37 protein-coding genes (1 of these 37 running past the window's edge) are annotated in these 57,671 nt (G+C 71.9%); 26 read left to right on the plus strand and 11 right to left on the minus strand.

Annotation, left to right across the window (positions count from 1 at the left end):
• From ADK57_RS27435 to ADK57_RS27455, 5 genes are all read left to right on the plus strand, one after another.
• Positions 1-446 (plus strand): C40 family peptidase (locus tag ADK57_RS27435; protein ID WP_199830694.1); only part of this gene is annotated, 446 nt, incomplete at its 5' end.
• Between the two features lie 338 nt (positions 447-784).
• The gene (locus tag ADK57_RS27440) at positions 785-3,682 is read left to right on the plus strand and encodes a glycosyl hydrolase 115 family protein (protein ID WP_078973372.1); all 2,898 of its coding nucleotides are present in this window, start codon (positions 785-787) and stop codon (positions 3,680-3,682) included.
• 255 nt (positions 3,683-3,937) lie between these two features.
• A complete protein-coding gene (locus tag ADK57_RS27445; RefSeq protein WP_078973364.1) occupies positions 3,938-5,413 on the plus strand; it encodes a cytochrome P450 in 1,476 nt (491 codons plus the stop codon).
• Entirely contained in the window at positions 5,397-6,404 is a 1,008-nt protein-coding gene (locus tag ADK57_RS27450; RefSeq protein ID WP_078973365.1) for a (-)-alpha-amorphene synthase, read from the plus strand. Before ADK57_RS27445 ends, ADK57_RS27450 begins: the two co-directional genes overlap by 17 nt.
• A 163-nt stretch (positions 6,405-6,567) precedes the next feature.
• The gene (locus tag ADK57_RS27455) at positions 6,568-9,477 is read left to right on the plus strand and encodes an ATP-binding protein (RefSeq protein WP_053752269.1); all 2,910 of its coding nucleotides are present in this window, start codon (positions 6,568-6,570) and stop codon (positions 9,475-9,477) included.
• Positions 9,478-9,495: 18 nt separating this feature from the next.
• Here the strand turns inward: ADK57_RS27455 and ADK57_RS27460 are convergent, their stop codons facing one another.
• The 3 genes from ADK57_RS27460 to ADK57_RS27470 all read right to left on the minus strand — a co-directional run bounded on the left by ADK57_RS27460 (position 9,496) and on the right by ADK57_RS27470 (position 17,221).
• Complete coding sequence (locus tag ADK57_RS27460; RefSeq protein ID WP_053752270.1) at positions 9,496-10,959, minus strand: alpha-amylase family glycosyl hydrolase; 1,464 nt, start codon at positions 10,957-10,959, stop codon at positions 9,496-9,498.
• Positions 10,956-13,667, minus strand: a complete 2,712-nt coding sequence (locus ADK57_RS27465) for an MGH1-like glycoside hydrolase domain-containing protein (RefSeq protein ID WP_053752271.1) — start codon at positions 13,665-13,667, stop codon at positions 10,956-10,958. Before ADK57_RS27465 ends, ADK57_RS27460 begins: the two co-directional genes overlap by 4 nt.
• A 179-nt stretch (positions 13,668-13,846) precedes the next feature.
• Positions 13,847-17,221, minus strand: coding sequence for a pyruvate carboxylase (locus tag ADK57_RS27470; protein ID WP_053752272.1), 3,375 nt, complete (start codon positions 17,219-17,221; stop codon positions 13,847-13,849).
• A 191-nt stretch (positions 17,222-17,412) separates the two neighbouring features.
• Here ADK57_RS27470 and ADK57_RS27475 point away from each other — a divergent pair, with 191 nt between their 5' ends.
• Entirely contained in the window at positions 17,413-18,234 is an 822-nt protein-coding gene (locus ADK57_RS27475) for a DUF1684 domain-containing protein (RefSeq protein WP_053752312.1), read from the plus strand.
• Between the two features lie 3 nt (positions 18,235-18,237).
• Here the strand turns inward: ADK57_RS27475 and ADK57_RS27480 are convergent, their stop codons facing one another.
• The 3 genes from ADK57_RS27480 to ADK57_RS27490 form a co-directional block, all read right to left on the minus strand.
• The gene (locus ADK57_RS27480; RefSeq protein ID WP_053752273.1) at positions 18,238-19,053 is read right to left on the minus strand and encodes a DUF427 domain-containing protein; all 816 of its coding nucleotides are present in this window, start codon (positions 19,051-19,053) and stop codon (positions 18,238-18,240) included.
• Between the two features lie 87 nt (positions 19,054-19,140).
• A complete protein-coding gene (locus ADK57_RS27485; RefSeq protein ID WP_053752274.1) occupies positions 19,141-20,346 on the minus strand; it encodes a cysteine desulfurase-like protein in 1,206 nt (401 codons plus the stop codon).
• A 12-nt stretch (positions 20,347-20,358) separates the two neighbouring features.
• Positions 20,359-21,534 (minus strand): cytochrome P450, encoded by a 1,176-nt coding sequence (locus ADK57_RS27490; RefSeq protein WP_053752275.1) that lies wholly within the window; start codon positions 21,532-21,534, stop codon positions 20,359-20,361.
• 223 nt (positions 21,535-21,757) lie between these two features.
• Between ADK57_RS27490 and ADK57_RS27495 the strand changes: the two genes are divergently transcribed.
• The 5 genes from ADK57_RS27495 to ADK57_RS27515 all read left to right on the plus strand — a co-directional run bounded on the left by ADK57_RS27495 (position 21,758) and on the right by ADK57_RS27515 (position 28,919).
• On the plus strand, positions 21,758-23,164 hold the full coding sequence (locus ADK57_RS27495) for a hypothetical protein (protein ID WP_053752276.1): 1,407 nt from the start codon (positions 21,758-21,760) through the stop codon (positions 23,162-23,164).
• A gap of 48 nt (positions 23,165-23,212) precedes the next feature.
• Positions 23,213-24,487, plus strand: coding sequence for an AAA family ATPase (locus ADK57_RS27500; protein WP_053752277.1), 1,275 nt, complete (start codon positions 23,213-23,215; stop codon positions 24,485-24,487).
• Positions 24,484-25,737 (plus strand): DUF2201 family putative metallopeptidase, encoded by a 1,254-nt coding sequence (locus ADK57_RS27505; protein ID WP_053752278.1) that lies wholly within the window; start codon positions 24,484-24,486, stop codon positions 25,735-25,737. The genes ADK57_RS27500 and ADK57_RS27505 overlap by 4 nt, the downstream gene beginning before the upstream one ends.
• Positions 25,738-26,036: 299 nt before the next feature.
• Entirely contained in the window at positions 26,037-26,939 is a 903-nt protein-coding gene (locus tag ADK57_RS27510; RefSeq protein ID WP_053752279.1) for an amidohydrolase family protein, read from the plus strand.
• Between the two features lie 111 nt (positions 26,940-27,050).
• Positions 27,051-28,919 carry a serine/threonine-protein kinase gene (locus tag ADK57_RS27515; RefSeq protein WP_053752280.1) on the plus strand — a complete coding sequence of 623 codons (1,869 nt, stop codon included), beginning with the start codon at positions 27,051-27,053 and terminating at the stop codon, positions 28,917-28,919.
• Between the two features lie 43 nt (positions 28,920-28,962).
• Here the strand turns inward: ADK57_RS27515 and ADK57_RS27520 are convergent, their stop codons facing one another.
• Positions 28,963-31,014 (minus strand): serine protease, encoded by a 2,052-nt coding sequence (locus tag ADK57_RS27520; protein WP_053752313.1) that lies wholly within the window; start codon positions 31,012-31,014, stop codon positions 28,963-28,965.
• Between the two features lie 125 nt (positions 31,015-31,139).
• Entirely contained in the window at positions 31,140-32,810 is a 1,671-nt protein-coding gene (locus ADK57_RS27525) for a peroxidase family protein (RefSeq protein ID WP_053752281.1), read from the minus strand.
• Between the two features lie 555 nt (positions 32,811-33,365).
• On the opposite strand from ADK57_RS27525, the gene ADK57_RS27530 reads away from it, so the two are divergent.
• The 3 genes from ADK57_RS27530 (at position 33,366) to ADK57_RS27540 (ending at position 40,311) form a co-directional block, all read left to right on the plus strand.
• Positions 33,366-36,281, plus strand: a complete 2,916-nt coding sequence (locus ADK57_RS27530; protein ID WP_234390436.1) for an AAA family ATPase — start codon at positions 33,366-33,368, stop codon at positions 36,279-36,281.
• 175 nt (positions 36,282-36,456) lie between these two features.
• Complete coding sequence (locus ADK57_RS27535; protein WP_053752283.1) at positions 36,457-36,678, plus strand: hypothetical protein; 222 nt, start codon at positions 36,457-36,459, stop codon at positions 36,676-36,678.
• Between the two features lie 993 nt (positions 36,679-37,671).
• Complete coding sequence (locus ADK57_RS27540; RefSeq protein WP_053752284.1) at positions 37,672-40,311, plus strand: beta-propeller fold lactonase family protein; 2,640 nt, start codon at positions 37,672-37,674, stop codon at positions 40,309-40,311.
• A gap of 52 nt (positions 40,312-40,363) precedes the next feature.
• Here the strand turns inward: ADK57_RS27540 and ADK57_RS50085 are convergent, their stop codons facing one another.
• Together ADK57_RS50085 and ADK57_RS27545 are read right to left on the minus strand one after the other, a co-directional pair.
• Positions 40,364-40,513, minus strand: coding sequence for a YncE family protein (locus ADK57_RS50085; RefSeq protein WP_159050156.1), 150 nt, complete (start codon positions 40,511-40,513; stop codon positions 40,364-40,366).
• A gap of 161 nt (positions 40,514-40,674) precedes the next feature.
• Positions 40,675-43,296, minus strand: a complete 2,622-nt coding sequence (locus ADK57_RS27545) for a beta-propeller fold lactonase family protein (protein WP_053752285.1) — start codon at positions 43,294-43,296, stop codon at positions 40,675-40,677.
• 187 nt (positions 43,297-43,483) lie between these two features.
• Between ADK57_RS27545 and ADK57_RS27550 the strand changes: the two genes are divergently transcribed.
• From ADK57_RS27550 to ADK57_RS27600, 11 genes are read left to right on the plus strand one after another with little or no spacing between them, the layout of a single operon-like run.
• The gene (locus tag ADK57_RS27550; RefSeq protein WP_053752286.1) at positions 43,484-44,437 is read left to right on the plus strand and encodes a hypothetical protein; all 954 of its coding nucleotides are present in this window, start codon (positions 43,484-43,486) and stop codon (positions 44,435-44,437) included.
• A gap of 18 nt (positions 44,438-44,455) precedes the next feature.
• Positions 44,456-45,670, plus strand: a complete 1,215-nt coding sequence (locus tag ADK57_RS27555) for a hypothetical protein (RefSeq protein ID WP_159050157.1) — start codon at positions 44,456-44,458, stop codon at positions 45,668-45,670.
• Positions 45,671-45,687: 17 nt separating this feature from the next.
• Positions 45,688-46,146, plus strand: coding sequence for a hypothetical protein (locus ADK57_RS27560; RefSeq protein WP_053752288.1), 459 nt, complete (start codon positions 45,688-45,690; stop codon positions 46,144-46,146).
• A gap of 53 nt (positions 46,147-46,199) precedes the next feature.
• Entirely contained in the window at positions 46,200-46,490 is a 291-nt protein-coding gene (locus tag ADK57_RS27565) for a hypothetical protein (protein WP_053752289.1), read from the plus strand.
• A 16-nt stretch (positions 46,491-46,506) separates the two neighbouring features.
• The gene (locus ADK57_RS50605) at positions 46,507-49,731 is read left to right on the plus strand and encodes a hypothetical protein (RefSeq protein ID WP_199830695.1); all 3,225 of its coding nucleotides are present in this window, start codon (positions 46,507-46,509) and stop codon (positions 49,729-49,731) included.
• Positions 49,731-51,233, plus strand: a complete 1,503-nt coding sequence (locus ADK57_RS50610; RefSeq protein WP_053752291.1) for a hypothetical protein — start codon at positions 49,731-49,733, stop codon at positions 51,231-51,233. The genes ADK57_RS50605 and ADK57_RS50610 overlap by 1 nt, the downstream gene beginning before the upstream one ends.
• On the plus strand, positions 51,233-51,727 hold the full coding sequence (locus ADK57_RS49280) for a hypothetical protein (RefSeq protein WP_053752292.1): 495 nt from the start codon (positions 51,233-51,235) through the stop codon (positions 51,725-51,727). Before ADK57_RS50610 ends, ADK57_RS49280 begins: the two co-directional genes overlap by 1 nt.
• Complete coding sequence (locus tag ADK57_RS27585) at positions 51,724-52,266, plus strand: hypothetical protein (RefSeq protein ID WP_053752293.1); 543 nt, start codon at positions 51,724-51,726, stop codon at positions 52,264-52,266. The genes ADK57_RS49280 and ADK57_RS27585 overlap by 4 nt, the downstream gene beginning before the upstream one ends.
• Positions 52,250-54,178, plus strand: a complete 1,929-nt coding sequence (locus tag ADK57_RS27590) for a hypothetical protein (protein WP_053752294.1) — start codon at positions 52,250-52,252, stop codon at positions 54,176-54,178. Before ADK57_RS27585 ends, ADK57_RS27590 begins: the two co-directional genes overlap by 17 nt.
• Complete coding sequence (locus ADK57_RS27595) at positions 54,178-54,648, plus strand: hypothetical protein (RefSeq protein WP_053752295.1); 471 nt, start codon at positions 54,178-54,180, stop codon at positions 54,646-54,648. Before ADK57_RS27590 ends, ADK57_RS27595 begins: the two co-directional genes overlap by 1 nt.
• Complete coding sequence (locus ADK57_RS27600; protein WP_053752296.1) at positions 54,641-56,053, plus strand: hypothetical protein; 1,413 nt, start codon at positions 54,641-54,643, stop codon at positions 56,051-56,053. The genes ADK57_RS27595 and ADK57_RS27600 overlap by 8 nt, the downstream gene beginning before the upstream one ends.
• A gap of 135 nt (positions 56,054-56,188) precedes the next feature.
• On the opposite strand, the gene ADK57_RS50090 is transcribed toward ADK57_RS27600, so the two are convergent.
• Positions 56,189-56,347 carry a hypothetical protein gene (locus ADK57_RS50090; RefSeq protein ID WP_159050158.1) on the minus strand — a complete coding sequence of 53 codons (159 nt, stop codon included), beginning with the start codon at positions 56,345-56,347 and terminating at the stop codon, positions 56,189-56,191.
• 123 nt (positions 56,348-56,470) lie between these two features.
• Between ADK57_RS50090 and ADK57_RS27605 the strand changes: the two genes are divergently transcribed.
• Positions 56,471-57,671, plus strand: partial view of a hypothetical protein gene (locus ADK57_RS27605; protein ID WP_053752297.1) — the 5' portion only. Its footprint extends 1,121 nt past the window's final position; 1,201 of the gene's 2,322 nt are visible here — the first part of the coding sequence; it begins with the start codon at positions 56,471-56,473; the stop codon falls past the right edge of the window.

Below are 57,671 nucleotides of genomic sequence, written 5' to 3' on the forward strand. Positions count from 1 at the left end.
AGGCGGACGGCACCTTCACCCCGGGCCTCCCCCTCGCCGGCGCGGCACCAGTCGGCGTCACCCCGACACCCGAACCCCCCGCCTACGAGACCAAGGCGACCCGCGCCCTCGCCTTCGCCCGTGCCCAGGTCGGCAAGCCGTGCGTCTGGGGCGCGGCCGGGCCGGGCTCGTACGACAACGCCGGCCTCACCCAGGCCGCCTGGCGGGCCGCCGGCGTCGAACTCCCCCGCACCACGCCCGCCCAGGCGTCCTCCGGCACGGCGGTGGCCCTGGCCGACACCCGTATCGGCGACCTGGTCTTCTTCTACGACGACCTCAGCCATGTCGGCCTCTACATCGGCAACGGCACGATGATCCACGCGCCGGGCCCGGGGGCGTACATCCGCGAGGAGTCGGTCTTCTACGCCGGCGAGTCGGCGATCCGCGGCGCGGTACGACCCGCCTGAGCCCTCGCAGAGCCCCGCCCGGCCGGCACCGTCGCCCCCGGCGCCCCACCCGCACCTCCACTCCTCCATGGGCACCCCGCACACGCACGGCTCTGGACGCCCCGTCCGGCCCTGCCCTAAGGTGCGATAGCAAGCGCTTTCTAGCCTGCTCTCTGCGTACGCACGCGTTCCATCTCGTCGCTCTTCGGCCTTCTCTCAGCCCCATGCGCTCAGCCCTGCCGGACGGTCCGCACGAGGGGCCGCCAAGGGTGCCCGGCGCGGAAAGGAAGCGTCTCGTGCCGCACAACGAACCGCAGGGCCCGTCGCAGCCATGGACCCGCAAGTCGTTCCTGCGCGGAATGGCGGCCGTCGGGGTCGCCCCGCTGCTCCCGGGGGTGTTCCCCGCGACCGCACGGGCCGCCGAGGCCGATGCCTCGGACCGGCCGGCCTTTCCCCTCCTCCAAGGCGGCGTCGCCGCGGACGTGTTCGTGGACGCGGCGGACGACCCGGCCGTGATCCGCGCGGCCGCTGACCTGCCCGCGGACCTCGAACGCGTCGGCGGCGTACGGCCCCGGCTGCTGCACACCCTGCCCGAGCGGGCGCCGTACCTGGTACTGGTGGGCACGCTCGGCGCCAGTCCCGTCATCGACCGGCTCGTCGCGGACCGGCGTCTTGACGTGTCCGGGGTGCACGGGCGCTGGGAGGCGTCGGTGACCCAGGTCGTGGAGCGCCCCTTACCCGGCGTGGACCGTGCCCTGGTGATCGCCGGCAGCGACCGGCGCGGCACGGTCTACGGCGTCTACGACACCTCGGAGCGCATCGGGGTCTCGCCCTGGTACTGGTGGGCCGACGTGCCCGTGGCACACCGCGACACCGTGACGGTGCCCGCGGGCCCTCTCAAGCGGCGTGAACCCTCCGTCCGTTACCGGGGCATCTTCATCAACGACGAGCAGAACCTGACCACTTGGTCCCGGCGGACCCAGGAGCCCGACAAGAACATCGGTCCCGAGACGTACAAGCACGTCTTCGAGCTGCTGCTCCGCCTGAAGGCCAACTACCTGTGGCCGGCCATGCACCCGTACTCCGACTTCTTCAACAAGCACCGCGAGAACCCCGAACTCGCCGACCGCTACGGCATCGTCGTCGGCTCCAGCCACCCCGAGGCCCTGCTGCGCAACGGCGTCCACGAGTGGGAGCCGTGGGCGAAGGAGCATCCCGGCGCGGACGGCACCCTGCCGGTCTACGACTACACGGTGAACCCCGGTGTCATCTCCGACTACTGGAGAGCCAGAGCGCGGCAGAACGCGTCGTACGAGAGCAGCTGGACGCTCGGCATGCGCGGACTGCACGACACCGCGCTGGAGACGAAGTACGCCACGACCATTCCGGAGAAGGTCGTGGTGATGAACGACATCATCGCGGACCAGCGCCGGATCCTTGCGGAGGAGGTCGGCGGGGCGGCCGAGCCGCAGATCTTCATCCCGTACAAGGAGGTGCTGGACCTGTACAACGCGGGCGTGCGGGTCCCCGACGACGTCACGCTGATCTGGCCGGACGACAACCACGGCAACATGCGCCAGCTGCCCGACGAAGCGGAGCGCGTCCGTGCGGGCGGCAACGGGATCTACTACCACCTCTCCTACTGGGGCCGCCCGCGCAGCTATCTGTGGCTGGACACCACCCAGCTGTCCAAGGTCTGGCAGGAGTTGCGGCGGGTGTACGAGCACGGCGTCGACCGGATGTGGATCTTCAACGTCGGTGACGTCAAGTCGATCGAGACCGGGTTGTCCTTCTCCATGGACATGGCCTGGGACGTGGACCGCCGGGCCGCCGACGACGTCGAGGACTTCGTGGCCGAGTGGGCCGGGCGGCTGTTCGGGCGGCGCCACGGCCCGGAGATCGCCGCCATCCGTACGGAGTACTACCGGCTGGCGGCCGAGCGGCGCCCGGAGTTCATCGACCGGGGGATGTTCTCCGTCGTCCACCACGGCGACGAGGCCGGACGCCGGATGGCCGCCTACGAACGGCTGCTGGAGCGTGCCCGGACGTTGGGCGCCGAGCTGCCCGAGGCCTATCGGGACGCCTTCTACGAACTGGTCGAATACCCGGTGCACGGCGCCTACTTGATGAACCTGAAGTACTACTGGGCGGACCGCAACGCGCTCGCGGTCCGGCAGGGGCGCGGCGCCGGCACCAACGGTTTCGCGGACCTGGCCGAGGCCGCCCATGCCGAGGAACTGGCGATCACCAAGCGGTACAACACCGAGGTGGCGGGCGGGAAATGGGACGGGATCGTCAACCCGTACCCCTCCCAGATCCCGAAGGCGCCCGGCCGTCCGGCCGTCACCAGGGTCGCCCGGCAGGAGACCTCGGGGCTCGGGGTGGCGGCCGAGGGGAACGAGACCGGGGCGGACCGGCCGCTGTCCTTCTCCTCCTACACCCGCGACCGGCGTTTCGTGGACGTCTTCAACACCGGCTTCCTCGACGTGGACTGGGTTGCGGAGGCCGGGCACCCATGGGTCCGGCTGAGCGCGACGGCCGGTTCCCTCACCGAGCAGACACGGGTGTGGGTGGAGATCGACTGGGCGGGCGTGCCCGAGGGGGCGCAGGAGTCCGCGGTCGTGGTCACCGGTTCCGGGCAACGCTTCGAGGTGCCGCTGCGGGTGGTCAACGACGGGGAGCGGGCACGCCGCCGGGCCCGTGGGTTCGTCGAGGCGCACGGATACGTGTCGATCGGCGCCGTGCACTTCGACCAGCGGGTGGCGCGCGGCGGATCCCGCTGGCGGACCGTGCGCGGGCTCGGCCGCCGTACGGGCGCGGTGGAGGCGGTGCCGTCGACGGCGTCCCCGGTCACCGGGGACTTCGCCGCCCGGGCACCGGAGTTGCGGTACCGGGTGCGCTTCGCGAGCGCCGGGACCTTCCCGGTCACCGTCTTCCGGCTGCCCTCCCTCGACGAACGCGGTCACCGCCGGATCGCCGTCGCCCTCGACGACCAGTCGGTGAGCGTGCTGTCCGGACAGTCCGTCGCCACCGGCAACCGCGGCGACGCCTGGGCCCGCAACGTGGAGGAGGGCATCGAGAAGCTGACCGCCCACGTGACCGTCACGGCACCCGGCGAACACGTCCTCAGGCTCTTCATGGTCGACCCGGCGATCGCCGTGGACCAGATCGTCGTCGACACCGGCGGGCTGCCCGCCACTTATCTCGCGCCGCCGGAGAGCTACCACCCGGAGTTCAACCCCGATCCCCACCTCTGATTGTCCGGCCCATTCGGAATCGCTGCATGCGAAGGAGGAGCACGAAAGATGTTTGAGTGACAGAAGGCGTCAATTCTTGAGTGTATTGCGCACTCAAGGTCGCTCACTCAATGCATCTTCGTGCTCCCGTGCGCCCCCGCGCACAGAGTGTTCGGGGCGCCGTCAGCAGCCTGGACTGGGCAGGACATGACTCAAACGCCAAGCCGGTGGAACTAGCACCGACTTTCGTGCGTCAACTGAGACAGGTGGTATTCGATGAGCAATGCCGTACCTGAAACAGAGCGAGCATGGACCACGGGTACTGCACCGGGCATATTCCCATCCGTCAGCCACCCTATAGCCTTGTTCCGTCACCCTTTGGGCTTTCTGAATTCCCTGCCGGCCCGTGGTGATCTGGTCGAGATACGCCTGGGCCCGCTCCGCGCCTGGATGGCGTGCCACCCGGAAGTGGCCCACCAAGTCCTCATGGACACACGGACCTTCGACAAGGGAGGCCCGCTCTACAACAGGCTCCAGCCACTGATGGGCGACGGCCTGGTGACCTGCCGTCAGGACACGCACCGCCGCCAACGCAGGGTGCTGCAACCCGACTTCCGTCCCTCCCGGGTGGCCGACCACACGGACATGATGGCCCGGGAAGCCGAGTTGACGTTCCGCGGGTGGCGGGCCGGGGATCAGGTCGACGTCAGCGCGGCGACGATGGCACTGACCACCCGGGTGATGAACCACGTCCTCTTCTCCGACTCGCTCGGCGGCGCGGCGGCAGCCGAGGTGGGCGACTGCCTCGCCGCCATCGTCCGCGGACTGTTCGTCCGTACGGTCGTGCCGGTCGACGCCCTGTTCCGCATCCCGACGCCCGCGAACCGGCGCTACCGGCGTGCGGTCGACCGGGTGCACGCGATCGTGGACGAAGTGGTCGCAAAGCGCCGGCAGGGCCGCCCGAGCGAAGACCGGGAGGACATCCTCGAAACGCTGCTGAGGGCCGCCCGCGACGAATCCTCGGCGGTCACGGAACAGGAGGTCCACGACCAGCTGGTCACGCTGCTGCTCACCGGATCCGAAAGCCCCTCCAACTGCCTTGCCTCCGCCCTCGATCTGCTGGCCCGTCATCCGGAGGCGGAGCGTCGTCTGCACGCCGAGGTCGACGCCGTGGTCGCCGACCGGCCGCGGCCCGGCTCCGACGAGTTGCCGCGGCTCACCTACACCCGGTGCGTCGTCGCCGAGACCATGCGCCACCGTCCGCCCGGCTGGCTCTTCACCCGCATCACCACCCGGGAGACGACGCTCGCCGGGCACCGGCTCCCCCGGGGCACCACCGTTCTGTACAGCCCCTACCTCCTGCACCACGACCCCGCCTCGTTCCCCGATCCCGAGCTCTTCCTTCCCGAGCGCTGGCTCCCGGGGCGGGCCACCGCCGATCCGCACGGCGCGATGCTCCCCTTCTCCACGGGCAACCGGAAGTGCATCGGCGACACCTTCGCCGTGGCGGAAGCCACGCTCGCCCTCGCGGCCATCACCGGCCGCTGGCGGCTGCGCCATCTGCCCGGGTACACCGAACGGCTGCGCCCCGCCGCGACGTTGGGGCCCCGGTCACTGGTGATGACCTGTGAACCGCGTGCGCACGCGCCCGGCACGGCACCCCGTGCACGAGCCCTCGCTTCCCGAGCAACCGCAGCAGCCCGCGCACAGGACCCCCGGACGGCAGGTGACAACGGTGCCGACGACTCATGAGGAAATCGCAGCGGTTCCGCACGGCGTGATCACGGACGGAAGTCTCAGGGATCTGATCGACGCCCACCTCTACATGCCCTTCCCGTTCCAGAGCAATCGCCACGCCGCCGAGGCCGCGGCGGGCGTCGGCACCTGGCTGCGCGCCTGGGGACTGACCGACGATCCGGAGGTGGCGGCCATGATCACCGCCACGCGCCCCGCCCAGCTCGCGGCCTACAACAGCCCGTCCATGGACGCCGACCTCCTCCAGATCGTCGCCAACCAGATCGCCTACCAGTTCATCTTCGACGATCGGGCCGAAGAGGTCGGCCGCCGGTGGCCCGGCCGGCTGCTGCCGATGCTGAGCGAGAGCGTCGAGATCCTCCGGGACGGCCGGCCGCCCAGCACCTCTCTCGGCGCCGCGCTCGCCGACCTTCACCGACAGGTCCGGGAGCGGTGCACACCCGATCAGGCGGCGCGCTGGGCGTGGAACAGCCGTGAGTATGTGCACGGTCTGTTGTACGAGGCGGTGGTCCAGAGCGACTCCCTGCCGTTGGAGGCCGGGCAGTGCACTTCGATACGCTCGCTCACCGCAGGCATCGAGCCGTTCTATCCGCTGTACGAGGCGGCACAGCGCCGCGAACTGACCCGTCACGACCTCCATCACCCCGTCGTACGGCGGCTGACGCGGCTGTCGGTCGATGCCGCGGTGTGGACGGCCGACCTCTTCTCCGCCGTCAAGGAACAACGGGCAGGGGGCGTCATCAACCTCGCCCTCGCCCAACAGCGTCTGCACCGGTGCCCGCTGCCGACCGCCGTCATGATCGCCATCCGTCTGATCAACAGCACGATCAGCGAGTTCGAGGTGCTCCACAAGGGGATCAAGCCGGAACTGAGTCCCGCCGGAGCAGGCTACTTGGACGGCATGGTCGGCTGGATCCGAGGCTGCTACTTCTGGTCCCGCACAGTGCCACGCTATGGGGAGACCGCGGAGGCGTCCGCCGTCCCATGAATGCGAGCGGTGCATCTCACCCGAAGGACGAATACTCGAATCGCTCCCGTGGATATTTCACCCTCCTTGCCGTTCTCCCGTCCGAACACGACCGCCGGGTACACACAAGAGCGTACGCTCGGCGCCGTCCTCCGCGGATCAACGACAGGAAGCGGTAGTGCACATGGCTCCTGGGCTGCGGCAATTCCTCACCGAACAGCGCCCGTTGCTCGAACGCCGACGGGAACTCCGGGCACTCGAACTGGCGTTGTCCGAGCTCCGCGAAGCGGCCGCGGGTGTACCGCGCACACCGAACAGCGAACTCCTCGTCTTCGCGGGTCCGGCCGGTATGGGGAAGACCACCCTCGTCGCCGCGGCACGCGCTCGCGCGGTCCGACACGGATGCACGGTGCTCTCCGGCAAGGGTGGCGAGAACGAGCAGGGGCTGGCCTTCCGCGTGGTGCGCCAGCTCCTGCAGCCCGCCCTGGCGGCGATGGACGAGGCGGAGCTCCGTGGCTTCCTGGGGAGTTGGTACGACATCGTCGCGGTCGCGCTCGGCCTCGAGGCCAAGAACACCGCCCATGTGCCAGACCCGACCGGGGTGCGCGACGGCCTCGACTGGGTCATGACCCGTCTGGCGGTGAAAAAGGCGCCGGTCGTGCTGCTCCTGGACGACCTGCACTGGGCCGATGCCGAGTCCCTCGACTGGCTCGCCTCCTTCGCGCCGCGGGCCGCCGATGTCCCGCTGCTGATCGTCGCCGCCTATCGGCCCGACGACATGCCGCCCGAGGCGGACTCCATCCGCCTCGTCTTCGAACGTCACGGGAATCGCCCCCACTCGCTGGTACCCCTCAGCACCGACGGCGTCGCACGGATCATCAGGGACGCGGTCGGGGAGCAGGCAGAGGACGAGTTCTGCGAGGAATGCTCGACGGTCACCAACGGGAACCCGTTCGAGACGGTCGAGCTGGCCTTCAGGCTTGCAGAGTGGCAAGTGAGTGGCATGTGGCACGAGTTGCCCGTGATGCGGGATCTCGCTGCGGCGGTCAAGGGCCCCGGGCTGCTCGATCGCCTGCAACGCCTCGGTACGACCACCGTGCGCTACGCCTGGGCCGCCGCCGTGCTGGGCGGATCCTTCTCTCCGGAGCTCGCCGCGGACTTGGCCGTGATCGGCAGCGAAGAGGCCGCCGATGCCACGGAGCGGCTGCGCACCGCCCGGATCCTGGCCGACAGCCAGGGGCCCGGGGGCGGTGTGGAGTTCGTCCACCCGCTGATCGCCACGACCATCTACCGGGACATCCCGTCCGGGTTGCGCGTCGGTCTGCACAACGCGGCCGCGGAGGCCGTCCACGCCGCGGGGCTCGGCCCCACCGCAGCCGCCCGGCATCTGCTGGAGGTCCCCTGCGAGGGCAGGCCCGAAGCGGTCGAATGCCTCCGGGCGGCCGCCCGGGAGTACCTTCGCGCCGGGGCACCTGAGGCTGCCCGACGTGCCCTGACCCGAGCCCTGAGGGAGCCGCCTCCCGCGGAGGACCGGGCCGCACTCCTCCACGAACTCGCCTGCTCGACCTTCCTGATCGAACCCACGGCCACGATCGGCTATCTGCGAGAGGCACTGACGGAGCCCGGAGTCGACCCCGATCTGCGCGCTTCCATCGTCTACCGGCTGGCTCAGGCGCTGGCCCACACCGACCGGCTGGCCGAGGCCGCGACCGTGGCCGCCGACGAGGCACGGCAGGCGGCCAATCCGCGCATCCGACTACGGATGCAGGCCGAGCACTTCGTGTGGAGCGCGTTCCGCATGGACGAGCCCGACTCGCCCGCCCGCTCCCGCAAGCTGGCCCGGCTGGCCGACAAGCTGACCGGCCGTGGGCTCGATGAGCGCTACATCCTGGGCCTGCGGGCCTGGGACGCGCTGGTGCGCGGTGAGCCGCGACGCACGGTCCTTGCGTGTGCCGGGGATGCCCTTCGCGGGGGCATGAGCTGGACCGACGAGAACCGCGGCTTCGAGGTGCCCCTGTCGGTCGCTCTCACGTTCATGTACTGCGACCAGCCCCGACGGGCCGAGGAGCTGTTCATCAAGGGCATGGCCGAGTGCGAGGTCAAGGGCTGGCGGGGCTCCCATCTGGCAGTCGGCCAGACCCTCTTCGGCTACATCCGCTACCGGCGCGGCTGCCTGGCCGAGGCGGAGGAACTCGCTCGCGAGGGTCTGCGCATCGCCGACCGCGTCGAAGGGGCCGTGCCCGCCCAGTGGTTCGCCATCGGCATCCTGATCCAGATCCTGCTGGCCCGCGGTCGGAGCACCGCCGCCCGTGAGCTCGCCGACCGGTACCACTACGGCGAGGTCGTCCCGAACGCCGTCATCTACCCCGACCCGCGCACCGTGTACGCCGAACTGCTCCTGGCGGAGGGGCGGCGGTCGGAAGCCGAGTGTCTCCTGTCCGCCGTCGGAGACCGGCTGGAGGCGCGTGCCTGGCGCAACCCGTCCTGGTGTGCCTGGCAGCTGGACCTGGCGTCCGCCGTCGCACCCGGTGCTCCCGACCGGGCGGTCCGCCTCGCCCAGGACGCCGTCAAGCGGGCCCGTGACTTCGGGGCGGCGTCCGTGATCGGCCAGGCGCTGCACGTGGAGGCCGAGGTCACCGGCGGCCCCGCGGCCCTCGACCTGCACGCGCAGGCCGTCGAACACCTCGAAGAGTCCCCCGCCGCGTACGAACTGGCCCGTGCCCTGGTCGGCCACGGCGCCGCGCTGTCCCGCAACAGCCGGTTCCATGACGCCGCCGACCGCCTGTACCGGGGCCTGGAAACCGCCGTCCACTGCGGTGCCGAGGCCGTGGCCGCCCGGGCCAGGGAGGAACTCTCCGCCGCGGGTATGCGCCCGCTCCCCCTGCGCTACAGCCAGACTGACAGCCTCACCGCACACGAACGCCGAGCCGCCGAAATGGCGGCCCAGGGACACCCGGTGGCGGTGGTCGCGAAGGAACTGCGGCTCACCGAGCAGGGCGTACGACAGCTGCTCTCGTCCGCCTACCGCAAGGTCGGCACCGACGCCGCGGGGCTCGCCGAGGCGTTGAAGACGTTCCCGCGGCCACTGCCCTGAGCCTGGCCGGACCAGCTGCTACGAGGTCCCCCTGGCCGACACGGACAGGACGTGTGCCTCCCACGCGCCCAGGGCCACGAACAGCCCCTGGTCCGTCAGTTCGCCGCCGTCGCGGTCGTACGTCCTGTCCGTCAGAAGGTCGGTGAGGCGGTGCTCGCCGCCTCGCAGGTCGTCCCACGGGAGGGGAAGCCGTGCCTCGGCCAGGCGGTCGGAGTAGTTGACGGCGACCACGTGGCGTGTGTCCTCATGCGTCCAGGTCCATGCCAGCAGGTCGCGATGGGTGTCGTTGTCCGGCCGGCCCGTCGGGGTCAACGGCCGCCATTCGCCCCGGCGTACGGCGGTCGCCACCCGCAGCAGTCGGCCGTGGAAATCACGCAGCGGCTCGTCGGCCGTTTCCTGCGGTCGGCGGGAGAGGAACACCGGCGGGCGCACCCGGCGGCCCTCGAACTGGCCCTCGTGCCAGAGCGTCGCGCCGGGCAGGGTCGCGACGGCGATGGCCGCCGCCCGCCCCCGGGCGCCGGGCAGGGTGGCGGCGGCCCGCGGCTCGTCGTGGTTCTCGAGGAAGCGGACGAGACCGCGCTGGTAGGCGAGGTCGGCGCGCAGATGGGCGCGGACGGAATCGGCGTTCTCGTGGCACAGGCGGTCGTAGAGCCGTTTGTCGTAGCAGTGGTCGAAGCCCTGCTGCTGGAGGGCCCATTCGAGGTCCCAGTAGGCCTCGGCGACGAAGAGGAGGTCCGGGTGGCGGGCGCGGACGCGCGGGATGACGTACGGCCAGAAGTCCTCGGGGGGAGTCGGTCCCGCGCGGTCTCCCCAGGTCTTGGCGAAGACGTCGTTCATCATCAGCATCGCCATGTCGCAGCGCACGCCGTCCGCCTGGTCGCCGATGGACACCAGCGTGTCCACGGTCGCCCTGCGCAGGTCCTCGGCGAAGGCGTTCAGCTGGACCACGTCCGGCCAGGGCGGGAAGTACGGGTCGCGTCCCCGGGCGTAGAGGTGCCCGCCGGCTTCGAGGAAGGCGTCCGGCGCGTGGGCCAGGTCGTCCGGGGTGCCCTGGATCAGGCGGTCGGGGTGTGTGGTGAGCCAGGGGTGGTCGGGGGCCACGTGGTTGGGGACGAAGTCCAGGATCAGCCGTAGTCCGCGTGCGGCCAGTTGGGCGCGGGCCGTGGCCAGGCCCTCCGGGCCGCCGAGGGAGGCGTCGACGACGTAGTTCCGTACGCAGTACGGGGATGCGGCGATGTCCGCCTCGGTGACGTCGGGCAGTGCCTCGCGGAACGACGCCAGCAGGGTCTCGTCGCGCAGGGCGATCCCGAGGCCGGCCGGGCTGCGCTCCCAGACGCCCATCAGCCAGACGGTGTCGATGCCGGGCCGGGCGAGCTCGTCCCAGACCTCTCCGGGTACCTCGCCCAGGGTGATGCGACGCCCGTGGCGGTCGCTCAACTCGCCCAGCCAGACAAGGGTGTTGATTTCGAGGATCACCGTCATGACAGCGGTTCCTCCCGGTCGTCCGTGGGATCTTGGGATTCCCTGCCGCCGGGGCGCCGGTCGTCGGCGTCGACGACGTGGAACAGCGTCGCGGTGGCGGCGACCAGTCCGGTCCAGCCGGTCTGGTGGGAGGCGCCGAGCCCTGCGCCGTTGTCGCCGTGGAAGTACTCGTAGAAGAGGATGAGGTCCTTCCAGTGCGGGTCCTTGGCGAACTTGGGGTCCGCGCCGTGCACCGGTCGATGGCCGTCGGCGTCGGGCAGGAAGGTGGCGGTGAGCCGGTCGGAGATCTCGCGTGCGACCTCGTAGAGGTTCATCTGCCGTCCGGAGCCGGTCGGGCACTCCACGGTGAAGTCGGGGCCGTGGTAGCCGTGCAGGTTCATCAGGGCGCGGATCAGGAGGAGATTGATCGGGAACCACACCGGGCCGCGCCAGTTGGAGTTGCCGCCGAACATGCCGGAGTCGGACTCGGCGGGCAGATAGCCGACGCCGTACGTCCGGCCGTTCACCTCGAAGGTGTACGGGTGCTCCGCGTGCCGTCGGGAGAGGGAACGGATGCCGTGCGGGCCGAGGAACTCGTCCTCGTCGAGCATGCGGGCCAGGATGCGGCGCAGCCGGTCCTCGCCGAACAGGGCGAAGAGATAGCGGCCCCGGGTGCCGGGGTCGTCGGCGGCGTGCTGCGAGACGAACGACTCGACGGCCGGGTGCCGCCTGATGAACTCCCGGGCGCCCTCGACCAGTTCGGGGAAGCCGCGGTCCGCCCGGCCGCCGATCACGCTGGTCGCGGCGAGCGGGATCAGGCCGACCAGGGAACGCACCTTCAAGGGGGTCGCGGTGCCGTCGGGCAGCCTGAGGACGTCGTAGAAGAAGCCGTCCTCCTCGTCCCACAGGCTGGCGTTGTCCTTGCCGATGCGGTTCATGGCGACGGCGATCCACGCGAAGTGCTCGAACAGCATCTGCGCCTGCTCGACGTACACGGGGTTGTCGACGGCGAGTTCGATCGCGATGTCCATGAGGTTCTGGCAGTACAGCGCCATCCAGGCGGTGCCGTCGGCCTGGTCGAGGTGGCCGCCGGTGGGCAGCGGGGCACTGCGGTCGAAGACGCCGATGTTGTCGAGGCCGAGGAAGCCGCCCTGGAAGACGTTGTTGCCGTCGACGTCCTTGCGGTTGAGCCACCAGGTGAAGTTCTTCAGCAGCTTCTGGTAGGCGTTCTCCAGGAAGGCGCGGTCGCCGTGGCCGGTGCGGTGCTTCTCCAGTTCGTAGACGAAGAGGGTCGCCCAGGCGTGCACGGGCGGGTTGACGTCGCCGAAGTTCCATTCGTACGCCGGGATCTGGCCGTTGGGGTGCAGATAGAGGCGGTGCAGCAGCAGGTCGAGCTGGGACTTGGCGAAGCCGATGTCGACCATGGACAGGGCCAGGGTGTGGAAGGCGAGGTCCCAGGCCGCGAACCACGGGTACTCCCAGGTGTCCGGCATCGACATGATCTCGTCGTTGACCATGTGGTACCAGCCGCTGTTGCGGACACTCGGGTCGGCGGCGAGCGGGTCGACGCCGTGTTCGGCCAGCCAGCGCTCGACGTCCAGGTGGTAGTACTGCTTGCTCCACAGCATCCCGGCCAGCGCCTGCCGGACCATGTGTCGCTCTTCCTCGCCCATGCCGTCCGGGGCGATGCCGTCGTAGAAGGCGTCGGCCTCGGTACGGCGCATGTCCAGCACCTGCCCGAAGTCCCGCCAGGGATCGGCGAGTTCGGTGTCGGTCAGGCGCAGGCGGATGGTGGCGCTCTCCTCGGCGGGGACGGTCAGGACGTGGTGCACGGCCGCCTTGGTACCGGTGCGTTCCGGGTTCACGGCCTGCAACTCGCCGTGGACGACGTAGCGGTCGATGCCGTCCTTGACGTACGGCGTGGTGTTCGCGCTGCCGAAGATGCGCTGGTTGTCGGTCTCGTTGTCGGTGAACAGGGTCTCGCCCTGGTGGTGGAGCCAGCGTGGGCCGAGCTCTTCGTGGTCGGCGCGCACGGCTCCCTCCGTCGCGCGCAGTCGGGGGACCGCCGAGCCGCCCGCCCACGACCAGGTGTGCCGGAACCACAGCGTCGGCAGGAGGTGCAACACCGCCTCGTCGGGTCCGCGGTTGTGCGCGGTGATCTCGACCAGCAGATCCTCCGGTCCCGCCTTCGCGTACTCGACGACGACGTCGAAGTAGCGGTCCTCGTCGAAGATGCCGGTGTCGAGGAGTTCGTACTCGAAGTCGCCGCGGCCGCGGGCCCGGTTGGTGTCGACGAGGTCGCCGTAGGGGAACTCGCCCTGCGGGTACTTGTAGAGGTACTTCATGTACGAGTGCGTGGGCGTGTTGTCGAGGTGGAAGTAGTACTCCTTGACGTCCTCGCCGTGGTTGCCCTCGGTGTTGGTGAGGCCGAACATCCGTTCCTTGAGGATCGGGTCGCGGCCGTTCCACAGGGCCAGTGCGAAGCACAGCCGCTGCTTGTCGTCGCTGACGCCGGCGATGCCGTCCTCGCCCCAGCGGTAGGCGCGGGAGCGGGCCTGGTCGTGGGTGAAGTACGACCAGGCGTCGCCGTCGGTGCTGTAGTCCTCCCGGACCGTGCCCCACTGCCGCTCGCTCAGGTACGGGCCCCAGCGCCGCCAGGGCGCCACGCCTTCGTCGGCCTCCGCGAGCCGCCGCCGCTCGGCGTCCCGTGCGTCGTCACCGGTCGTCATCGTCCACGCTCCTCACGCCCCCGTCCGACTCGTCCAGACTCGGACGGGTCGGGCGGGGGCGCAATCACACGCGGGGCCCACGATGCCTGCGCCGGTTGCCGGACGGGGCGCCTCCCGGACGGCGTACTGCTGTCGCAGCTTCGGCCGAACGGGTGGGTCGCGCGCCCGGCGCGGCCGCCTCAGCCGATCTCGACGAGCAGGTCTCCGCCCTCCACCTGCTGGATCTTGTTGATGGCGAGCCGGGACACCCGCCCGCCCTTCGGGGCGGTGATCGTGGCCTCCATCTTCATCGCCTCGATCGTGGCCACCGTGGCTCCGGCCGCCACCTCGTCGCCCTCGGCGACCGCGAGCGTCACCACCCCGGCGAACGGCGCGGGGACGTGTCCGGGCTTGGAGCGGTCGGCCTTCTCGGTCACCGGCACGTCGGCGGACGCGGCGGTGTCGCGGACCTGGATGGGCCGCAGCTGGCCGTTCAACGCGGACATCACCGTGCGCATACCGCGTTCGTCGGCCTCGCCGACGGCTTCCAGCTCGATGAGGAGCCGCACGCCGGGCTCGAGGTCGACGGCGTACTCCTTTCCGGGCCTGAGACCGTAGAAGAAGTCCTTGCTGTCCAGCACGCTGGTGTCGCCGAAGCTCTGGCGGTGCGTCTCGTACTCGCGCGTCGGCCCGGGGAAGAGCAGCCGGTTGAGCGTGGCGCGCCGGTCCTTCTCCAGTCCCGTACGGTCCTGGGCCGTCAGCTCCTGCACGGGCTTGGCCTCGGCGCGGCCCTGGAGCGCCCTGCTGCGGAACGGCTCCGGCCAGCCGCCGGGCGGGGTGCCGAGCTCGCCACGCAGGAAGCCGATGACGGAGTCGGGGATGTCGAACCGGTCCGGCGTCGCCTCGAACTCCTCGGGCGCCACGCCGGCGCCGACCAGGTGCAGGGCGAGGTCGCCGACCACCTTGGACGACGGGGTGACCTTCACCAGGTGGCCGAGGATGCGGTCGGCGGCGGCGTACATCGCCTCGATGTCCTCGAACCGGTCGCCTAGGCCCAGCGCGACTGCCTGGGTGCGCAGGTTGGACAGCTGCCCGCCGGGGATCTCGTGGTCGTAGACGCGGCCGGTCGGGGAGGCCAGGCCCGCCTCGAACGGTGCGTAGATCTTGCGGACGCTCTCCCAGTACGGCTCCAGGTCACCGACCGCCCTCAGATCCAGGCCGGTCGGCCGGTCGGAGTGGTCGGTCGCCGCCACGATCGCCGACAGGGACGGCTGCGAGGTGGTGCCGGCCATGGACGCCACCGCACCGTCCACCGCGTCCGCGCCGGCCTGGATCGCGGCCAGGTAGGTGGCGAGCTGGCCGCCCGCCGTGTCGTGGGTGTGCAGGTGCACCGGCAGGTCGAACTCGCGGCGCAGGGCGGAGACCAGCGTGGCGGCGGCGGGGGCGCGGAGCAGGCCCGCCATGTCCTTCACGGCGATGACATGGGCGCCGGCGTCCACGATCTGCTCGGCGAGCCGGAGGTAGTAGTCGAGGGTGTAGAGCCGCTCGTTCGGGTCGGACAGGTCGGAGGTGTAGCAGAGGGCGACCTCGGCGATCGCCGTGCCGGTGGCCCGTACGGCGTCGATGGCGGGCCGCATCTGGCCCACGTCGTTGAGCGCGTCGAAGATGCGGAAGATGTCGATGCCGGTCGCCGCGGCCTCCTGGACGAAGGCGTCGGTCACCTCGGTCGGGTACGGGGTGTAGCCCACGGTGTTGCGGCCGCGCAGCAGCATCTGGAGGCAGAGGTTCGGCACGGCCTCGCGCAGGGCGGCCAGGCGCTCCCAGGGGTCCTCGGCGAGGAAGCGCAGCGCGACGTCGTAGGTGGCGCCGCCCCAGCACTCCAGGGAGAGCAGCTCGGGCAGGGTGCGGGCCACGACCGGGGCGACGGCGAGCATGTCCTTCGTGCGGACCCGGGTGGCCAGCAGCGACTGGTGGGCGTCGCGGAACGTGGTGTCGGTGACGCCGATGGTCGGTGACTCGCGCAGCCAGCGGGCGAAGCCCTCGGGGCCGAGTTCGGTGAGCTTCTGCTTGGAGCCGGCGGGCGGCTCGGTGGTGTCGGTCCGGGGCAGCTTGGTGGTGGGCTCGATCAGGTCGGGCCGCTCGCCGTGGGGCTTGTTCACCGTCACGTCGGCGAGGTAGGTGAGCAGTTTCGTGCCGCGGTCCGCGGAGTGGCGGGCGGTGAGCAGGTGCGGACGCTGTTCGATGAACGACGTGGTGACCTGTCCGGCCTGGAAGTCCGGGTCGTCGAGGACCGCCTGCAGGAACGGGATGTTGGTGGACACGCCGCGGATGCGGAACTCGGCCACGGCACGCCGGGCGCGGCGGACCGCGGTCGTGAAGTCCCGGCCCCGGCAGGTGAGCTTCACCAGCATGGAGTCGAAGTGCGCGCTGATCTCCGTACCGGCGTGGGTGGTGCCGCCGTCGAGCCGGATGCCCGAGCCGCCGGGCGAACGGTAGGCGCTGATGCGGCCGGTGTCGGGGCGGAAGCCGTTGGCGGGGTCCTCGGTGGTGATACGGCACTGGAGTGCGGCGCCGTGCAGGGTGACGGTCTCCTGCGAGAGACCGAGGTCGGCGAGACTCTCGCCGGCGGCGATGCGCAGCTGCGCCTGGACGAGGTCGACGTCGGTGACCTCCTCGGTCACCGTGTGCTCGACCTGGATCCGCGGGTTCATCTCGATGAAGACGTGGTTGCCCTCGCGGTCGAGCAGGAACTCCACGGTGCCCGCGTTGCGGTAGCCGATCTCGCGGGCGAACCGCACGGCGTCGGCGCAGATCTGCTCGCGCAGCGCCGGGTCGAGGTTGGGCGCGGGCGCCAGCTCGATGACCTTCTGGTGGCGGCGTTGCACGGAACAGTCGCGCTCGAAGAGGTGGATGACGTTGCCGTGCCCGTCGGCGAGGATCTGCACCTCGATGTGCCGGGGTTCGACGACGGCCTTCTCCAGGAAGACGGTGGCGTCGCCGAACGCGGACGCCGCCTCGCGGGCCGCCGCCTCGATGGACTCGCGCAGCTGAGCGCGCTCCTCGACGCGGCGCATGCCGCGCCCTCCGCCGCCGGCGACCGCCTTCACGAACACGGGGAAGCCGATGTCCTCGGCGGCCCGCACCAGCTCGTCCACGTCGGTGGAGGGCGCCGAGGAGCCCAGGACGGGTACGCCGGCCGCGCGGGCGGCGGCCACCGCGCGCGCCTTGTTGCCCGTCAGCTCCAGGATCTGCGCGCTCGGCCCCACGAAGGTGATGCCCGCGTCCTCGCACGCCCGCGCCAGATCGGGGTTCTCGGACAGGAACCCGTAGCCCGGGTAGACGGCGTCGGCACCGGCCCTCCGGGCCGCGCGGACGATCTCCTCCACGGAGAGGTAGGCGCGCACCGGGTGCCCCGGCTCACCGATCTCGTAGGCCTCGTCGGCCTTCATCCGGTGCAGCGAGTTGCGGTCCTCGTACGGGAAGACGGCGACGGTCCTCGCGCCCAGTTCATAGCCGGCGCGGAAGGCCCGAATCGCGATCTCGCCTCGGTTGGCCACCAGTACCTTGCGGAGCATTCCCGATCCCTTCGGCCTGCACGTGCGGAACACCATGGTCTCGGCATTGTCCCCGGGGTGCCATGAGAGCCGGGTCACGTGGGGAGTGGCGGTTCGGGATGATCTGCGCCGGTACGGCGGTTGCACCAGGAACAACCAGTGCGGCGGACGGCCAGGTGACTGTCCCGCACGTGTCGTACGAGGGAGCGGACATGACCGTCCATGACGTCGACCGGGTGGGCTTCGTCCAGGAGTGGGAGGAGTGGCACCGGCAGAAGGACGCGGTGCTCGCCGGCCCGCACGGGTTTCTCGCGATCACCGGCCTGCACTGGCTGAGTGCGCGTGCGGAGCGCTTCGAGGACGCCCCGGGAGCCTGGTCGAGCACCGCCGACGGGGTGGTGGTCGAGCTGGACGAGGGAGAGGACCTGACCGTCGACGGGCGGGTGGTGCGCGGCCGGTACGACTTCGGCGTCGTCGCCGAGCGGGGCAGCGTGTACGCCGGCTCCGGTGATGCGGTGATCGAGGTCGCCAAGCGCGGCGGACACGACATCCTGCGGCCCCGCCACCCCGGCAACGAGCTGCGCACCGCCTTCACCGGCACCCCGGCCTACGCACCCGACCCGCGCTGGGTGCGGGCCGGCCGGTTCCTGCCCTTCAAGGCACCGCGCGCGGTGACCGTCGGCGCCGCCGTCGAGGGCCTGGAGCACGTCTACGACTCCCCCGGCCGGGTCGAGTTGGAACTGGACGGCACGCTGCACCGGCTCACCGCGTTCAACGGCAGCAGGCCCGGCGGCCTGATGGTGCTGTTCACGGACATGACGTCCGGGGTGACCACCTACGCGGCGAACCGCGCCCTGCGGATCGCTCCCCCGGACGACGAGGGCCGGGTGACGCTCGACTTCAACCGCGCCGCGAACCTCCCCTGCGCCTACACGGACCTGGCGACCTGCCCGCTGCCCCCGGCCGAGAACCGGCTGCCGGTCGCGGTCGAGGCGGGCGAGCGGATCCCCCTGGAGCGCGGCGGGCAGCCCTGACGGTCACTCCGGTGGCGGTGCCGAGAGCGTCTTGGTGAACGGGGTGACGGGGCGCTGCAGGCGTTCGCCGTCGACGGTGATGTCGACCGCCTCGTTGTAGAAGGAGAGGAGCTCTTTGACCGCGCCCACCGCGGGCAGCGGGTCCGGGTAGCTCCAGACGATGTTCGGCGGTACGCCGGGGCCGGCCTGCCACGACCAGTACCGCGCGGTGCCCTTGTACGGGCAGCCGGTGCTGTGATCGGTGGGTTCGAGCAGATCGAGGCGGACGTCCTCGCGCGGGACGTAGTACCGCGTCGGCAGACCGGTCTCGAACAGCAGGACCGGACGGTGGGTGTCGGCGACGACCGTGCCGTCGATCTCGACCACGACGTGGCGGCTGCTGGGGATCGCGTCCACCCGTTTGTGCGGGTCTCGCGGGTGGATGAAGATCTCCTCCTCTTCCTCGTACCAGTGGTCGAGGCCCCGGCCGACGCGCCGGAACCACTCGAAGGCGATGTGGTCGGCCAGGTCCGCGGTGGGGAAGGTCCAGGCCGCGTTCTCGACGATCTCGCCGTCGACTTCGAGGTCGTAGAAGATCCGCGACCCGGTGTGCGTGCCGGCCGGCGGGTTCTTCGCCGGGCGGAGCAGGTCCTCGCGGACCTCTTCGCGGGGGAAGGCGTACAGCGGGACGGGGACGCCGGGTTCCCAGACGAGTACGGGGTGGCGGCTGTCGACGACCGTCACGTCGCCCTTGCGGCCGCGCACCCAGCGCTCGCCGGGCTCCCACAGGAGGCCCTCCGGGGTGGCCCTGACGGCCCGCGCGGTGGGGAATGTGGTCATGACCGGATCTCCTTTTCGCTCGGTCGACTCCGACTCCGACTCCGACTCCGACTCCGACTCCGGTCCACGGTGCCCGACTCGGCGCCGTCAGCGCGTCAGGAACTCGGACAACCCGGTCAGGAGCCGGTCGACATCCTCAGCACTGGTGTAGGGCGCGAGGCCGATACGGAGACCGCCGGTGTCGCCGAGGCCGAGTCGACGAGAGGCCTCGACGGCGTAGAAGGACCCCGACGGCGCGTGGACACCGCGCTCCGCGAGGAAGCGGTACCCGTCCACCGTGCTGTGTTTCTCGAACGTCAGCAACAGGGTGGGGGTGCGGTCGGCCGCCCTGGAGTGGATCGTGACGCCTTCGAGCGAGGACAGTCCCTTGTCCAGCTGCGTGCGCAGGCTCTCCTCGTGCGCTTCGAGTGCCGTGAACGCCGCGATCAGGAGCTGTCGTCGCGTGCCCGTGGCGCTCGCGTCCAGGCCGGCGAGGAAGTCGACCGCCGCAGTGGTGCCCGCGAGGAACTCGTAGGGCAGTGTGCCCAGTTCGAAGCGTTCCGGAACGGCGTCGGTGGAGGGCAGGAGCTTGTCCGGCAGCAGACCGTCCAGCAACTCCGGGCGGGCGGCGAGGACTCCGTGATGCGGGCCGAGGAACTTGTACGGGGAGCAGACGAAGAAGTCCGCGCCGAGCTGCTCCAGGTCGACCGAGGTGTGGGCGGTGTGGTGGACGCCGTCGACGTAGGCGAACGCCCCGACGTCGTGCGCCAGTCGGGAGATCTCGGCGATGGCGGGACGCGTGCCGATCAGGTTGGAGGCGGCGGTGACGGCGACCAGCCGGGTGCGCTCGGACAGCACGGCGCGGATGTGGTCGACGGTCAGCTCGCCGGTGGCCGGGTCGAAGTCGGCCCAGCGCACCGTGGCACCGGCCCGGTCGGCGGCCTGGACCCAGGGACGGATGTTGGCGTCGTGGTCGAGGCGCGTGACGACGACCTCGTCTCCGGACGACCACGTCTTGGCGAGGGTGCGGGAGAAGTCGTAGGCGAGCTGGGTGGCGCTGCGGCCGAAGACGATCCCCGACGGCTGCGCGCCCAGCAGGTCGGCCATGGCCCGGCGGGCCTCGGTGACGATGCTTTCGGCGTTGCGCTCCCCCGGCACTCCGTGCCCCCGGTTCGACAGGGGGGCGGCCAACGCGTCGGTGATGGCCCGGATGACCGGCCCGGGCGTCTGGGTGCCGCCGGGGCCGTCGAAGTGGGCGGTTCCGGCCGCCAGGGCGGGAAATCGGGAGCGGATGGCAGTGATGTCGTACGTCACGAGATGCTCCTGTCAGGCAGCCCTGTCCCACAGCACGTGCAGGGCGGGAGGCTTGCGGAAGACCAGGCCGTACGGCGCGGTCGGGCGGTTCGGGTCGAGGCGCAGGGCGGGAAGGCGTTCGAGCAGGCGCCGGAGAGCGATTCGGGTCTCCAGGCGGGCGAGGTGCGCGGCGAGGCAGTGGTGGGGGCCGTGTGCGAAGGCCAGTTGGAGGCGCGCGTTCTCGCGGCGGACGTCGAACCGGTCGGGGTCGGGGAAGACGGCCGGGTCGCGGCCCGCTCCCGTCAGGGAGACGGTGACCAGGTCACCGCGGCGGATCGTGGCGGGGCCGAGGGCGGTGTCGCGGGTGGCGTAGCGGTCCACGACCGCGGCGCCCGGTTCGAGGCGCAGCGATTCCTCGATCGCGCCGTCCAGCAGGTCGGTGTCGGCCCGGACGAGGGCGAGTTGGCCGGGATGGTGCAGCAGGTGCAGCAGCGCGTTGGCGATCATCGCCTCGGTGGTCTCGATCCCCCCGAACATCAGGACCGCGGCGTTGGACGCCACCTCGGGCAGCCCCAGCCGCCCGGCTGCGGAGGCGAGGAGCGAGGAAGCGCCCTGTTCGGTGACGGTGGCTTCCACTGCCGCCCGTAGCTGCGCGTACGCCGCGGCACCGGCGGGCCCCGCCCCGAGCCCGGCGGTGATGTCCGAGACCGACCGCACGATGGAGTCGTACCAGGAGAGCACCGTGGCCGCGGTGGTGCCGACCAGCCCGAGGGCCTCGGTCACAACGGCGACCGCGAGCGGGCCGGCGAAGGCGCGTCGCAGTTCGACGGCGCCGGCCGGTTCCAGTGCGGTGATGAGCCGGTCGGTCTCCCGCTCGATGAACGAGGCGAAGCCGTCGTACACCTCCCGGGGGCGGAAAGGAGCCGCGAAAGGCTCGCGGTGACGGGCGTGATCGTCTCCGTCCAGGGACAGCATGCTCGGCCCGACGACCTGTGCGGTGGAGAACCGGGGGTCGTCGACGGTGAAGGTCGCGGCGTCCCGCATGACGTCCATCGCGAGATCGCGACGGGTCACCAGCCAGCCGTCCAGCTCGGGAAGCCAGGACACGGGCTCGTGCGCACGCAGCAGCGCCAGTCGCGGATGCGGGTCCTCGGCGAGTTCGGCCAGGGTGGTCGCCGCGCCGAGCGGGAAGGAGTCGGCGACGCTCATCACGAATGCGGCCCGGGTATGGGGAAAGCGATCACAGCCAAGGCTAACAATCGCCTTCGCCGGGCCGGCTGCGGGTGCCGCCGCGCTCGTGTACGGACTCGTCGGCCGACCCGGGACGTCGAAATGCGGCTGACAGACCGAAGCGAACGTCGCTATGATCCGCGACGATGACGACTCATTCTGTTGACAGATTGGGGGCCCCGTCCGCGCAAGGTGAGTGCTGATGCTCACTCGGATCGCGAACGAGGATTCCCGCCTTTCCTTCTGGCCGCGCGTGCGAGAGTTCGCCGTGCCGCCCTCCATGATCGAGACTGCGACCGCCCGCCGACGTGTCGGGGACTGGGCGGGGGCGTGCGCCGCCGCAGGCATCGACGTCGATCTCCAGCTGCGTTCCGTGGCACGGACCCATGGCCGGGAACTCGCGGCCCGGATCCGTGCCGATCTCCGGCATCTGGCTCCTGACCTGCTGCGCTGGCACATGCCGAGGATCGCTCCCGACGGGCTGCTGCGCCCGGGGCTGACCCTTTGTCTGGCTCGGTACGAGGCTGCCGGGCGTGACGGCCCGGTGCAGCTCGTGGTGCGGACGCCGCCTGCCTGGGCGGACGCCGGTCAGCGGATCAGCCTGGCGCTGTGGGACGGATGCCACTCGCAGGGCGGCGCCGGCCGTCATCCGCATCCTCGGCCCAGTCGGCGGTTCCGCCTCGACCTGCACCGCCACCTGTGGGACGTACGCAGGACCGATGAGCTGCGGATCCGGTCCGGGGCCGATCGGGCGCCCGCCGACGGCCGTCCCGTGCCGGCCCCGGATGTGCCGGACCCGGATGTGCCGGGGACGGTGGCGTACGAGCGCCACTGTGCCGTCGAGCGGTGGGCCGCCGAGGCCAGGATCCTGCTCCGCGCCGAGGGGCGCTCCTCCGGTGCCGTCCTCGTGCGGCTCGAGGGCCGGCATCGGCTGGTCCTGGAGCTCGTGGACGACTTCGGGTCGCCCCCGTTCCGGATCGCGGCGGCGTCGGTGGCTGGGGGCGGTTCCGCCCTGCCGGTGCTGCCCGACGCGGCGACCTGGGTGTCACCCGACGTGGAACTGATCCGCGCCGGTGCGATCGAGGTCGATCGGCTGCACCCTCTGGTCGCGTCGGCATTGGTACCGGACCACGACGTGCCGAGCGGGGCGTTCCGCGCTCCGCACCGGGCAGGACAGCCGCGCCTCGTGGAATGCCGGGGAGCCCGGCACCGGATCGGCCTGGTCGACGGGGTGCTGGCCCCGCTGGACCACGACCCTGACGAGATCCGGCGGGAGGAACTGCTGGTCGCGCTGACCGGCACCCCGCTTCCCTGTCTGCAGGCCATCGACGAGGCGCACCGACGTCCGGACTGCCTCACCGGCGTCCGCGAACGCCTCGACCACGGCGACATCGCCGGTGCGCTGGCCGTCGTCGAAGGTCTGCTGGGGCCCGACGCACTGCTGCGCGACGGTGCGCTGCGGGACGAACTCGAGGCGGCCGCCCAACGACGCATCACCTACGGGCTGTTCAGGGCCGGCCTGGTCGGACCCGGACCCGGCCGCATCCGCCCGGGTCTGCCCCGTCCCCGTGGACGCCGCTCCCACCCACGTCACGCCACAGCTCGCTGACCTGGGGGACCTCTGTCCCCCCACCCACCAGCCACAAGGTGATCAAACATGCCCACATGCACTCTGCCCGCTGCCACCGACACCCTCACCAGCCCGGCCCCCGACTCCCAACTCGACGTCGCCGGCCAGTTGTTGACCCTGTTGCGCGACTCCACCACCGAGCCGCGCCCCGATGTCCGACTCGAGGCCCTGACCCTGGCCGTTGCCGCCGACCTGCCCGTCCTCCTGTGGGGTGAGCCGGGCATCGGCAAGACCGCGGCCCTGACGCAGCTCGCCGCGGCCCTGGACCTTCCGCTGACCACGGTGATCGCCAGCGTGCACGAGCCGTCCGACTTCTCGGGGCTTCCCATCGTCGGGGACGATCCCGCCGAGCAGGGTGTTCCGATGGCCCCTCCGGACTGGGCGGTGCGACTGGTACGGGCCGGTCGCGGGCTGCTGTTCCTGGACGAACTCTCCACCGCGGCGCCGGCCGTTCAGGCCGCCCTGCTCCGTCTGGTCCTCGAGCGGCGGATCGGCTCCCTCCAGCTGCCGCCCGGGGTCCGGATCGTCGCCGCCGCCAATCCGCGGTCCTCGGCGGCCGACGGCTGGGAGCTGAGCCCGCCGCTCGCCAACCGGTTCGTACATCTGCAGTGGACCCACGACCACGAGGTCGTCGTACGCGGCCTCGGCGGGACCTGGCCCCGGGCCACCCTGCCGCGGCTCGACCCGGAGCGGTTGCCGCAGGCCGTGGACTTCGCCCGCCGCGCGGTCTGCGGCCTCCTGACCGCCCGCCCCAAACTCGTGCACCAACTGCCCAGCAGCGAAACGCGCCGGGGCGGCGCCTGGCCGTCACCCAGGAGCTGGGACATGACCCTGTGCCTGATCGCCTTCGCGACCGCGGCCGGATCTTCCCGGGAAGTGCTTTCCCTGCTGGTCAGAGGCACCGTGGGGGACGGTCCCGGGCTGGAGCTGCTGGCGAGCCTGGACCGGATGGACCTCCCCGACCCCGAGACGCTGCTCGCCGACCCGGCGGGTGCCGTACTGCCCGAGCGGGGAGATCTGCGCCAGGCCGTCCTCGACGGTGTGGTCGACGCGGTCCGGGGGCGCCCTGACAAGTCCCGCTGGGACGCAGCCTGGACGCTCCTGATCCGGGCGGTGGAGACCGGAGCCCCGGACCTGGTGGTCGTCCCCGCGACGACGCTGGCCTCGCTGCGCCGGGAGGACTGGGACGTTCCGGCGTCGATCGAGCGGCTCGCCGGAGTGGTGTCCCTGTCCCGGCGGGCGGACCGCGCGGCGGACCGCGCGGCGGACCGGGACGCGGCCGCCGCGAAGGCCGGCCGATGAGCACGGAACAGGGCCGGCGACAGGACGCACCGGGGGCACTGGACCTCGACAAGCTCTTCGCCGCCCGGCTGCAGGCCGCCCGGGTCCGGCCCTACTTGGCGACAGCCCTGTTCGCCCTGCACACCGTCGAGTCGCGGCGGGTACCGACCATGGCCGTCGACCGGCACTGGCGGTGTTACGTCTCACCGGCCTTCGTGGACCGGACGCCGGTGGAGGAGCTGGCGGGGGTGTGGGTGCACGAGGTGTCGCACCTGCTGCGCGACCATCACGGGCGCAGCGACCGGGTCGCGCGGGAGCGTGGGCTGACCGGCCCGGGGGAACGGCTGCGGATGAACATCGCCGCGGACTGCGAGATCAACGACGACGTGTTCGGAGACGGACTGGTCCGGCCCGAGGACGTCGTCGATCCGGCGTTCCTGCGGTTGCCCGAGGGGCAGCTCATGGAGGAGTACCTGTCCTGGTTCCGGCTCGGGCCGCGTACCCAGGGCATGTCCTGGCTGGACTGCGGCAGTGGCGCCGACGGGCTGGAACGGGAGTGGGACCTGGGCCCGGACGGCGCGCACGGCCTGAGCGAGCAGGAACGGGACGCGGTCCGGTTCCGGGTGGCGCAGGGCATCACCGGCCGGCCGGGGAGCGCGTCGAAGGGGTGGCAGCGGTGGGCGGAGGAGGCGTTCCATCCGCCGCAGCCGTGGCGGGAGTTGCTGGGAGCGGCGGTCCGCTCGGCGGCTTCCGGGCCGGGCGCGGGCGAGGACTACACCTACGGCCGTCCGCCGCGGCGCTCGGTCGGGGTGCCCGGCGTCGTGCTGCCGAGCCTGAGGCGCAGGCCGCCCCGGGTCTCCGTGATCATCGACACGTCCGGGTCGGTCAGTGACGCCGAACTGGGCAGCGCGATCCTCGAGGTCGCCGCCATCTCCCGGGCCGTGGGCGGCCGCCGTGACCTGGTCACCGTACTGCCGTGCGACGCGGCGGCCCGGGTCGTGCACCCGCTGTGCCGTGGTGAGGGAATTCCGCTGATGGGTGGTGGGGGCACGGATCTGCGCACGGGCTTCGCCAGGGCGCTCCGTGCTCGGCCCCGGCCCGATGTCGTGGTGGTCCTGACCGACGGCCAGACTCCCTGGCCGGACACGCGACCACCGTGCCGGACGGTGGTGGGTCTGTTCCCCCGGCAGCCGGGGTCGTGGGACGAGGACGATCCCGACTACGTGCCGGACTCGCCGCCCGCCTGGGCACGAGTGGTGGACATCGGCTAGGACACCCCACAGGCGCCTCTTGCGCGGTGCTTCACTTCACGCGCGTGAGGCGTATCGCAATGCTCTCCGGGTAGCGCATCTCGAGTTCGCTCTTCGACTTCCAGGTGCCGGTCATGAGCACGCCGTGCGGGCAGCCGATGCTCCGCGGTGCCGAGGCGTCGAGTTCACGCGATTCGCGAGACGGCGCCCCGCCTGGACGACGACCGGCCCCGCGGGGTGGACGTGGAGGTGGTGAGCCGCGACATCCTGGGGTCCGACGACGTCCGGAGCGCACTGCGCGCCTTGGTGGGAGGAGCGTCATGACCAACGTCGACGTACACCAGCATCTGTGGAGCCCCTCGCTGGTGGCGGCCCTGCGATCCCGCCGCGAGCCGCCGTTCCTGGACGGCTGGACCCTGTTCCTGGACGGTGAGCCGCCCTACGAGATCTCTCCCGCCGACCACGACGTCACCCGGCGTACGGAACTCGCCGCCGCCGACGGCCTGGGCCGGGTGCTCGTCTCGCTGTCCGCCCCGATCGGCGTGGAGTGGCTGCCCTCGGCCGAGGCGCGGCCCCTGCTCGACGCCTACCACGAGGGCGCGGCCGCGCTCCCCGAGCCGTTCGGGGCGTGGGCCGCCGCCTGCGTACGGGACATCGACGCGAGCGTGACGGCCGATGACCTCGACCGGGGGTTCGTCGGACTCCAGCTCCCGGCGAACGCCCTTGCCGACGCGACCGGTTACGCGCGCTGCGCCCCACTGCTCGATCTGCTCGAAGAGCGCGACCTCCCGCTGTTCGTCCACCCGGGGCCCGCGCCCGGCGGGTCCGAGGGCCCCGGCTGGTGGCCCGCGATGGTTCCCTACGTCCAGCAGATGCACGCCGCCTGGTTCGCCTTCCGTGCCTTCGGCCGGCCGCGCCATCCGCGCCTCAGGGTGTGCTTCGCGCTGCTGGCCGGGCTCGCCCCGTTGCACGGAGAGCGCTTCGCCGCCCGGGGCGACGGGAGCGTCGTCGGGGTGGATCCGGACGTGTTCGTCGAGACGTCCTCGTACGGCCCGACCGCCGTCGACGCGGTCGTCCGCGCCCTCGGGGTGGACGCTGTCGTCCAGGGCTCGGACCGGCCGTACGCACAGCCACCGCGGCATCCCGGCTTCGGTCTGGGCGGAGCCGCGGCGTACGCCTTCCGCATCGCCAATCCGCGGCGGCTGCTCACCGGAAAGGACTGACCGTGCCCGGGGCATCCGTGCGGCACCTCTGTCCACCGAGCGGGGAGGGGGACGCGTGGGACCCGTGATGCAATGGAGCACGACAGAGCAGACCCGGGGGTGGAGTGAGGCGTGTTGAGCAACGGTGGGCCCGATGCGGGGAGTTTCGAGCCGCTGGAGGAGGGCGATCCGCAGGCCGTGGGCGGCTACCGGCTGGTGGCGCGGCTCGGGTCCGGCGGTATGGGACGGGTCTATCTCTCCTACACGCCGGGCGGGCGGGCCGTCGCGGTCAAGGTGATCCGGCCGGAGCTGGCCGAGAACGCCGAGTTCCGGAAGCGCTTCCAGGCCGAGGTGTCCGCCGCGAGCCGCGTGCACGGCCTCTACACGGCTCCGGTCGTGGACAGCGACACCGAAGGATCCATGCCGTGGTGTGCGACCGCCTACGTGCCGGGGCCGTCCCTCGCCGATGCGGTGCACGACCACGGGCCGCTGCCCGTCGACACAGTGCTGCGGCTGATCGCCGGCGTCGCGGAGGCCCTGCAGGCAGTGCACCGTGAGGGCATCGTGCACCGGGACCTCAAGCCGTCGAACGTGCTGCTCGCCGCCGACGGCCCGCGGGTCATCGACTTCGGTGTCGCGCGGGCCGCGGATGCCACGTCGGTGACACAGAGCGGCACGGCCCTCGGCACGGTCGCCTATATGGCGCCTGAGCAGGTGCTCGGCGGGGAGGCGGCCTCCTCGGCCGACGTGTTCGCGCTGGGACAGACCGCCGTGTTCGCGGCGACGGGCGTCGCTGCCTTCGGGACCGGAGATCCGCACGCGGTGCTCTATCGGGTGGTGCACGAGGAACCCGACCTCAGCCGCGTGCCGGGGGAGATACAGGAGCTGGTGGCGCGGTGTCTGCGCAAGCCCGCCGCCGAACGGCCTTCCGTCGAGGAGGTCATACGCTCCGTTCAGGCGATCCAGGCGAATCGCGGTGACAAAGCCCGGTTCACGTCCGGGGCGTGGCTGCCGGGCGAGCTGGCGGCGGGGATCGCGGCTCGGGCCACAGGCGCCGATCAGGCCCGGGCAGGGGCGGCTTCGGGCGCTCACGCTCCCGGCGTTTTCGGGCCCGCCGGGTCCGGCGCTTTCGGGCCCCCCACGGCCTACTCCCCCACCTCACCGTCCCATGCCGCGCTGCCCGCGCCCTTCGTGCTGGGGCCAGACGTCCCGCCGGGGCCGTACGCGCCGGCTCCCTGGCCGCAGCCGCAGGAGCCGGCCCCCGCACAGACCGCCTCGGTGGCGTCGGGCGGCAACGGCCGCAAGATCCGCGGCTGGGTGTTGTCGGCGGCCTCCGTCGTGCTCGTCGCCTGTGGGGCGGCCGCCGCGCTGCTGCTCGTTCCGGGGGACGGCGACAAGAGCGACGACGGGGCGCAGGAGGTGGCGGCATCCCGGTCGGCCACGGCCGCCAAGGCGTCGCCGTCGGCGTCCGGCTCCCCGTCGGCCCAGACCTCGAAGAAGCCCCGGCCCACCAAGTCCGCTCTGCCGCCCAGCCCTTCGGGGCCCTCGACGCCCGCAAGGACCGCGTCCTCGGCGCCCCCGACCGCCGCATCCAGCAAGCCCGCGGCCCCGTCAGCCCCTGTCCCGGTGACGTATTCCGGGATCCGGATGACCAAGAGCCACGACCTGTATCTGGCGGACACTCCGGTGCGGGCCAAGGCGGACACCGGGACCGCCGACGAGGATCTGACGTACGCCGTCTACTCCTCGGGCGCGGTCCTTGCCCCCGGCACCGACTCCGGCAGCTCTCTTGCCCTGCTGCCGGCCGGCCGGCAGGGAAGCCTGGACGCGTGCAAGGCGGCGACCGGCTACAAGAGCTACATCTGGGTCAAGGACCTCACCGTCGGCCAGCAGATGTGCGTCATCAGCGGGACGGGGCACGTGGGGCTCGTGACGTATCGGGGCTCGTCCGGGACCACGTACGCCACCCTGGACGTGAAGGTGTGGCGTGACGCGGCGTAGCAATGGGTGATGCCGAGCCGGCTGTTCCTCAGGGCGGGCCGGATCACGGGCGGGCGCCGCGGCCGATCTCGGCCGCGACGCGGGTGTCGGACAGGTATTGCGCGATGTCGTGTGCCCGGTCCTTCCGATTGACGCAGAGCACATCACGAACCTGTGACCAGGTGTCGCCGAGCGGGCAGCCGATGGCGACGGCGTCCCCCGCCGCCCACGCGTTGATCCACACGCCCACCTGACCCGGCCGGACCGGTCCGCCGGCGAGCAATCGCTGGTACACGGCGTCGAGTCCGAGCGGGCTGCCGGCGGTCACCAGCAGGGGGACCGAGGCCCGCCTGGGCAGCCGGGTGAACAGGTCGAGTGCGACGACAGTGCCGAGGCTGTGGGTGACCAGCACGATCTCGCCGTCGTCGGGCATCTCGGCCAGCACCGCGTCGAGCACGGCGTCGCGTACCGACTTGTTGCCGAGGTAGGCCGCGACGTCGCGGAACACCGTCGCGATCACGACGTCGTCGAGCCCGCTGCGCGCCGCGATCCAGGACAGCGGCCGTTGCAGTGCGGCGACCGCCCCGCCCAGCAGGCCCGACTCCTGCGCGGCCACGCCCTCCCGCGCCGTCCTGCTCTGCCCCGCGCGCTCGCCCTCCGCGACGGGCGCACGCTCCGGCGCGGGCATCCCGGTGGCCCCGGCGGCCTCGTCGAGCAGCGCGGCGTACACCGCGCGAGCCCCGGAATCTGCGGGCGCGTACGCCTCGGCCGTGGTCGTCGCCGTGTCGGGGGTGACGCGCTCGCGGGTCGCCAGTGCGGCGGCCAACGCGTCGCCGTAGAAGGGGAACCAGACATCGGCGGCGTCGAGCGGAGCAAGGCCCGCCGCCGCCAGCCCGATGGCCAGGCCCTCGCACCATCCGGTGCGCAGCGCGGCGGGATCGCGGCCCTGCTGCCCCCGGCCGTGCAGGAACACCAGGCGCCTGCCGGCGCCGGCCCGCCCGGTGAGACCGCGCCGCTCACGAGCACGCGCGGCGGCGTCGGCGTGCGCGGCGGCAGTGACCGCCTGGGTGGGCAGGACTCCCGGAGTGGGGATGACCCCCGCGGCGGTCCCATCGAGACTGTCGTCGGCCGGCACCGCCCCGCTCGGTGCCGTCCCGACCGGCGCCGCCTGTGGGCCCAGCTCGGCGAGCAGCCGTTTCTGCTCCGGTGGCAGTTCGACCCCGGCGAGGTGCCGCAGGATGGCGCTGACTCGTGCCCCCTCGTTGGCGATCCAGCCCTCGCCGTCGGGAGCGGGAACGCCGGCGTGGTGCAGCGCGACGACCTCCCACTGGTCGTTGAACACGGGCGAGCCGGAGTTCCCGGGCTCGGTGTCCGTGCGGTAGTGCAGGAACTGCGGCAACTGGTTGAGCAGGGCGTTGTCGCGGACCGCCAACTCCTTCGGCCGCCCGTCCGGATGGCCGACGACGTTCACCGGCTCGCCGATGACGATCTTCCCCTGCTGCGCGATCAGCTTCAGCCCGCCATGCACCGCGCCGGGCCGCCTCCCGTCGGAGCCCACCGCGACCGCGACGAGTGTGTAGTCGAGTTCGACGTCGGTGACGAACAGTTCGGCCGGGGCCAGGTCGTAGGAGTCGACCGGTTTGGGGACACCGTCGACATCGGATTCGAGGTCGAACTCCGCGAAGGACCCGGTCGCCGTCGCCACGTCGGGCAGCACGTGGTTGTTGGTGAGGAGCAGGCGCTCCCCCACCAGAAACCCGGTGCCGAACCCGGCCCGCCGTCCGCCCTCGACGACGGAGATGCGCGCGACCGCGCGTGCCGCACGCGCCCCGCGGGCAAGGAAGTTGACGCTCTGCAGCTCACTCGCCGCACCGAGGATCCGTTCGAACACGACTGCGGGACGCACCGGCCCCCTCGCGGGCGGCACCGGCGCCAGCGCCTCCGGGTCGACCTCGCCCTTGCTCAACAGCCGCTCCGCGCGGGCGCGCAGCTGCTCCTCGCTGTCGGCCGCGAAGGGCGTGCCGGTCTCCACCTGCCGACGCCGGATGTCCTCGCGCTGGTCCACCGTGTCCCGGTACCGCTCCGCCATGTTCAACTGCTGCTGTCGTAGGTCCATGCGCGCATGGTTCACAAAGGGGGACGTACGGCGCTTCGGGGAACTCCCTACGGAGGACACGTGCGCCCCCGCCGAAGCAGGTCGGCGGGGGCGTGGGGGGGCACGGCTCGAAGGGCGCGGGCGAGTCAGAGGACGCCGGCGAACCGGAGGAAGTCCGAGATCGTGCGCACCGGTCGACCGCTCGGGAGCAGGACACCCCGCGCGGGGCTCCAGCTCGTCTGGTTGACGTACGAACCAGGGTCGTTGCGGATCTGGCCGATGAGTGTCTCGGCGACGATGCGGCTGCCGACCTCTCCGAGCCGACGACCGAGCTCCCGCACCTCGGCCTCCTTCAGCACGTAGAACCACAGCGGGGTCCTGTCGAACAGGCCGCCCGTCTCAAGGACGTTCCTGACCACGTCGCTGCTGCCCTGCTCCAGCTCCGCGCGGCTGAGAGGGACGACTCCGAGTTCCCTGGCCACCGCCTGGCCGGTGGGGGCAGCCAGTCGGTAGCCGCGCAGGAGGTTGCGGCGGGCGAGGTGCTTGAGCAGGTCCTTGATCCGCTCCGGCAGGCCCGGGTCGTTGCCCTCGTTGATCATCTCGCCGAGCGGTGGCGCGAGCCTGGTGTCGATGAGCCGCGCGAAGCGGTTGGCGAACTGGCTGTTCTTGTCGACCATCCGGTCCCACTCCACCGGCCAGTTCGACGGGAGCGTGGGCAGCGAGCCGACGAACCCGCCCCTGCCGGTGAACTGGAAGAGCTGGTCCAGGGTGGCGATGGGGGCGATCTTGTCGCCGGGGCGGCCGAAGTTGCGGTTCCAGTCGTAGGCGCCGCGCACCATCGTGTGGCCGAAGCGGAAGGCCGCCACCGAGAACTCGACGGGCATGTAGGTGCCGCGACGGTCCAGGGCGAGCAGGTTCCCCTCCGCGGTGTCCACACGGTCGACGACGTCGGGGCGGGCCACCGTGCGCAGATAGTCGTGCACGCACAGCCACTGGTAGGTCCACCGGGTGAGGTTCCTGGCCCGCAGGAACACCTCGGCGTCCGACTCCCACTCGGGTTCGTTGTCGCGCACCCAGTCGACCGCCGCGTTGTGGAACCGCAGGAACGCCACGTGCAGTTGGGCCACCACGAGGTTCTCGTCGTTGCGGGTGTCACCGACGAGCGGGGTGCGGTCGGCCTTGCGCGGCAGATCCCGTTGCGTGTCGTCCACCGGGGGGATCAGCACGCCCGCGGCGGCGGGGACCGGCGAGAGCAGGCCCAGCCGGAACTTGATCCCGTCGTAGGGAACGGCGTCCTTGTTCGCCACCGGTGCCGCGAACGGCCCGTCGCCATAGACCGAGTCGAGGTTCAGCGCCGGGATCCGCAGATTCTCCAGCTTGTGGATCACCTCGTCCGGCGCGATGGGCGGCAGGTTCTCATCGGTGATGCTGATCGCTTTGTCGTTGTCGGTCGCGGCCGTCAGGTCGTGGTCGACGAACTGGCCCCAGTACGTGTAGATCGGCGGAATCGGCGAGTTGAGCTGCGGGTCCCGCAGCTCCTCCTGGGTCTCCACCATCACCGTGCCGAGTTCGAGCAGGGCTATGACGACCTTTTCGACGTCGTCCTGAGGCAGGTGGTGTGCCGGGAACTCGTCAGCGAGGCCGGGGAACAAGTAGTCGAAGGAAGTGGTACCCATGTGTGCCGCGGTGCCGGCGGACTCCTGAACCACCGCGCTCCGCGGGCTCATCTGCTCGTCCTGGCCCGCACTGTCGAGAATCGCGTGACCGCCGTGCGCGAGGTTCGTGATCACCCGCGGGAACTGTCCCTGCTCAGCCATCCGATGCCCCTTTCCGGTCTAGGAACAGGCGAGTCTTTCGGAACCGTCGCGCCACGGCTTCCGGGAACTCCCTGCCTCCGCCCGTACACGCGCTCCCGCGTTCTCCGGCAGCGCGTTCCACGGAACGCCTACGCCATCCGCCGTGCCGATGGCACGGATGCACATGGCAGGGCCTACGCGGCAGGGCTCACCGTCGCGACAGCACCGGACGGAGGCCGCCGTAGCCCCCGTTGCCCACAGACGCGGGGGCCCGGTCTCCGCGGCCCTGCGGGGCGTCGGTCGTGCGGAGCACCGTACGGCAGGTGCCGCTTGCGTCCTGCCGCCGTCGGGACCTCGGTGGTTGCCCCGGCCGCGCGGCTCCCCCTCCGGGGTGCCGCCCCCTCCCCTGCGCCACGTAAGGCCGCGCGACCGCCTCGAGGCCTCACGGCCCGGCCTGACGGCCCGTGCCCGGACCGCCGGCGAAACTCCCCGACCGCCCACGCCGATCCCCCTCCCGGGGGCACCCTGGTGACATGAAGTGCGGCCGCGGGGGAGCGGCTGGCATACGGGGGCGTCATGAACGAAACAACGATGACCGGCGTGCCGGCGGGCGGAGCGGTACGCGCCCCGGTCCGCGTACCGGGCGACTCTGTTGTGAACGGACCGGTGCTCGCCGCGGCCCACGGACCGTGCTGCGTGGTTCCCACCGCACCCGACGAGGCGACGTCCGTCCCTGACCCCGTCGCCCTCGTCGGCCGGCACGCCGAACGAGACCTGGTCGACGGCCTGGTGGACGGCGTGCCCCACCGGGGCGGCGCTCTGCTGCTGAGCGGTGAGCCGGGGATCGGCAAGAGCATGATGCTGCGCCACGCGGCCGCCCGCTGCCAGGGCGCCCAGGTGCTGTGGGCCTGCGGAGTGGAGTCGGAAGCCGTGCTGCCGTACGCGGTGCTGGCCGATGTGCTGCTTCCCCTCCGCCACCACTTCGGCGAGCTGCCGTCGGCCCAACGGAGAGCCGTGGAGGGCTGTCTGGCGCTCACGGATGTGGCCGAGCCGAACCCGTACGCGGTGTGCGCGGGCGCGCTCGGCGTGCTGGCCGCGGCCGGGGAGGCGTGGCCGCTGCTGGTCCTCGTCGACGACCTGCACTGGGCCGATCCCTCGTCGCGACAGATCCTGCAGTTCGTGGCCCGGCGGCTGGCCACGGAGCGCGTGGCCCTGGTCATGGCCACGCGCAGTGGGCAGGACGAGGACGGGATCCGGGAGAGCGTGCCGCACACCGTGCTGGGGCCGCTGACGGACGACGAGTGCTGGACACTGTTGCGGCGCCAGGCGCTCGACCGGACGGACCCGGCGGCAGACCGGATCGTACGGCTGGCGCACGGCAACCCCTTGGTCCTGGTGGAGTACGCGGCGGCGCTCGCCCGGACCCGTGCGGGCGGTGCCGAGCCGTGGGACGACTCGTGGGAGGAGCCCGGGCCGCTGGTGGAGCGCGCCTGGCGCGGACAGTTGCGCATGCTGCCGCCGCGCAGTCGCGAGGCACTGGTGTACGTCGCCGCCGGCCGGACCCCGCAATGGCCCCTGCTGCAAAAGGCGTTGGCGGTCGACGGGCTCACCACCGCCGATCTGGACGCGGCCGAGGCGGCCGGGCTGGTGCGGATGCGGAACGGCGCGTGCGAGCTGCGGCATCCCGTGCTGCGGCCGGTGGTCCTGGGACAGTGCGCCACGGTGCGACGCCTGGAGGTCTACCGCCGGTTGGCGGCCCTGAGCACGGGCGAACTGCAGACCTGGTACCTGGCCGCCGCCGCCTCCGGTCCGGACGAGTCGGTCGCCGCCCGCCTGGTGTCCGACGCCCGGCAGGCGCGGCAGCGCGGCGCGTTGGCGACTGCCGCGCCCGCCTGGCACCGTGCCGCGGAGCTGTCGCCGGACCCCGCAGACGCGGCCCGCCGACTGTTCGAAGCTGCGCACGACGCCTTCTACGGCGGTACGACGCGCGACGCCGCCGAGTGGTGCGAACAGGCTCTGTCGCACAGCCCGGATCCGTTGCTCACCGCGGACATCGAGTTGCTGCGCGGCCAGGCCTGCACCTGGCTCGGGGATCCGGGCCGCGCGCACCAGCTGCTGGTCGGCGCAGCCCGGACGGTGGAGTCGGTGGACCGCTCACGTGCCTCTCAGCTGTACGGGGCCGCGGTGGTGCCCGCGACGATGGACGGGCAGATGCGCGCCGCGTGCGACATCGCCGCCCGCTGCGACGAGCTGGCGGACGGCACGCGCGGCGGCCGGCGTCGGCATGCCGCCGTCATGCGCGCCCGGGCGCAGGCTCTGGGCGGCGACGTGAGCGAAGGCCGTACGGCCCTGCTCGCGCTGCTGGAGGAGACGCGCGACCGACCCGGCCCCGAGGAACGTCAGGCGACGATGGAGATCGCCCAGGGCCTGTCCTGGACCGGCGACGGGGATCTCGCCCGCCGCGTACTGGACACGGTGATCGAGGGGATACGACGCGACAACCGCCCGGCTCTCCTTCCGTACGCGCTGCTGGCGCGGTGCGAGGTGGAGACGTGGTCGCGCTGGCCGATGGCCCGCGCGGACGCCGCCGAGGCACTGCGCTGGGCGAAGGAGTTCGGGCACCTGGCGATGACGGGGTACGCCCTGGTCCAGCTCGCGCGGCTGGACGCCCTGCGCGGCGACTTCACGGGCTGTCAGGAGCGCGTGGCACAGTACGAGCGCTGGTGCGGCAGCCGGATGCGCGGCCTGGCGCTGTTCGCACGCGGTGCACTCGGTACGTCCGCACTCGCCGCCGGTGATCCGGAAGCGGCTGGTGGGCACCTGGAGGCGGCGTTCGCCATGGCGGACCAGATGGGGCTGGTCAATCCCTCCCTCATGCCGTGGGTGGCCGACCTCGCCGAGGCCTGTCTGCGCACGGGGGCGAGGGAGAGGGCCGTCGCCGTCGCGGACTGGCTGCGGGAGCGCGCCACGACGACCGGTCTGGCATGGCCGGCGGCCGCGCACGCCCGCTGCCGGGTGATGCTCGCGCGGTCCGCCGAGGAGGCCGCCGACTGGCTGGCCGTCGCGGAACGCGTCCATGCAGACACGGAGATGGCCTTCGAGTGGGCTCGGACGAGGCTCGTCGCAGGAGAGGTGCTGCGCCGGTTCCGGCGGCCGTCCGCGGCACGGGAGCCGCTGCTGCTCGCACAGCGGACGTTCACCGCGCTGGGCGCCGTTCCGTGGGCGGTCCGGGCCGAGGCCGAGGTCGCGGCGACCGGGCACCGCACCGCCGTCCACGGGAACGAACCGCCGCCGGTGGCCCTGCTCACGCCGCAGGAGCTCCAGGTGGCGCGTGCCATAGGCGAGGGACTCAGCAACGTGGAGGCCGCCGCATCGCTGTTCCTGTCCCGCAAGACGATCGAGGCGCATCTCACCCGCGTCTACCGCAAGCTGGGCGTACGGTCACGCTCGGACCTGGCCCGCTGCCTGGCCCATGCCGGGGTCACGGGGTGACCGGGCCGGGCCGCGGTCAACTGTGGGTAAGGACCACACCGGCTCTGGGCCACCTGCTTTTCGGCGGACCGGTGATGATCTCGACGGCGGCCTTCCTGCCGTCCGACTTCACCATCGCGGTGCATGCTGGAACTCGCGCCACCGGCGGCCATCCGGCAGGCGCATACTGGTGGCAATGAGAAAGCCACCTGTGCCCAAGCGTCATCTGCCGACCAGCCCGTTCATGGCCCCGGCCGCGCCCCCTTCCAAGGAGTTCGCCGTAGGAAGCCGAGTCACACACGATGTGTACGGCCTCGGCCGGGTGACCGCCGTCGAGGAGGGGATCGCGGTTGTTGTCGATTTCGGTTCGCTGGAAGCGCGGATCATGAGTCCGTACACCAAGTTGTCCAACCTCTGAGACCTTGCTGCGCCTGCACCTGCACCAGCACCAGTCCTGGAACAGGCTCGTCCGCCGCACCCCGGTCCACTTGGCATGCCCGCAATGAAAGTGAGACATCTCATCGACACGACCCCGCTGTTCTCCGACCCGGAGCCGACCCGCCTCCACACCACTGCGGTATCGCCGCCTCCGAAAAGGAATCCCTTCCAGGCTCCTGACGTGGAGGAGGAAACCCCTCAAGCCCCCACCACCGCGACCGGGTGACATCGACCTTCCAGCGCCCCGGGCGCCGGAAGGTCGGGGCTGCGAATCAGGAGCCCGCAAGAAAGGCCAAACGCACCTTTCACCCAATATTGTCTTGGTTCGTTCCGCCGAACACTCCGTTGGATGGTGCAGACGCAGCCGTACCGCGTCGGCTGCGCCGCCACTTCCTTGCGAGGGAGTTCGGCTGTCATCGGGCGGCTGCCGTCGAGCAGCCTGTCCAGCCATGCCTTCGCCTGCGAGGGACAGCACGGCCAGGACGTAGGCATGCAGTTCCACGTCCGACCCCAGCCGGGTCGGCAACTCGTGGACCTCTGCGGTGAGTGGGCACGTATCGTCGAGATCGGGGGCCGGGCGTGCGCCGCCAATTCGCATAGAGCATCACGAGGTTGGCGCCGCCTCGGCGCGAGTAGGCGCGAGGCTGACGACCTCCGGCGCGCCCATCGCCCCGGCGGCATCGTCCTGAACTCATGACTCCTGTGTCAGCACCTCGGGCCGATCCTCATCGGCCCGCAACCACCGGTAGAAGTCGACCACTTCGGCAGCACGCCCTCCACGACCCCCGGATCTCCCACCGCACGCGTCACGCAGTCCCGGAAATCAATGCGCAGTGGGCTCGGATCGAGCCACTGCTCCCGGACCGGACGAAGCGGGGTGGGAGCCGTGCCCCAGGCGCCGGCCTCCTGTGCCCGAGGCACCCCTGTGACCGCTGGGATTGCGGGGGCGCAAGTACGGTTTCATCCTGAAGACGTGGCCATAACCGCCCCTCCCACAGCCCTCGGCCAGAGCCCGTCCTGCCTGGCCCTGGCCCCCGACGAGCGACACCTCTACGTCGGCGGATCGGAAGGTCTGGTCTCCGTCCTCGACACGAGAAGCCACCAGGTGGCGAGCACCTTCACCGCTCTTTCGACTCTCGACCTGGCCGCCTTTCACGGCGACGGCCGCCTGTATCTCGCCGGTGCCGACGATCAGGAGCAGCCCGTACTGGCCGAGGTGGACGTCGACAGCCGGACGGTGACGCGGGCCGTGGCGCTCGACGAGAGGCCCCTGGCGCTCGTCCTCGCCCTCGGCGGGCAGCGCATCTACCTCTCGCTCCTCGACGCGGGAGTGGTGACGGTGGTCGACACCGGTCTCGCGAAGGTGATCCGCACCGTCACCGTGGGCGGCATGCCCGCCGGACTCGCCGTCTCCCCCGACGGGAAGTCCGTGTACGTCTCGGACATGGAGTCGGCGTTCCTCCAGGTGATCGACACCGCGACCGACACGTTGCGCGCCCCCATCCCTCTCGACTTCACCGTCGAGAACGTGGTCGTCACACCGGACGGCAGGAGCATCTTCGCCGCCGGTTCCGGTGAGGGTGTCCTCGTCATCGACACCGTGTCCCGCGAGGTGACGGCCACGCTCCGAACACCGGGAAGCCCCGCCGACCTGACGATGTCCTCCGACGGGGCGCGGATCTACGTCGCGCACGGCGCACGCGCGTCGGTGGGCGTGATCGACACGGCCCGCCGGGCGCTGATCCGCACCCTGGCCGTCGAAGGCTCGCCGTCCAAGCTCGCCGTCCTGCGCAACGGACACCGCGGCTACGCGACCGACCCCGCCGGGTCGGCGGTGGTGCCGTTCCTCACCCGGACCGAGACCGTACCGGTCGGTGCGTCCCCCGAGGGGGTCGCGGTGACGCCGGACGGCGCGTTCGCGTACGTCGCCGAGTCCGAGGGGGACACGGTCTCCGTCATCGACACCAGGGACCGGCGCATCCCCACCAGCCGGGGCGCGGACCAGGTGGCGGTAGCGCCCGACGGACGGGTCGCATTCGTGAGCAACAGCGTGGCCGGCACGCTGTCGCGCGTCGACACGACGACGGACCAGGTGCTCGAAAACCTGTTCTTGCCGGACGCCGAAGTGGGGTACCCGACCGTTTCCCCGGAGGGCCGTCTGTACGTCGTCGGGTCGGAGACCGTCACCGTGATCGACGCCACCACGTTCAAGGTCACGGGCAGCACGGGCCTCAGCGCGTTCGGCATCCGGGCTGCCCTCTCCCCCGACGGCACGCGTCTGTACGTCCTGACCGCCAGTCCGTCGGCGGTCGCGACCCTGAACGCTCATTCCCTCGAGGAGGTGCATCCTCCCGTTCCCGTGGGGGCGGACCCGGTCGGTCTGGCCGTCGCCGCCGACGGCCGTCGCGTGTTCGTAACGGACCCCGGCAACGACACGGTGGCGGTGCTCGACACCTCGACCTTCGAGGTCGAGAGCGTGCTGCCGGTCGAGGGGACCCCCGGCGACGTCGTCGCCCCCGGGGACGGCCGGCTCGTCTATGTCACGCGCCGTGCCTCCGACGCCGTGACCGTCATCGACGCCAACGCGCTGACCACGGTGGGAGAGGCGTTCCGGGTCGGGCCGGTGCCCTTCGGTGCGGCCCTGGACGAGAAGGCGGAACGCCTGTACGTCGTCTGCCACGACTCGGGCGCCCTCGTAGCCCTCGACACCCGGACCGGTGCCGTCGTGGAGAGGTTCCCCGTGGGCGGGGACGCGACGGCGGTCGCCCTGTCCCCGGACGGCCGTTACGCCCATGTGCCCTCCCCGTCCCATCTCACCAATGTCGACGGCGGCCTGTCGGTGCTCGACACGCACACCACGAGAATCCCCCTGGGCACCCGGCCGACGGCGCTGGCCCTCTCCCCGGCGCGCGGGCGGCTCTACGTGGCGGAATCCGGAGCCGGCACGGTCTCGGCCGTCGACATCACCACCCGCACGCTCGTCGGCACCCCTCTCGCGATCGGCGACCGGCCGCGCGCCCTGGCGCTGACACCCGACGAGAGCCGGCTGTACGTCGCCGATGCCGCCTCCGCGACCGTACGCGCCGTCGACACGGCGGGCTTCACCCTCGCCGACGGTCCGCCCGTGCAGGTGAGCGGCACGCCGACCGCGCTGGCCGTGGCGCCCGACGGCACCCGCGTGTATGTGGCCGACTCCTCGGACGGCACCCTGTCGGTGATCGACACCGCCACCTCGACGACGGTCGGTACACCGGCCGCACTGGCCACATCGGCCTCCGACGTGTGCGTGTCACCGGAGGGCGGGCGCCTGTACGTGGCGGACGCGGGAGCCGACGAGATCCTGGTCGTCGACGCGGCCACGGTGTCGGTGAGCGCCCGGATCGCGCTGCACGCCTCTCCCCGGCTGCTGGCTCTCACCCGGGACGGGAGCCGCCTCCTCGTCACCCTTCCCGGGGCGGGTGCCCTGGCGCAGGTCGACACCGCGCGTCTCGCCCTGCTCGGCGATCCGATCCCCGTCGGAAGCGTGCCGCACGGGGTGACCGTGTCTGCCGACGGCCACCGCGCCTTCGTCACCGCCGCGGCCTCCGACACCCTGGCGATGGTGGATCTCTGACCCGGAGATCCACCACGACCCGGAGTTCCACCACGACTCAGAGATCCACCACTCAGAGATCCACGACGGACAGGGTGTCCGACCCGGTGTTGGTCACATGGGCGTGCCGCCCGTCCGGGGCGAGGGTGACACCGTGAGGCGCCTTCCCCGTCGGGATCGGCGCGCCGACGAGCTTGCCGGTGGCGGTGTCCACGACCGCCATGCTTCCGAGTGCGACCGTCCGGGGCCATGCCGATGGCCCACGGCGTCACGCCCAGAGGGATGGGTGCAGTGCTGGGGTTGACCACGTCCTCAGAATGGAACCGGCGTCGGGCACCCGCAATCGGAGCAGCGGCGGTGGCGCACTCCCGTTCACCGCCGGATTCAGAGGTCCACCACCGTCACCGTGCCCGACGCGGAGTTGGTGACATGGGCCGTCCGGCCGTCGGGGGCCACAGCGACGCGGTGCGGGGCCCTGCCGACCGGGACGGGTGTGCCGCGGATCTCGGACATCGCGGTGTCGATCACGGCCAGGGCGCCAAGGGCGGGGAGCGTGGCCAGCAGGGTCCGCCCGTCCGGGCTCAGGGACAGGCCCTGCGGGGCGGCGGGCAAGGTGATGTGGCCGGTCACCGCAGGGCCGGCCGTATCCACGGTGACCACCAGCTCCTGCCCCGCGTCGGCGACGTACAGGAGGCGGCCGTCCGCGGTGACCGCCAGCGCGGAGGGGGCCACACCGACCGGGACGGGGGCGCCGACCGGCTGGTGGAGCCCGGTGTCGATCACCGTGACGGTGCCCGAGCCGGAGTTCGCCACGTACAGTCGCGTGCCGTCGGGCGAGACGGCCAGCCCCACCGGCGCCGGGCCGACCGGGATCGGCCCGCCCGTGACGGCGTTCGTCGCCGTGTCGACCACGACCACGGTGTCGGAGGCCGAGTCGGCCGCGTACAAACGGCTTCCGTCCGGGCCGACGGCCACGGCCCTGGGCCGGCCGCCCACCGGGATCTTCGTCACGGTGGCGGGCGGGCTCATGGCCGTGTCGATCACCGAGACCGTGCCGTCCTCGACGTCGGCGACATAGGCGCGCCGCCCGTCCGGGGCCGACGCCACGTCCACGGGGCGTGCCCCGACGTTCACCCGGGTCACGTTCGTGTCGACCGCGCTGACGAACTCCGCGTCGAATCCGGCCACGTACAGGCGGCCCCCGTCAGGGCTCGGGGCCAGTACCGCGGGGCGCATACCGACGGGCAGGAAGTCCAGCGTCCGGTGGGTGGCCGTGTCGACGACCTGGACGGCCTGCGCCGAGCCGGAGGCTACGTAGAGGCGGCGCCCGTCGGGGCTCACTGCGCACCCCTGGGGCAGCCGGTGGACCGGGATCGGATCCCCGGTCACGGTGTGGGACAGCGCGTCGACCACGGCGACCGTGTGGGTGTCCGTGCAGCTGACGAAGAGGTGCTGCCCGTCGGGGCTCACGCACAGGAACTCTGGACCGCCCGCCACCTCGATGGTGGTCAACGCCAGGATCACGGTGTCCATGACGACGACGTCGGTTCCGGTGTCGCAGACGAAGACCTGCCGGCCGTCCGGCGTCACGACGACACTGCCCGGATGCTCCCCCACCGGAATGGGCTCGCCGACCACGGTGAGGGTCGCGGTGTCGACGGTGATGAGGGATGCCGTCGCCCGGTCGGTGACGTAGACACGCCTGCCGTCCGGGGCTACCGCGACCCCGCTCGGATCCTGCACGGGCAGGGTGCCCGTGACCCGGCCGGTGGCGACCTCGATCGCGGACAGGGCTCCCGGTCCGGCGACGTACAGGTGTCTGCCGTCCCGCGACACCGCCGACCACGTGGCGGCCTGCACCGCGACCGTGGTGGTCACCTCGCCGGTGCGTGTTTCGATGAACGACACGTCGTTCGATCCGGCATTGGCGACATGCAGCAGCGTGCCGTCCGGGGAGACGTCGACCCCGGTGGGGAACCCCCCGGCGGTCAGCCGGGTCTCGCTCGTGCTCGTCACCGCGAGCGCGTCGTCACCCGCGCACACGACGAGCAGGCGGCGCCCGTCGGGCGTGACGGCCAGGCCCTCGGGTTGTTCTCCCACAGGCCGGGAGACCGTGCGCGTGTCGAACGGCACCACGAACGGCGCACGGAAGGCCGCGGCGTAGGCCCGGTGACCGTCCGGGGTCAGCGCCATCTCGGCGGGCGGCCCGCCCACCGGGACCGTCCGGACCACCGACAGCGCTTCGGGGTCGATCACCGAGATCGTGTCGTCCTCCGAGTTGGAGACGTAGAGCCGCCTGCCGTCCCGGGACATCAGGCACTCCTTGGGGAACCCGCCGACGGAGACGGTCGCGAGGACGGTGCCTGAGGCGGGATCGACCACGCAGACGGCGTCGTCCTGTCCCTGCACCACGAACAGCCTGCCGCCGTCGGGGGTGACCGCCAGCGCCCGGGGAAACTGCCCGACCTCGATCGGCGGCATCGACACCGGGGTGTCGGTCGCCGCGTCGATCAGCCGCAGGGTCGCACCGGTCAGGTCGGTCACGTACACCCGCCGTGCGTCCGGGGCGACGGCCACGGCGAAGGGGTCGCCGCCCAGCGTGATGGTGCGGATCACCTGGCCGCTACCGGTGTCGACCACCGCGATGCCGCCGGTGGCTTCGAGCGTGATGTAGATCCGGCCGCCGTCCGGTGTCACGGCCAGGCGCAGCGGCACGGCGTCGAGGGCGATCGTCCGGGTGATCGAGTCGGTACTCGTGTCGATCACGAAGAGCTGGTTCTCCGCGTCGCTGACGACGTAGGCCCGGTCGCCGCGCGGGGCCATGGCGATGCCTCTGGCACGGGGGCAGTTGATCTCCGTGAGTACCGAGTGACCGGTGGTGTCGATCACGAAGACCGCACCGGCGCCGTCGGAGCTGGGTACGTACAGGCGTCGTCCGTCCGGTGTGATGGCCACACCGGACGGGCGCAGCTCCAAGGGGATCGGGGCGGTGCTCGCATTGGCCATCCCCCCACCATCGGACGTGCGAGGAGTCCGCTCGGCGCCGGACACCTCGGGCTCGACCGGGCGGCCGTCAGCAATCCCCAGGTCGTGTGAACCTGCCGGTGCCCGGGCGTCAACCGCACGGGGCGCTGGTACCTCCTCCTCGCTGCGGCTGGCGCAGCGCGCCGCGCTGCCGCCGAAGGGAGGGCTCATGCGATTCCGGGACCGCATCCTGCTGCGTCTGCTGGACGCCGGCGAACGCGCCGCCCTCCTGACGGCGCCGGTGGGCGAGCGGATCCTGCACACGGCGTTCACCGCGGAGGAGGCCGAGGTCGGACCGGTGACCGCGGTCCGGGCCCGGCAGGTCGGCCTGATGCCCACCTCCCAGATCGTCCAGCCCTTCGAGGCCCAGTTGTACGGCGCGCAGTCGGCGCAGCAGTGGCGGTTCACCGCTCAACTGCCTCTCAGCGGTCCCGTGGTGGGAGCCGACGCCCGGCTCGACCTCACACTGCTGGCGAGCCGGTCCGGCGTGCGGACCTCGATCACCGAGGCCGCGGTCGAGAACCTCGCCGGCATCGCGGAGCGGGAGGACGTGGACGCGCGGATCCTGGCCGAGGACGGTTCGCTCCCGGCACCGGGCGAAGCCCTGGAGACGCGACGGCTGACCGCGCTCGTCGACATGCTCGAGGAGAGGTTCGAGACCACCGCGGAGGCGCCGCTGGGGAACCTGCTGCGCAGCCGCGGACCGCTCACCTTCGAGCAGTTGCGGGCCGAGCTCAGCCCACCGCACACCCCGCTTCGGCTGGGCCTGAGGCTGACGGAGGAGCCCACGCCGTCCACCGCGGTCACCTTCCCCCTCCAGTGCCTCGCCTTCGCCGTCGACGAGCCCTTCGCCGATCTCGCCGCGCGGCTCACCGAGATCCAGATCGGCATGGCGCGCACCGCGCCCCTCGCCGACCTCCCCCAGCCGCCGGCGGGCGTCGCCGTACGGACGCCGCTGCCCGCGCTGATGTTCTTCCCGCAGACGGCCCTGGACGAGCCGGACCTCCCGGGGACCGTCCCGGGCCCCGGCCCGGCCGACGACGCCGGCCTGCGCACCGCCCGCCTCGACGAACTCGCCGCCCGGCTCCGGCACATCGGCATCGTGCCGGTGGCGGTGCCCTGACCGCCTGGAGTGATCGACTTGACCGTGACAGCAGCCGAGTTCCCGTTCATCAGCGTCACCATCGACACGCGTGGCATGCAGCCGCTCGCCCGCCGCTCCACCGGAAACATCGTCGTCGTCGGTTCGACGGGCGGGGCCGGAGACGCCGACGCCAACGTTCCGGTCCAGATCGGCAGCGAGGCCGAGGCACGCAAGCACTTCGCCGAAGTCGACCCGAGGACGGGTGCGGTCACCAGGTCGGGGCCGCTGTACCGCTCCCTGTGCGCCGCGCTGCGGCAGGATCCGGCGCCTTCGCGCGTCTATGCCGTGCCCACGGGCTCGACCGAGCCCGGTCCGGGCGAGGAGCCCGGCGGAGCGGTGCCGGACTACGACGCCGCGCTCACCGCCACGGCCTCCCTGCCCGTGCAGTTGGTGTGTCTGGCCGAGGAGACCAGGCCGGAACACCTCCGGTTGCTCAGGGACCATGTGGAGAACGTCAGCAAGGCCGGCAGCGCCCGGATGGGCGTGGCGATGGTCGACCCCGACCTCGCCGTGGACGACGCCAACCGGACGTTCACCGCGGCGGCCAAGGCGGCGTACGACGGCGTCAAGAGCGCGAGCAGCCGGATGATCCTGGTCGCCGCGCGCGTGGCCCCGGACGAGGACGACGGGCCGCTGCCCGACGTGGCCGCCGCGGTCACCGGCACCATCGCCGGGTACCCGCCGCACGCGAGCGTGCTGATGAAGCAGGTCCGCGGCTTCCGGATCCCGCTGTCCCGGCAGTTCAGCGGCACCGAGATCAAAGAACTGGCCGAAGCCCTGATCATCCCGGTGATCGACCCGGAACTCGTCCCCGGCGAAGGGCTGTTCCTCGGTTCCGGGCGCTGCTTCACGGACGACTCCTCGAAGCTGTACGTCGACATCATCCGCGTCCTGGACCACATCGAGTTCCTGCTCAAGGCGGGGCTGATCGGGACCATCGGTGAGACCCGCATCGACCGGCTGGGCATGCAGGGCATGCGCTCCCGCATCGACGGCATCCTCAGCCCGCTCCTGACGTCCGGCGTCATCGCCGCCTACTCCATCGACATCCCGCTGCTGCCGATCCTGGAGGCCGAGGAGGCCGCCCGCACACCCGGGCAGGGCAGCACCCTCAGCGAGGCGCGGCAGGACCGCCGGGTCGAGGTGCTGCTCTCCGTCACCTACGCGGGCGCCGTGCACTTCCTCAACATCAATCTCGCGCTCAAGGCCTGAGCCCACCGGAGGACGCTGTGACCACACCCTCACCGAGCACCTGGACCAAGTCGCGGCTCGCCGTCGTGCTGGACGCGAACACCGCGTCGCCCCTGACACCGGTGGACTCCTTCACTCCCACGTTCAACCTGAACACGGAGGTCGTCCACTCCCTGGAGGCCACCCACGTCGGTTACGTCGCCAACCCGGCCAGTTTCACCTTCACGCTGACGGTCAAGGCGATCGGCGGCGCCTCCGCCTCGCTCACCCAACTCGCCATGTCCGGCAAGGAGTTCTCCATCGGCCTGTACGAGGCCAAGGGGAGCACGGGTGAATGGGACTTCAAGGAGCTGCTGTTCAACAAGTGCCTCATCACCTCGGCCAATCCGTCCAACGCAGTGATCAACGGCGCCCCCGTGGCGACGTTCTCCGGGGTGGCGCGCGAGGCCGTCGTCAACGACGGCAAGGAGCACAGGCTGCCGCCCGTCGTCGCCTGACGTCACGTCAAAACACGGCGCACCGACCTGAGTCCGGCGCGAAGGAGGATCCGATGAACGACTCCGCGGGACCGCCGGGCGGCGACGGACCCCGGCCGCAGGGCGGGCACGTGCTGCAGACCGGCATCGCGCTGGTGCGCCGCGACGAGATGGTCGTCCCCCTGGAGGGCAGCGAAGCCGAACTGGCCCTCGCCGAACAGGACGCACGGCAGGACATCCACATCCACCTTCCGGTGACCGTCGAGGTCGTCGGGGCGGTCGACTCCCTGGCGGTGCGCACCGCGGTCGACGACGCGCTGCGCCGCGTACGGCATGCCATGGACGCGCACACGGTGCAGGGCTGACGAAGTGGCCCTGCACGTGCACGTGCCCATCCAGGTGACGCTCGTGGAGCCGGTCACCGCCGGCGAACTCGCCCTGCTGGAGCGGACGGTGGGTGACGCCTGCCGCACCGCCCTGCAGACCGCGCGGCGCGAGTTCCTCGACGTGCGCGGGACGGGACGCCGGATCGTCGTGGACCGCCCGGATCCGGTGTTCACCGGCAGGCGGCCGCCCCAGGAGCTGCGGGAGCGCGCCGCGCAGGCCATCGCGACGGGGGTCGCCTACGGCGTCACGTCCTCGGGCCTGCTGCGGCACTCCCCCGCGCCGGTCACCCGCACCGAGGCTCCCCCGGCCGAGCCCTTCGACACGTCACGGGTCGGCGAGGACGAGGGCGGCGCCACCTACCGGGTCCCCTCCTACGACCACGGCGGCGAGAAGGTTCCCGTCCGGTTCTTCCACCAGCGGGCCGACGACACCCGCCCCACGTCGTTGCGACCGGTGGCGGGAAGGGTCCTGTCGCTCGACGAGGCCGCCGAGGTCGCGTGGAGCGAGCACCTGAACCGGCACGGAGCGGTGTGGAATCCGGAGGTGCACGGACACCCGGGTTACGCGGGGCTGATCATCTGCAACGGCAAGCAGGTCCAGGGCCTGGTGTGGGTCACCGGAGTCACCGCCATCAATCCCAACGGATCGCTGCCGCAGGGCAGTTACAGCCGATACTGCCAGGAGCTGCCTCTCCTTCAGTGGCAACCGGCCCCTGGCGGCGGCACAGGATTCGGCCGGGCGACGATGTCCGCCGGCCCGGCGCCCTACTACGAACTGGTCCGCACCGGGCGTCCCGCCACCGTGGAGGAGATCGAGCGCTTCGCCGCCGAGATCCTCGACGCCGCACGCGTACCGGCCCATCACCCCGCCCGGCGGCCCGGTGTCCTGCATCGCTACGCGGAGCAGATGGTGAGCGGAGCGACCAAACCCATGGCCCTGTTCGAGGTGCGTGGCGGCCTCCACCGGATGTTCGCCCTCATGGAGGAGGCGACCACTGCGTCACCGATCCGCTTCGCCACCGCCCTGCCGCCGGCCGGCTCCGAGGGGGACCGGGCGGGCAAGGCCCCCGCGAAGCCCGAGAAGAAACCCGGGCCCCGGCCCACGCCGAAGGCCGAACCCAAACCCAGACCCACGCCCAAGCCCAAGCCCAAGGCCGCGACCAAGCCCACGCCCAAAGCGGCGCCCAAGCCCAGGACCGAACCCACCGCCAAGGGCAAGCCCAAGGTCAAGGGCGACCGCGCCACCGGTGTCCCCGCCCCGCCCGAGGAGCACGGCGAGGACCGGCGCCGTCGGCCCGGAGCCGGCGACGACGAGGCCACGCGCGCCCGCTCGGGCACCCGGTCCCGTGCGGGAGCGGAACGGACCTGGCCGTCCTCGGGCATCCGCGGTGAGCAGCTGGTCTGCGCACCGTACGAGGGTGAACCCGCGCTCACCGCGCTCCCCGACGGCGGTGACGCCCTGGCCCGGGCCATGCGGAGGCTCTCGGGGCTGCTCGACGTGGACGCTTGCGGCTTCCTCGGCATGTTCACCCTCAACTGCGCCAAGGTGATCGCCAGTCGCGCCCGGGGAGTGGGGGTGTCCTCCGCGGACAGTCCGGTCACCACCCGGGTGACGGTGCGTCCCGACGGCGGCGGCAACAACGGCTTCGTCGACGTCCGTGCCGGTGAGGCGACCGAACTCACGTCCCTCCACGTCCTCGCGGAAGCCGCAACTCTGGTGAGGGAGCTGGCCGACGAGGTCGCCGCGACCTACCAGCTCCCGAGGAACGCCGCGCTGCTCAGGCCCCACCCCGGCACACCGGGACCGCAGGCGGCGTCCTGGACCCTGCACTTCCTCAAGGACGTCCGCTCCGCGCTCACCGACAGCTGCATGCACCTCTACGCGGAGACGTGCCGCGTCCTGCTGCTGCAGCAGCTGCGCTCCTCGGCGGCGGCGATCGAGCAGCGCAGCGGTCCGCACGCCCGCGAGACGGTGGAGCACTTCACCTCCGTACTGGACATCATGGGCGGCGGAGTGGTGAAGCTGCTCGTGCTGCGCACGGCGATGCGGCACGCCGAACGGGTCAGAGCGACCGGCACGGTCCGCGAGGTGCTGTCGAAACGCGAGACGAAGTACCGGCCGGGCTATCACGAGTACGACTACGAGGCCCCCGCCCCGATCGGCAGGGTCGATCCCCGCACACTGCGGGAACTCGACCGGGCACGCATCGAGCGCCTGGGCACCGTCTACACGGCGGTCGAAGGTGACCGCATGTGGACGCCGGAGGCCCTGGAGACGGACATCCACCGCCGGCGGGCGCTGGTCAATCAGCTCGATCCGCTGTTCTTCCAGGTCGAGGACCTCGAAGAGGTCTTCGCGAGCGCGCAGCACGACCCGGGATTCACACAGCGCTATCTCGAGCGGCTGTTCAAGGAGATGGCCGCCGCAAACAAGGAGATGACCCGCAAGGCCAAGGAGGCGGACAGCGGGGCCTTCTTCGCGCTCGAGGCGTCCCGGTTCGTCGCGTCGGGGGGAAGGGACAGCCGCGGCCTGTGGTTCCAGCTGTCGGGCATCCACGCGCTGGCGGACAACGAGCTCGCGCCGTCCGCCGGGAAGCTGCGTGAGTACACCGAGGGTGTGAACCTCGCGCTCGGCCGCAAGGCCGGCTTCGAGGCGGTGAAGCAGGTGTTCGTCACCGGCGGGATCATCGTCCTCGGCCTGCTGTGTGCTCCGCTCGGCGCGACGATCGCCGGAATCCTCACCGCCGCGGTGAGCGTCGGCTTCGCCGTGGAGGAGGTCGCGGGCGCCGTCGAGAAGAAGGAGCTGTACCGCGCCCTGGTGGAACCCGAGGCGTTGCAGCAGTGGCAGGACGTGGAGACCGCCGAGCTGATGGCCTTCGTCGGGCTCGCCTTCTCCGTCTTCGACGTGGCGCACATCGCCGGCGGCGTGCGGGCACTCGCGATCAGCCGGGGCGCCGTCGAGGCACTCGGGGTCGGCCGGAAGGCCGGGGTGAAGGCCGGGCTGCGGGCTCTGAGCACGCAGGCTCGGCGCACGATCCTGGCCAACACCACCGAACAGATGCTCAAGCACGCCCTGAGTGAGGCCGTGGCCGGTCAGGTCGTCGCACAGGTCATGGACGAGCTGGTGTCACGGGTCGTCGGGCCCGTGGTCACGGACTGGACCCGGGAGCAGGGGCTCTTGCACGGAACGCTGGACAAGCCCGACGCGGAAGACAAGTGATGGCCGGGATCAAGATCAACCAGGCCGCGCTCCTGGAGCAGCTGCACCGCTGGGGACGTCAGAGCAGCGAGATGCAGAACATCACCAAGAGGCTGCGCGCCGTGCACGGCGCGAAAACCGCCGACGAGGTCGCCGCCAGGCTGGTCACCAGCGTGCTGATGCGCGTGGTGGGCGTGCACGAGAGCCGCCTCAACGCGGCGGGAAAGAAGGTGCAGGAGGTGCTGGACCGGCTCCTCGCGGACCGTGCCGTGCTGCACGGCGGCGAGGGACCGGTGCGCGGCCGGGCCGCGAAGGAGGCGGATCTTCGCACCTTGCAGTCCCAGCTCCAGGACCTCAGGACTTTCCAGCAGACGGTGCAGGAAGTGCTCACAGGCGCCGAGAGCGACTTCAGAACGTCCCTGCGCACTCAGTTGGAGACCTCCATGGGCCTCCCGCGCTCCTACGCCCCCCTCCCCGCCCCCGGCACCCCGGCCGTCCGTCCCTCCGCGCCGCGACTGGCGCCGGTGGTGGGGAAACCCGCCGCGGATGCCGCCGCACGGCTCTTCACCGCGCTCGAGACGCGCCCGCCCAAGCCCGTGGCACCCACCCCGACCGGGCCGGGCCGCCGTGCCCCGGCCAAGCCGTACAAGGCCCGGGAGATGGGTGCCCAGTCGCGGCAGGTCACCACCGCGGCCAAGAAGTTCGTGGCGGCCTTCCGGGCCGAGCACGGCGACCGGGCCGTCGCCGCGGCCGTCAAGGCGCTGCTCACCGGCACCGACGACATGGCGGAACGCAACCGGATGGTCATCTCCGTCCTGATCGCCGAGGACCGCCTCCGGCCGGGACGAGCCGTCCCCAGGGGCACGGCACACGGTCGCTACCAGGAGAGGGGGACGGGAACCTCGTTCGAGTGGACCGCGAAGCTCCAGCAGCCGGTGCGGGGTTTCGAGACCGTCGGCATCGACGGCATCGTGGGCGGCTGGGTGCGCGACACCAAGCACATCCAGGTGGGCGTCGCGGAGTCCGGCCACTTCCACGGACGGCTGAAACCTCCCAAGCCGCTGCCCGACAAGCCCCCGGCGGCCCCCCACGGCTCGCCGGAGCCCAAACCCGAGCCGAAGCCCAAGCCCAAGCCCGCGGCCAAGGCGGGCGAGGCGGCCAAGGCGGGCAAGGGCGGGAAACGGCCCCGGCGGAAAGCGGAGTCGGACGAGATCCAGGGCGGTTTCGCCCGCCGCGACCGCCCCTGGGAGGAGGACGTGACCCCCGATGTCGCGACCGGGCTGCGCGAACCGCCGCCGGTGACGGCCCGCGAACTCATCGCCCTGCACGAGGAGAAGACCGGCATCACGCTGGCCGCCGAGATGGAACGGCAACTGCTCTTCGCCCACGAGAACGGGCTGCGCGGCGTCGAATGGGTCGCGGCGACGCCGGAACTGAAGGCCGAGTTCGAGCGGATCTTCAGGACCCAGGTGGGCAACCCGCAGCCCGACGTGATGATGTCGTTCACCGTGGAGAGCCACTGATGAGCTCCGCCTCCCGCCTCGACGAGTTCCAGAGTCTGCCCGCGGCCATCATCACCGACGGTCTGCTGGCCGTCCCGCTGTTCGCGGTGCAGCGGCTGACGGTGACCGAGCGCTACACGCTGCCCCCGATCGGCACCCCGTCCTTCCGGGCCGCGGTCGGCAACGCCAACGAGACCGCTTCCCTCACGGCCCTGCTGATCGGCCCACAACGGCACGCCTGGAAGCAGGGTCTGGAGCTGATGGCGAACTTCGCCAAACGCGGCGGGGCCCTCGGCCGCTTCACCGGCGGGAAGTTCGCCGGCCTCGTCCTGGCGACCCGGATGTCGGTACGGATGAACATGCATGTGACCGAGCTGTCGTTCACCGCGTCCTCGCAGCGTCTGGACACCACGGAGGTCACCATCGGCCTGCAGCACGTGGCGCCTCCCGGGCCCGTCGACCTCCTCGTCGGCGCGGGTGCCCTGGCGGCCTCGACAGCAACGGAGTTCCTGTGACGCGTGTCCTGCCCACCGGGTACAGCCCGCTGCCGTTCAGTCCCGACCTGGGCCTGCCCCAGCAGGTGCAGGTCAGGGCCAGCGGCCGGTCCCTCGCCGTCAAGCTCGTGGCCCTGACCGCCGACCTCGTGGCCACGCTGACCGCGCCGCCCACCACGCCGGTCGTGACCGACGCACAGGAGGAGTCCCGGCGACTGGCGTCCCTCGGGGATCCGCGGGCGGCACTCACCGCACCGCCCCCACCCGGCCTCGACGGCGCCGCCGTACGGCCCTACCTCGTCGTCGTGGACGCGGACCGGGTCGTCGGCTCGGCGCCGGTCGTCGTGGGCCGTCCGATGGCCGTGGGGACCTCGGCGGACAGCGGGCTGCTGCTGGAGGTGCTGTTCGTCGACCTGTTCCTGGCGGCCGGTTCGCTGGTCGAACCCGGCGATGTGGGCAGCCGCATCCTGGCGGGCTTCCGAGACCCGGCGGCCGGCCACGCCGTACGGCCCCGCAGGCCCGCCGCCCCCGAGGGAGATCCCCATGACCTTCTCGACTGACATCACCGCCGACCGCGTCATCGGCTTCCAGGCCGGCTGGGCGCTCGTCTTCCGCAAGGACAACGGCAAGGGGTTCGCGGACAAGGGCGCCGGGGCCCTGCGGCTGACGCACGCCGACCATCAGGCCGAGCTCACGGTGGAGGGCGACAGCACGCTGCGCGGCGCGACGTTCGACGTCACCGTGGACGGCATGCTCGACCGCGACTACGACGCGATCGCGGCGGGCGAGTACGTGCACGTGGAGATCCGCCTCGGCTGGTGGGATCTGGGGCGGGGCTTCGGCCCGGTGGCCCTCGCCGCGCTGGGTGCCGTACTGCCGGGCGGTGCGGGAGGCAAGCAGGACGGTCTCGGTGCCGTGCTGCACGGCCGGATCCTCGCGGTGGAGCGCGCGCACGGCGAGTTCACGTACCGGGCTCGGTTCTCGGGCGTCGACGCGCACTACCACCGGATGCGGTGCAATCCTCCGCGTCTTCCGGCCGGGCCCGCGCCGCGCACCGTGCTGGGCTATGCCGCGCAGCTGTGCGAGCACGACACCGCCATCGGTGTCCCCGTGCTCGGCGAGGGCCAGGACGTGGCCGTCGACGGCGTGCTCGACATCGGGTCGACAGGTTCCGTGGTGCGGGCCCTCAAGGAGCTGGCACGCCTCGCCCACGGCGGCGACGCCCGCTTCGAGGTGCCGATGTTCCTGCGCGCCGGCCGACTGCACGTGGGTGCCTGGACCAAGCCGGTCAAGGGCGGCCACCGCTGGGAACTCACGCCGGTCACCGGGCTGGTGGAGAGCCGACCGGTGATCGACCGGGACCCGGAGGCGGTACCGAAGGGCTCGCCGTTCGCCGCCCCCGAGGTGCGGCGCTTCGACCTCACCCTGCTCGGCCGCCCGGACATCGCCGTCGGCGACGTGGTGCGCGCCGACCTGCCCAACCCGTCGCCCGCGGATCTGAAGAGCACGCTGGCGAGTTCGCCGATCGGTCCCCTGGGCGACATGGCCGCGGGCGTCCTCGGCGGCGGAGCCGGCGGCGGGAGCCCGCTGGACTACACGGTCGTCGGCTTCGTGCACAGGCTCGGCCCGAGCACCGGCTTCGTCACCCGGCTCACCGTGGAACGCCGGCCTGCGCCCGCCCGCCCGGCCGTGGGGACGCGCCCGGGGAGCGCCGACGAGGCGTCGAGGCTCGCCGCGGCCCTCGCCGAGCAGCACCGCCGGGCCTCGACCGCCCGCCGCACCCACGAGGTCGGCCTGGTGCGCAGACAGGACGTGAGTGCCACGTTCCGCGACGGCCACGACGTCCCCGCGCAGTCGCTGGCGATCGACGAGGGGCTGGCCGACGCCCCGTCACCGAACGTCCCCTCCAAGGCCCCTCCCGCGGACACCCCCGATCAGCTGGTCGACAAGCCCTACCTCACCCCGTTCGCGTATGGAGGCACGGGGCTCGTGGTGCCGCACTACCCCGGTATGCGCGTGGTCAGCCTGCACTACCGGGAGGAGCACCAGAACGCCGTCGTGGCAGGCGCAGTCTGGGAGGACGGCACGGCGCCCAGGTCGCACCTGGGCGACTGGTGGCTCAGCCTGCCCACGAACCTCGCCGGGACGGGGATCGCGGGCGAGTCGGCGCCGGATCCGACGTCCGCCCCGCGCCCCAGCGGCCCGGCCAGCCACGACCTCATCAACGGACTCGGAAACCGCGTGATCCAGGTCGGCGGACTGCGGATCACCGTCGGCCGGGCCCTGATGAAACCCGTGGGACAGCGTCCCGACGACGCCGCCGACGGTGAGGTCGTCATCGAACACGCCGTCGCCAATGCCCGGATCAGCATCGACTCCCTGGGCAACATCGAGATCAGCACCGGCGCCGACCTCACGCTGGCCGCCAAGAAGATCACTCTCCGTCCGCAAACCGTCGTGGAGGTGCGCTGATGCCACCCGGTCCGCCGCTCGCCCCCGTCGTCCCGGCCGGCGCCGCCGCCGAGCGCCGCCGGCTGGGCCATGGTCTTGCCCTCAGGCCGGCCGGCGTCGACGGCCTCGGTCACGACCTGGTCCTCGTCGACGGGCGCGAACTCGCGGTGGTGGAGGGCGAGGAGAACCTCGCCCAGGGCCTCGCCGTCGCGCTGCTCACCGCTCCCGGGACCGACCCGTTCCATGTGCGGTTCGGCTTCGACGGTCTGCGTGTGCTCACCCAGGGGCTGACGCCTCCCCTGGCCCTCGAGATGCTGCGGCTGTCCGTGCTGCGCACGGTCTCCGCCGACTCACGGGTGGCCGAAGTGCTCGACCTCACCCTGGAGGAGACCGGCCACGGGACCCGCCGCTGGCGGGTGAACGTGGTCGTGCGCACGGTGCTGGGCAGCGTCCTCGAAACGGTGATCGGCGAGGTCACGGCCGATGACTGAGACCGCGCGGACGACCGACCTGGAGGACCTGGCGCGCATCAGCGGCTCCGGGAAGCCGTTCGGGATCACGCCGGAGGGGTTCGTGCCCAAGCCCCTGGTGCGGCTGCTGGAGGAGAAGCTGGCGTCGGCACGGGTGCTGTTCGGATCGGACGTCGACCTGACGGAGGGCAGCGCGCTGCGCAAGATCCTCGAGATCATCGCGCTGGAGGAGGCGCGGGCGTGGGTGCACCTGGGTCTCGCCTACGAGGACACCCGCGTGAGTACCGCGGTCGGCGACGCACTGAGCAGACTCGGTGAGGAACTCGGTCTCTCCCGGCCGCACCACCGCGCCACCGGCCGGATCAGGATCGCGCTCGCGTCCGAACTCCCGCCCGACGTCCCGGAGGTCCCCCTGCCCCGCGGCACGCGGCTGCTGACGGCCGAGGGCCGGGACTTCTTCATCGACCAGGCGGTGTCCCTCACCAACGCCGTCACCCGGGCCACGGTCCCGGTGACCGCCCTGGCGCCGGGGCCGGACTGCGACATCGACCCGCTCGGCAATCCGCCGGACCGGATCACCCGGCTCAACCCGGAGGACCCCCGTACGAAGCCGGTGCGGCAACTGGCGCAGCGCCTCGGCCTGGCGGAGATCCTCACCGTCGAGCACACCGACCCGACCAGCGGCGGTTCGACGTACTGGAGCGACTCCCGCTACCGCGACCTGCTGCTCTCCTACCCGCGGAACGTGTGGTCCCCGGACGCGGTGCGCCTCGCCGTCGCCCTCGTCCCCGGCGTGCGGCAGGTACTGGTGAAGGACCTCTACGGGGGACTGGACGTCAACCAGTCCATCTTCGGGAGCTTCACCTTCCTCGAACGGCTCTTCTCCCAGGAGCGCAGCCTCGGCAACCCGTACTTCTTCACCGTCCTGGTCGCCCCCGAGGAGGGCGCCATCTGGGAGGAACTGAGTGCACAGGTCGCCGCCGCCGTCGACCAGGTGCGGCCCATCGGCATCGCGCCCACCATCGACCGGGCGCAGCAGGTCAGTGTGGGGTTCACGTGCCGGATCTCCGTGGAGGGACTGCCCATCCCGGCGGGCCCGCCGGACACGGTGCAGGGCACGCCCGAGGCCGTCGCGCTCAAGCAGCGCATCCTGGACCGGGTACGGCGGCGGCTGCTGGCCCTGGGCATCGGCGAACCCGTGCGCTACAGCGAGGTGCTGTGGGCGGTCATGGAGGAGCCCGGGGTCGTGGACGCCCGGGAACTGCGGCTGCGTCGGCATCCACCGCAGCTCTCCCCGCGCGCGCCCGGTGAGGACGACACCGAGCCGGAGGGCGGCCAGTCGCTCGATCCGCTGGAGGACGTCCTCGTCGGTCCCACGGAGATCGCGCTGCTCGTCGGGTCCCCCGCAGACATCCACATCGTGTGAGGTGGGCATGCAGACGTCATCCGACCATTCGCGGAGGCCATCCGGGGCCTTGCGGGCGCCGCACGGCGGCACCTTGCCGGAGTCGTTCGGTGACACCTTGCCGGCGTCGTACGGCGCCCTGAGGATGTCATCCGGTTACTCACGAGCGTCGTCCGGCCGCTCGCAGACATCGTCCGGCGCCTCGCCGACGTCGTTCGGCCGCCCGCGGAGGTCGACCGGCGCCTCGCGGACGTCGTCCGGTTTCCGGCACACGTCGACCGGCCCCTCGCGGACGTCGTCCGGTTTCCGGCACACGTCGACCGGCCCCTCGCGGACGTCGTCCGGCTACCCGCACACGTCGTCCTGCCGCCGACGGACGTCCCCCGGCCCGGGGGTTCTGCCCGGCCGGCCAGGTCCGTACGACCGGCGGGGGACCCGGTGACCGCGTCGCCCGAGGACATCCGGTCGCTGACCGACTCGGGGCTCGACAGCGCCCTCGCCGCCCTGCCGCCCGTCTACGCGGCGGGGGCCCGGGTCCGCGACCTGCCTCTGAAGGACGGGCGTATCTCGGTTCCGGAGGACGTCCGCGAGCCCTTGCTGCTGCTGCGGCTGCTCCGGCCGCTGGCCGACCAGGCGGTCGTCGTGCGGTGTGGCCCGGTGGGCGCCGCCGAGGTGTCCCCGGTCGTGTTCGCCCCGTTCTCCGGTCTGGGCACGCTGTTGCCGGTTCTGGTGCCGGCGGCGGGCGCCGAGGTCTCGGCGGCCGTCCATCTGGTTCCGGCGCCGCACTGCCATCAGCAGGTACCGGACGAGTCGGTGCGCGGCCCCGAGCTCGCGCGGGACCCGGCAGCCGAGCTCGTGGAGGCGGTGCTGCTGGAAGGCGTGCTGGCCCGGCTCACGTATCTGGCCACGTCGGAGAAGCAGCGGATGATCCGCCAGGTCAGAGAGATCGCGGCCTGCCGGCATGCCGACCTCGCCTTCTCGGGGGCCCTCGACTCGCTCGGCCGGGACCTGGGCGTGTACCGGCTGCCCGACGAGGACGACGCCCGGTACCGCGACCGGCTGATGATCTTCACCTCGTGGCGGTCGGCGACCCCGGACCGGCTCGCAGGCGTGCTCAACGGTTCCGGACCGGACGGGGCCGCCAACGCCGGGCTGCCGGCCAGGTTCGGCATCACCGGGCGCTTCCGTCTGGTGGAGGAACAGAACCCGCTGGCCCTGGCCACCCGTCTCGTCGACGTCGGCCCGCGGGGGGCTGCCATGCGGGCGAGGGTCCACGAGCTGCTGCGCACCGTGTACCTGCTGGACCTCGAGCGCCCGGTGCCGGAGCTGCTGCCTCCGGAGCAGCGCCGCCGGCTGGAGGAGGTGCGGCAGGTGCTCACCACCGAGGTGACGCGCTCCGCGGGCCCGCCTCCCGTACGCCATCTGGCGCCCTCGCTGGCGGTCTCCCTGGCCCGGCTGGTCCGCCTGGTCCGGGCGCTGTCGGACACCGGCCCGGTGACCCTGCTCCGTACCCACGTGGAGGAGCCCGATCCGCTGCACGAGCTGGGGCTGGGCGCGACGCTCGGGCAGTTCGGACAGCAGCGGCTCACGGCGATGGGGGCGGCCGTCGAGGGGCTGGCCCGGGGGACGTCGGAGATGT

This window comes from Streptomyces sp. MMG1533, from assembly GCF_001279775.1.
Lineage (GTDB): Bacteria > Actinomycetota > Actinomycetes > Streptomycetales > Streptomycetaceae > Streptomyces.

Bases quoted from the DNA above. Each gene is read 5' to 3' on its own strand.
- ADK57_RS27440 (WP_078973372.1), top strand. From the start codon at position 785: ATGGCGGCCGTCGGGGTCGCCCCGCTGCTCCCGGGGGTGTTCCCCGCG.
- ADK57_RS27445 (WP_078973364.1), top strand. From the start codon at position 3,938: ATGAGCAATGCCGTACCTGAAACAGAGCGAGCATGGACCACGGGTACT.
- ADK57_RS27455 (WP_053752269.1), top strand. From the start codon at position 6,568: ATGGCTCCTGGGCTGCGGCAATTCCTCACCGAACAGCGCCCGTTGCTC.
- ADK57_RS27460 (WP_053752270.1), bottom strand. From the start codon at position 10,959: ATGACGGTGATCCTCGAAATCAACACCCTTGTCTGGCTGGGCGAGTTG.
- ADK57_RS27465 (WP_053752271.1), bottom strand. From the start codon at position 13,667: ATGACGACCGGTGACGACGCACGGGACGCCGAGCGGCGGCGGCTCGCG.
- ADK57_RS27470 (WP_053752272.1), bottom strand. From the start codon at position 17,221: ATGCTCCGCAAGGTACTGGTGGCCAACCGAGGCGAGATCGCGATTCGG.
- ADK57_RS27475 (WP_053752312.1), top strand. From the start codon at position 17,413: ATGACCGTCCATGACGTCGACCGGGTGGGCTTCGTCCAGGAGTGGGAG.
- ADK57_RS27480 (WP_053752273.1), bottom strand. From the start codon at position 19,053: ATGACCACATTCCCCACCGCGCGGGCCGTCAGGGCCACCCCGGAGGGC.
- ADK57_RS27490 (WP_053752275.1), bottom strand. From the start codon at position 21,534: ATGAGCGTCGCCGACTCCTTCCCGCTCGGCGCGGCGACCACCCTGGCC.
- ADK57_RS27495 (WP_053752276.1), top strand. From the start codon at position 21,758: ATGCTCACTCGGATCGCGAACGAGGATTCCCGCCTTTCCTTCTGGCCG.
- ADK57_RS27500 (WP_053752277.1), top strand. From the start codon at position 23,213: ATGCCCACATGCACTCTGCCCGCTGCCACCGACACCCTCACCAGCCCG.
- ADK57_RS27505 (WP_053752278.1), top strand. From the start codon at position 24,484: ATGAGCACGGAACAGGGCCGGCGACAGGACGCACCGGGGGCACTGGAC.
- ADK57_RS27510 (WP_053752279.1), top strand. From the start codon at position 26,037: ATGACCAACGTCGACGTACACCAGCATCTGTGGAGCCCCTCGCTGGTG.
- ADK57_RS27520 (WP_053752313.1), bottom strand. From the start codon at position 31,014: ATGGACCTACGACAGCAGCAGTTGAACATGGCGGAGCGGTACCGGGAC.
- ADK57_RS27525 (WP_053752281.1), bottom strand. From the start codon at position 32,810: ATGGCTGAGCAGGGACAGTTCCCGCGGGTGATCACGAACCTCGCGCAC.
- ADK57_RS27530 (WP_234390436.1), top strand. From the start codon at position 33,366: ATGAACGAAACAACGATGACCGGCGTGCCGGCGGGCGGAGCGGTACGC.
- ADK57_RS27535 (WP_053752283.1), top strand. From the start codon at position 36,457: ATGAGAAAGCCACCTGTGCCCAAGCGTCATCTGCCGACCAGCCCGTTC.
- ADK57_RS50085 (WP_159050156.1), bottom strand. From the start codon at position 40,513: ATGGCGGTCGTGGACACCGCCACCGGCAAGCTCGTCGGCGCGCCGATC.
- ADK57_RS27545 (WP_053752285.1), bottom strand. From the start codon at position 43,296: ATGGCCAATGCGAGCACCGCCCCGATCCCCTTGGAGCTGCGCCCGTCC.
- ADK57_RS27550 (WP_053752286.1), top strand. From the start codon at position 43,484: ATGCGATTCCGGGACCGCATCCTGCTGCGTCTGCTGGACGCCGGCGAA.
- ADK57_RS27565 (WP_053752289.1), top strand. From the start codon at position 46,200: ATGAACGACTCCGCGGGACCGCCGGGCGGCGACGGACCCCGGCCGCAG.
- ADK57_RS50610 (WP_053752291.1), top strand. From the start codon at position 49,731: ATGGCCGGGATCAAGATCAACCAGGCCGCGCTCCTGGAGCAGCTGCAC.
- ADK57_RS49280 (WP_053752292.1), top strand. From the start codon at position 51,233: ATGAGCTCCGCCTCCCGCCTCGACGAGTTCCAGAGTCTGCCCGCGGCC.
- ADK57_RS27590 (WP_053752294.1), top strand. From the start codon at position 52,250: ATGACCTTCTCGACTGACATCACCGCCGACCGCGTCATCGGCTTCCAG.
- ADK57_RS27595 (WP_053752295.1), top strand. From the start codon at position 54,178: ATGCCACCCGGTCCGCCGCTCGCCCCCGTCGTCCCGGCCGGCGCCGCC.
- ADK57_RS27600 (WP_053752296.1), top strand. From the start codon at position 54,641: ATGACTGAGACCGCGCGGACGACCGACCTGGAGGACCTGGCGCGCATC.